We start from the raw sequence: 56,920 nt of genomic DNA on the forward strand, positions 1-56,920 counted from the left end.
AGGTCAGCCCCGAGAAGATCGAGCTGTCGCTGGTGGATTTTCCACCGGTTCGGGATGCCGGCGCCTTCACGTTGCAAACGCCATTGGGGATCGACAGGATTGTGGGCGCGGTCGTCTGGCATGAGAACATCGACCGTAACGCTTGCCGCCAGGAACTTCACACGTTTCTACAGGGCAAACTAGCCCATCAGTATATTCCGAAGCTGTTTGTCGAGCTGGAAAGCATTCCGCGCAACCACATGGGAAAAATAGATCGACAAGCGCTCAAGCAAGTCGCGACTGAAGCCATTCGAAAGACACAGCAGAAGAGCGAGGAGAATGCCGTCGCGGCAAAATAGCCAAAGCTGTTCGAGTTGGGCGCCCAAGCTGGCGGTTTGATAGGCTTTCGAATATTGCGGACCCCTGGGGGAAGGGGCAAGGCGACTGTTGGTCGATATTCAAACGGTTTCTGAAACATCGAGCAGCCGGCGCTTGAAGCTGTGTTGAGCTGTCTCGCGCGCCACCGCCAGGTTTCGCGGTCTTGGGTTCTTGCCGTTGCAGGGCGCGATTTTTGCAGCCAGTCCACTTCAGCGGACGGTGAGCGCGACCCGTCCAATGATGGACTGGAGCGAGAGTTCAAGTTTTTCGAGTGGTTAGAAGGCGTCGTGTGCATGACGAGTGCACCGGGAGATCCAGAAGAATCGACTGAGGGCAAATTTGCGCAATCGACCCGAGACGTGATGCCGACGCCCGGCTCGACGCGATTGAATTGACAAGAGCGCTCGGGCGTCGCGGTTCGCGACCGATTCACCATCAGCCCACCGCGGCAAGGGCCCGGCGAACCGCGGCAAAGAGAGCCTCGATCTGCTCCTCCTCGATGATCAGCGGCGGCGACAGCAATAGCGTGTCGCCGCTGGCGCGGATCAGGATGCCGTCGTCATAGCAACGGCCCGCGCACTCGGCGCCTCGCGCGCCGGCGGCGCCGTCGCGGGGCTTGAGATCGATGGCCGCCAGCAGGCCGATGTTGCGGATGTCGATGATGTGCGGCGCGCCCCTGAGCGCATGCGCCGCAGCTTCCCAACGTGGGGCAATGCGTCGGGCACGCTCGAACAGGCCGAGGTCCTGGTAGACGTCGAGCGCAGCCAGCGCCGCGGCGCAGGCGAGCGGATGAGCCGAATAGGTGTAGCCGTGAAAAAGCTCGATGGTGTTTTCCGGGCCCGTCATCAGCGCATCGTAGACCTTGCCGCTGACGATGACACCGCCCATCGGCACGGCGGCATTGGTCATGCCCTTGGCGCAGGTGATGATGTCCGGCGTGACGCCGAAGGCATTCGCAGCAAAGGCGGCGCCGACGCGGCCGAACCCGGTGATCACTTCGTCGAAGATCAAGAGGATGCCGTGCCGGTCGCAGATTTCGCGCAAGCGCTCCAGATAGCCGACAGGCGGCGGGAAGACGCCGCCGGAGCCGGTCACGGGCTCGACGATCACGGCGGCGACGGTCGATGGATCGTGGATCGATAGCAGTTTTTCGAGCTCGTCGGCGAGATGTGCGCCCCAGCCCGGCTGTCCCCGCGAGAACGCCGCATGTTCCAGATTGTGCGTGTGCGACAGATGGTCGACCTCGGGCAATAGCGGGCCGAAATCCCGGCGATGGCGAACGATGCCGCTCACCGACAATCCACCCCAGCCCATGCCATGATACGCCTTGGCGCGGGAGATGAAGCGGATGCGGCTTGCTTCGCCGCGCGTGCGGTGATAGCCGCGCGCGATCTTCAGCGCGGTGTCAACGGATTCCGAACCGGAATTGGTGAAGAAGACATGGTCGAGCCCGGAAGGCGCGATCTCGGCGATGCGGCCCGCAAGTTCGAACGCGGCCGGATGGCTCATCTGGAATGAGGAGACGAAGTCGAGCTTGGCCGCCTGGGTCTGGATCGCCTCGACAATGCGCCTTTGTCCATGCCCTGCATTCACGCACCACAGCCCCGCCATGCCATCGAGAATGCGCTGGCCGTCCTGTGCAACGTAGTGCATGCCTTCGGCGCCGACGAACAGGCGCGGCCTCGACTTGAATTGCCGGTTGGGCGTCATCGGCAGCCAGAACGCCTCCATGGCCTCGCGGGTGAGGGGAGTGTTGGAAGTCGCGGCCTGCGATGCGTGCATGGGTGTCTCCTGATATTTTCGAATGCGCTATCCGGCAGCGTTGTCCGTATTGCGCTTGAGTTTTGCCGCGTCTTCCAGATGCTGGCGCAACAAGACGGCTGCCTCCGCCTGTTCGCCGGCTTCAAGCCGGTCGAGGATCGCCAGATGTTCCCGGCAGTTCACCACCACGCGCTGGTAGCCGAATGTCCAATCGTAGTTGGCGAAGCGCCGCAGCCGGTTTTGCTGCTGCACTCCAACCAGCAGGAAGCGGTTGCCGGAGGCGGCCGCGAGGCCTTCGTGGAACGCGGCATTCATTTCGTAGAGCGCGATGCTGGCGGTTTCGCTCCACGGCATCGCCATCATTTCCTGGTGACGGCGGCGCATCTCGGCGGCCCAGTGCGGATCGAGCCGGAAGCCCGGCTCCAGCAGCCCGGCCGGCTCGATCAGCAAACGGTAACGGTAGCTCTCGTCGCGGGCCTGTGCGTCGGCAATGATCGGCTGGAAGCGCCAGCCATGTCCGGGTTTGCGTTGCACGGCCGCGACTTCCGCAAGCTTCGTCAGCACACGCTGCACGATGGGGCGGGTCGCGTCATAGCGCTGCATCAGGTCGCGTTCGGAGACGTCGACCGGCAGGCGGCCGGCGCGGCGATCGCGTGCGATCGCGAGGAACAAGCGGCCGGTGTCATCAGGGGCGGGAGGCCCGGGTACCTTGAGGGTCGGCAAAACCGCATCGGCGACGAAAAAGCCGCGCCGCGCGCCCGGCCGCACCAGCCGGCGACGCGCCAGGAGTTTCAGTGCCGCGCGCACCGGCGTGCGTGAAACCTGCAGCCGTTCCGCCAGCGCCACTTCCGCAAGTCGTGTGCCGGGCGCGAGTTTTTCCACCCGGATGAAGTCCAGAATCCCCGCCGACAGCTCACGCTGCAGGCGGCTCGGGGTCGGTTTTTCGCGGGGCGAAGATTTTTGTTTCATGTCATTACAAAATACATTAGGCTTCGATCAATTGCAAAAGGAACTTGAGCCCGTGTCGATGGTCGAACCGTTTCCGCTGATCGAGATCTCCGGCCCGCCGCAGGAGCGCGGCCGGCAATATGGCGCCAAGACCGCCGACCGGATCCGCAAGGGCGTGTCGCACTATCATGCGCAGCTCAAGGAGCTGTCGCTCGATGCCGCGGGCTTATCCGCGCTGGTGCGCGACTATCTGCCGGTCATCGAAGCGTTCGAGCCGGCCTATATCGAGGAGATGCGCGGCATCGCCGAAGGCGCTCGCGTGCCCTTCGAGGATGTGGCGCTGCTCAACGCCCGCACCGAGATTCTTAAGCTCGCCAAGCCCGAGGTGCGCGCGCGGCTGAAGACGCCGGACGAGCCCGACGGCTGCACCGGCGTTGTCGTGCTCCCGCAGGCAACCGGCTCCGGCCGTCTCATTCACGCCCAGAATTGGGATTGGAAGCGCGAATGCGCCGAAACCGCTGTCGTGTTGAAGGTGCGCCGCGAGGACGGGCCGGATCTCATGACCTTCACCGAGGCCGGCGCGCTCGGGCGCTGCGGCTTCAATTCGGTCGGTATCGCGATTACGGCAAACTACCTGGAATCCGATCGCGACTACCGTGACGTCGGCGTGCCGCTGGCCCTGATCCGCCGCAAGGTGCTGGAGAACGAGCATGTCGCGCTCGCGATGCGCACCGTCTATTGCACGAAGAAGTCCGCAGCCAACAACATGATCGTCAGCCATCGCGATGGCGTGGCGATCGACTTTGAGTGTGCGCCCGACGAGACCTTCCAGGTTCATCCGGAGCGCGGGCTGCTGGTCCACGCCAACCACTTTGTCAGCCCGGTTGCGCTCGGAAAGCTCAAGGACACCGGCATCGCGAATACGCCCGACAGCCTCTACCGCGACATCCGCGTGCGCGAACTGCTGCAGCCGCATATCGGCGCCATCACCTTCGACACCGTCAAGGCGGCCCTGTTCGATGATTTTGCGCACCCGTGGTCGGTGTGCCGCCCGCCGCGCCAGAATCTCAGCAACAATCTCAGCGCCACCGTCGCGATGATCCTGATGGAGCCCGCCAACGGAGTGATGGAAGCCGCGCCCTTGCCGGCGCTGAACCGGCAGTTCACAACCTATCGGCTCGACGTGTCGGCGGGACGAACGCCGGCGGACCCGCCGACTGTTGCGAGGGCGTCCTGATGCTTGCGCGTCGACCATCCGCAGCGGCGATGGTCGGCCTGACTCTGGCCTGCCTTGCTGTGATGCCGACGCAAGCCGTTGCCGAGACAGTGCTGCGTACGCGCCTCAACGCCGATATCCGTTCGACCGATCCCGGCACCAACCGCGATGCGAACACCGACGGGGTGGTGGCTCATCTCGTCGAAGGTCTGGTTGCCTTCCGAGAAGACACCTCGATCGGCCCGATGTTGGCCGAAAACTGGGCTGTTTCGAACGAAGGCAAAACCTACACCTTCCGTCTGCGCCAGGGCGTCAAATTCCACAACGGCGCGACCATGACGGCGGAAGACGTCGTCTGGTCGTTCAAGCGCTGGCTCGATCCCGCGACGCAGTGGCGCTGTCTCTCCGAATTTTCGCCAAGCGGTATCGCGCGGATCGAAAAGATCGAGGCGCCCGACGCGCAAACGGTCGCCGTAACGCTCGACCAGCCGACCGCTCTGTTCCTGCCCACGTTGGCGCGGCCGGACTGCGGGCAAACCGCGGTCATCCATCGCGACTCCGTAGGGGCGGACGGCAAGTGGATCGCGCCGATCGGCACCGGGCCGTTCAAACTCGGCGAATGGAAGCGCGGTCAATATATCGATGTGGTCCGCTTCGACGGCTATGCATCACGCAGCGAGCCGCGTAGCGGCTATGCCGGCGCCAAGGCCGCCGAGGTCGACCGGGTGCGCTTCAACGTTATTCCCGACAGCTCCGCCGCCAAGGCCGGCTTGCTCAGCGGCTCGCTGGATGTGATCAGCGCTCTCGGAGTTCCCGATCTCGAGGATCTCAAGTCGCGGTCAGAGGTGCAGATCAGCGTCACGCCGGCACTTGGATTGACCGGCATCCTGTTCCAGACGAAGGATCCGCTGCTCAAGGACGTGCGCATCCGCCGGGCGATCGCGCTCTGCCTCGATACCGCCGAGATCGCCGGCGTGGTGATGCAGGGCACCGCGCGCGCCAACAATTCGGCGCTGCCGATCGGCAGCCCATTCTACAGCGAGGTGCAGACACACGGCTACACGCAGAACATCGCGGAAGCCAAGAAGCTGCTGGTTGAAGCCGGCTATCGCGGCCAGCCGGTCAAGATGATCGCCAACAAGCGTTACGGCTTCGTCTTCGATTCCGCCGTACTGGTGCAGGCGATGGCGCAGGGCATCGGCATCAATATCGAGATCGAGGTGCTGGACTGGGCTACCCAGCTCGACCGTTACAACCGCGGCGACTATCAGGCGATGGCCTTTGTCTATTCGGCGCGGCTCGATCCATCGCTGAGCTTCGAGATGTTGACGGGGCCGAAGGCGACGCAGCCGCGCAAGATCTGGGACAATCCGGAGGCGCAGGAGATGCTGCGCCAGTCGATGATGACCGACGACGCTGCCAAGCGCCAGGCGCTGTTCGACGAGATGCACCGCCGCTTCATCAAGGACGTGCCGATGATCGTGCTGTTCAACGGCGCCGAACTTGCGGCGCTGCGCAAGAATGTCAGGGGATATGCCGGCTGGCTCTATCCGGAGCCGCGCTTCTGGGGCGTGAGCGTTCAGTAGACACGGACCACGGCGATGTTGGGTTACCTTGCAAGACGGCTGGTGATGACCGTTCCGACGCTGCTCCTGGTGGCGATAGCGGTGTTCACGCTGGTGCGGCTGATTCCCGGCGATCCCGTGCAGGTGATGCTGGGCGATGCCGCCGAACCGGCGCAAGTTGCGCAGATGCGCGCGCAACTCGGGCTCGATCAGCCGATCCCGCTGCAATTCGTGCACTGGCTCGCCAAACTCCTGACCGGTGACTTCGGCCATTCCATTACCGACAATATGGCCGTGCTGCCGCTGATCCTGGAGCGCTTTCAGGTCAGCGCAATCATCGTCCTCGTCGCGGTTGGACTCGCGGCCTGCGTCGCGGTGCCGGCCGGCTTGATCGCGGCGTGGCGGCAGAACAGCGCGCTCGACCTTGCAGTGGTCGGCAGCGCCACGCTGTTGCTCTCGATCCCGAGCTTCTGGCTCGGCCTGCTGTTGCTGCTGCTGTTCGGCTTGAAGCTGAAATGGCTGCCGGTGATCGGCTATGTACCGTTCTCGGAAAATTTCTGGCAGGCGATGGTGTTCATGCTGCTGCCGATCGCGACGCTGACCATGATCGAGATCGGCGTGCTCACCCGCATGGCGCGTGCTGCCTCGATCGAGGTGCTGCGGCTCGAATATGTCACGCATGCGCGCGCCAAGGGGGTGCCGGAGTGGCTGGTGCTCGGCCGGCACGTGCTGCCCAACGCCTTCGCGCCGACCTGGACGCTGATCGGCCTCGTGCTCGGGCATCTGCTCGGCGGCATCGCCGTCATCGAGACCGTGTTCACGCTGCCGGGCCTCGGGCGACTGCTGGTGGATTCGATCTTCGCCCGCGACTATCCGGTGGTGCAGGGCTGCCTGTTATTCACTGCCGTCATCTATGTCGTCGTCAATCTTATCGTCGACCTCTGTTATCCACTGTTCGATCCAAGGGTCACCGTGGCATGAGAATGCGTGCCAATACCGCGATCGGCGGCGCGTTGATGGCGCTCGTGCTCGGCGCCGCCGTGACCGCAGCGTTCTGGACGCCGTTCGATCCGCTGCGTGTCAACCTGCGGGCGCGGCTGCAGCCGCCATCCTCGCTGTATTGGCTTGGCACCGACGAGTTCGGCCGCGACGTGCTGAGCCGCGTCATGGCGGGTGCGGCGACCAGCGTGGTGGTCGCCCTTCTCACCGTCGCGCTCGCAATCGCAGTCGGCGTGATGGTGGGCGTCGTCACCGGCTATCTGCGCGGCTGGACCGATCGCATCATTATGGCTGTGAACGACGCGCTGCTCGCCTTTCCCGGCATACTGCTGGCGCTGGCGGTCATGATCGTGGTCGGCGCCAACAAGTTCGGTCTCGTGCTGGCGCTCGGGCTCGCCTACATCCCCTCGGTCGCGCGCGTGGTGCGCGGCACGGTGCTGTCGATCCGTGAGAAGGAGTATATCGAGGCCTCGCGCGTGATCGGCAATTCCGAACTCTATTCCATGTTGCGTCACGTGCTGCCCAATGCCGTGGCGCCGGTCGCCGTGCTGGCGACCAGCATGTTCGGCTGGGTGCTGCTGGCGGAGAGTGCGTTGAGTTTCCTCGGTCTCGGCGTGCCACCGCCGGCGCCGACCTGGGGCAACATGCTGGCGGCGAGCCGGCCCTACATGGAAAGCGCGGTCTGGCTCGGCATGGCGCCTGGCCTGTGCATCGCGCTAACGCTGCTCGGCATCAATTTGCTCGGCGATTCCCTGCGCGATCGCCTCGATCCCAGGATGGCGCACGGATGACGGCGCCCCTGCTCACGGTTGGAAACCTGCGCATCGAGACCGTTCGCACTGGCGCGAAGGTGGTCGACGACGTCTCCTTCGCGATTCAGCGCGGTGAGTTTTTGGCGATGGTCGGCGAATCCGGCAGCGGCAAGACCGCGGCCGCGCGCGCGATACTCGGCCTGCTTCCGACCGGACTTGTCAGGACCGCTGGCCAGATCTTGCTCGACGGTGAGGACCTCGCTACTGCCTCGCCGAAGCGGATGCGTGCCTTGCGCGGGCCGGCGGTCGGCATGGTGTTCCAGGAGCCGATGGTCTCGCTCAATCCGGCGATCAGCATCGGCGCGCAGATGGCGGAGGGCCTCGCGCTGCATGAGCGGATTTCAAGGCGCGAAATCCGCCGCCGTTGCCTCGACATGCTCGCGCGCGTGCAGATCCGCGATCCCGAGAGCACCTTCGACGCCTATCCGCACGAGTTCTCCGGCGGCATGCGCCAGCGCATCATGCTGGCGTCGGTGATGCTGCTGAAGCCGAAGCTTCTGATCGCGGACGAGCCGACCACGGCCCTCGATACACTGACGCAACGCGAGGTGCTTGACCTGATGGTCGCGCTGGCGCGCGATCACGGCACCTCGGTGATGCTGATTACCCATAATCTCGGCCTGGTGGCGCGCTACGCGCAGCGCGCCGTGGTGCTGCGGCAGGGCAGGCTGATAGAAACTGGCGGCGCGTCGCAGATTCTGTCGGCCCCGCGCGAGGCCTGTACACGCCAATTGGTCGAAGCGCTGCCGCGTCGCGGCATTAGTTCCGCGCGCCAGGCGAAGAGTGAGCCGCTGGTGAGCGTGCGCGCGCTCAAGGTTGAATTCGGCGGCCGGCAACGCCTGTTTCGCCGCGCCGCAGGCGTATCCGCGGTCAACGGCGTCGATCTCGATATCGGCGCGGGGGAGACAGTGGCGGTCGTGGGCGGCAGTGGCTCCGGCAAGACCACGCTGGGCCGCGCGATGTTGCGGCTTGTCCCGGCGGCCGGCGGCGAAATTCGCTTCCGCGGCAAGGAAGTGACGACCAGGCCGGATCGGGAATTTCGTCTGGCGTCGCAGCTCGTGTTTCAGGACCCGTATTCGTCGCTCGATCCGCGCATGCGTGTCGGCGAGATCGTCGCCGAGCCGCTGCGCCATGTGCCGGAGCTCACGAGTGCCGAGCGCGATCGGCGTGTCGAGGCGATGCTGGAGGAGGTGGGGCTCGCCGGCTTTGGCCAGCGCTGGCCGCATGAACTATCCGGCGGACAACGCCAGCGCATTGCGATTGCGCGCGCGATCGTGCGGCGTCCCTCCTTCGTGGTCGCGGACGAGCCGGTTTCCGCGCTCGACATGACGATCCAGGCGCAGGTGCTGAGACTGTTCGAGCGACTGCAGACGCAATACGGCTTCGCCTGTCTCTTCATCAGCCACGATCTGGCCGCCGTCGAGCAGGTCGCAGACCGCGTCGTGGTGATGCAAGGTGGCCGCATCGTCGAACAGGGTGCGCGCGACGACATTTTTGACCGTCCGCAGCACGACTACACCAAGGCGCTGCTTGCGGCAGCGCCTGTGCTTGATTTTTCCGGACCGGCAAGCCTGCAAGCGTCCGGCTAGATGAAGGTACTGGTAATGAAGCGTATCCTTGTTGCGTGCGGATTGATGATCGCGGCGATCCCGGGCGCCGAGGCCGAGAGCGTGCTGCGGACGATGATCACGACCGATATCCGCGGACTGATGCCCGGCAATAGCCCCGACGACAACACCGGCACCGTGCTGCAGAACGTCTATGAAGGCCTTGTCGCCTGGCGTGCAGACGGGACTGTGGCGCCGATGCTGGCCAGGGACATCGAGACCTCGGCGGACGGCCGAACCTATACTTTCACGCTTCGTGACGGCGTCCGTTTCCACAATGGCGCGCCTTTGAGCTCGCGCGAGGTGGTCTGGACCTGGGAGCGCTTTCTCGATCCCAAATCCGGCTGGCCGTGCCGGACCAATTTTGACGGCTCGCGGCAGATGAGGATTGTCGGCATCGAGGCGCCGTCGCCGGCGCAAGTCGTATTTCGGCTGGCTGAACCGAGCGCGGCGTTTCTCAGCATGATGGCGCGCGCCGATTGCGACGGGACCGGGATCGCGCATCCGGATTCCGTCAGCCCTGATGGGGCGTGGAAGGCCGCTGTCGGCACCGGCCCGTTCAAGCTCGCCGAATGGCGGCGCGGCCAGTTCATCGAGCTGGCGCGCAACGAGAATTATGTCGCCCGCAGCGAGGCGACCAGCGGCTTGTCCGGTGCCAAGCTTGCCAAGGTCGATCGTGTCAGGCTCACCATGATCCCCGATCCCGCTGCCGCGAAAGCGGCGATGCGGTCGAACGATCTCGACCTGTGGCCGGCCATCGACCCGAAATTCGCGCCCGAACTGAAGGCGGCCGATCTCGTCGTTGTGGCGTCGCCGGTCGCATCCCTGAATACGGTAGTGATGCAGACGAACGATCCGCTGTTGAAGGACAGTCGCATCCGCGAGGCGATTGCCGCTTCCCTCGATTACCAGAGCATGAGCGACACCCTGACCGATGGCTATGCCAAGCCGAGCACGTCGCTGGTGCCGCTGTCGAGCCGTTATTTCGGCGAGGTCGAGAAAAGCGGCCGTGGTTACGATCTTGCGCGCGCGAAGAAGCTGCTGGCCGATGCCGGCTACAAGGGGCAGCCGATCAAGATCACCACCAATTCGCGCTTTGCCGTGATGAACGACGTCGCCGTGCTGGTCCAGGCCATGGCGCAGCAGGCCGGCATCAACATCAGCGTCGAGGTCGTGGAATTCGCGACCCAGTTGAGCCGTTACGCCAAGGGCGATTATCAGCTCATGGTGTGGAACTACACGCCCTACCTCGATCCCATATTCGGGCTTGATCGTTTCATCGGTGAAAAGAGTGGGCAACCGGACCGGATCTGGTCCAATCCGAAGGCGATTGCTCTGCTAGCGATGCTGATGGACACGGCATCGCCCGATGCGCGGCAGCCGCTGTTCGATCAATTGCACGCTGTGTTCATGGAGGATACGCCGATGATCGTCTGGAGCTCGGGCGTCAACGTATCGGCCTATTCGAAGGCGGTTCGCGGCTACGAACCATGGCCCGGCCGCAAACCGCGGTTCTGGAATGTCGAGGTGATCAGATGATTTCGCTGGCCCGGCGCACGCACCATCGCTGGCCGGACGGCGCGCGCTGCGTCATCGGCCTCACGCTCGACTTCGACGGCACCTCGCTGGAGCGTGGGCGAGGGCAACTTCCGTACGGCGCGCGGTCGCATGGCCGCTATTCCGCCAAATGCGGTATTCCGCGCTTTGTCGACATGTTCACACGGCAGAATGTGCCGTGGACTTTCTATGTCTCCGGCTACGATGCGGAGGTGAGTCCCGATCTGGTTCGCGACATCTCGCGATCCGGCGTCGAGATCGGCTCCCATGGCTATTTTCATGAAGGCACCGATCCCGGCGATGCCGAACCCGAATTGCTCGAACGCACGCACCGGCTGCTCACGGATATCACCGGCATCGCGCCCAGGGGCTGGCGTTCGCCTTCCGGACACAAGACGGCGCGGACGCTGCGAAAACTGCGCGAACTAGGTTATGTCTACGATTCCAGCGACAAGGATTTCGACCTGCCGTATCTCGCCCGCTATGACGGCGCGGAGCGCAATGACTATGTCTGCCTGCCCAACAACACGTCGAGCCTGGATGATTTCCCGTTCTACCGCGTCAGCTACACGCCGCCGTCGGAAGTCCTCGATCATTGGAAGCAGGAGTTCGACGCGATCTACGCCGAAGGCGGTTACTTCAATCTCACGGTGCATCCCCGCGTCGGTTACGGCTCGGGCTCGCCGGCGCGTGTCGCCATCGTGGAAAGGCTGATCGAATACATCAAGCCGCATGAGGGCGTGCGCTTTGTCGGTATGCTTGAACTCGCGCAGTGGTGCCTGACGCGGCCCGACGAATGGCGGCGTGATTGGAGCGGACAATGACCGTGACCACCAATCCCGTCAGCGTCAGCGTCAATCTCCAGGGCAAGACAGTGGAGCAGCGGCAGCTTGGCGAGGATGCGCTGTTCGGCCGGGCCTCCTACGGCAAGTATGCCTATGCGGTCGGGTGCGAGCGGCTGTTCGCTCTGCTCGATCGCCACGGTATCAAGGCGACCGTGTTCGTTCCGGGCGCCGAGGCGGAAGCCAATCCCGACTATATCGCGGCGCTTGCCGCGCGCGGGCATGAGATCGCGGCTCACGGCTGGGCCATGGAGGAGATGGATGCCACCGGCATCGACGAGTGGGCGCTGCTGGAGCGGACGCATGCGACGCTCGAACGCATCGTGGGCCGGGCGCCGCGCGGCTTTCGCGCGCCGCATGGGCGGCTCTCTGAACGAACCCTCGGCCATCTCGCGGCGCTCGGCTATCGTTATGATGCAAGTTTCCAGGACGATGATCGGCCGTACGCGCTCGACGCCGACGGCGGCACCGGGATGATCGAGGTGCCGCAGTCGGAAATCCTGATCGACGCGACGCTTTACGCGCAACGGCAGACACATGACCGGGTGATGAAGACCTGGCGCGAGGAGATCGAGGCCATGCATCGCGAGCATTGCCTGATTTCATTGACCCTGCATCCGCGTAGCGACTACGGTAGCGCCCGCGCAAGCCGGATTGCTGCCCTTGATCACCTGCTTGCATGGGTGAGGGGTCTTTCCGGCACCTCATTCATGACCCTGGAACAGATCGCGGATTCAGCCAGAGCCTAGTTCCGTTAGTTGCCGAGCAGAAAACTTGCGGGCTGCATGGCCGCTGTCAGCCGGCGCGGCAGTTTTCCCTGCTTGGTGAGCAAAGGCTGGTGGCTCTGCAGGAATCGCTTTCCGGGAGCGCCGGCTCCGCCGCACGATTGCCTAGCCGTGTTCCTTGGTGACCAGCGGGTCGGCGGACGTGATCAGTTTCAGAGTCCTCAAGGAGAACGTCGACCGTGAATGCCGGATGCCCTGGATCCGATAGAGCTTTTCACGGAGAAAGCGTTCGTAATGCGTGGTGTCCGCGACCGCTACCTTGACGAGGTAATCGTATTCGCCGGTGACGAGGTTGGCTTCGATCACCTCCGGTATTTTCGCCAGTGCGTCGCCAAAGCGGGCGAGAACCTTCTCGTCATGCTTGTCCAGCGTTACCTCGATAAAGACGATGTCCTTCAGGCCGATAGCGGCGTGATCGATAATGGCGGAGTAGTGCTTGATCGCGCCGATTTCCTCCAGGCGCTTGACTCGCGACCAGCACGGCGACGCCGAAAGCCCGACACGATTGGCCAGTTCGTTCACCGCGAGCCGTCCCTCATTGCGGAGAATTGAGAGGATCTTGCGGTCGATCAGGTCGAGATTCGCTTTCGCCGCGGTCTTGACGCGAGAAGAAGATTTCATCGCAAAACTCCAAAGATTCAGACGATTCATCTGCAAAACGTAACTTCTGCATAAAAGATCAGGAAATGCACCTGTTTGTCCAGCGCTAGGATTCCTGGTGAGGGAGATTTGCCGATGCCAACATCAGCCAGACATGGGTCATGCGTCGTCTACAGGGCGGTCGCGTCTGACGCGTTGGCTGCCGCGTCCCAGCTCCTGGCCGATGTTCAGCGCTTCGGGTTGAAGATCCTCGAATTCCGGATGGTGTCCGACATTCAAGGCGGAGCGGCCATCGATCTCGGCATCCTGCCGAAAGAGGACTGCGATATCGCGGTCCTTCGTTGCCGCTTCGCGCGGCATCCCTCGCTCCGTTCGGTGGAGATCGTCGAACCGTCACCTTCGAGACCCCTGGACGGCGCTGCGTCATGACCTCTTCACCACTCACGCTTCACATTCCCGTACCGCTACCGTGCCGCGATGGCGATTTCAGTCACTTGCACTTGTCCGATGCAGGCGGCGTCGATCGTCCTCCCGTCGATGTCAGGGAAGACAAGATTCGCGGTTTTGCCTTTCAGTTGATCCGCGTTCTGGACGACGAAGGCCGTGCAGTCGGATCCTGGTCCGGCACCTGCTCGGTGGAGCAGCTTCGGTCGGGTCTGCGGGCCATGCTCAAGACCAGGGCTTACGACGTCCGTATGGCGATGATGCAGCGGCAGCGCAAAACATCGTTCTACATGCAGTGCACGGGTGAGGAAGCGATCGCATGTGCTTTCCAGGCGGCACTGAAGCCGGGCGACATGAATTTCCCGACCTATCGCCAGCAGGGATTGCTGATCGCGCAGGACTGGCCGGTCGTCGACATGATGTGCCAGGTGCTGTCGAACGAACGGGATCGCATGAAGGGAAGGCAGCTTCCGGTGTTCTATTCGGCACCCGAAGCCGGCTTCTTCTCGATCTCCGGCAATCTCGCCACCCAATATGTGCAGGCGGTGGGGTGGGCGATGGCGTCGGCGATGCGCGGCGACACGCGCGTTGCCGCAGCCTGGATCGGCGAGGGCTCCACCGCCGAAAACGATTTTCATGCAGCCCTGGTTTTCGCGTCAGTTTATCGGCCGCCGGTTATTCTCAACGTCGTCAACAATCAATGGGCGATCTCCACAAACCAGTCGGTAGCGGGCGGCGAGTGGACGACCTTTGCGGCGCGGGCGCATGGCTATGGCATTCCGGCATTGCGCGTCGATGGCAACGATTACCTCGCGGTTCACGCCGCTGCGCTCTGGGCTGTCGAGCGCGCCCGCCGCAATCTCGGACCGACTCTGATCGAATGGGTGACTTACCGGATGGCACCGCATTCGACGTCCGACGATCCGTCGAAATATCGGCCGCAGGGCGATCAGTCGAGCTGGCTGCTTGGTGATCCGATCGAGCGGCTGAAGGATCACCTGATCGCGATCGGGGCCTGGAGCGAGGAGCGTCACATCCAGTTGAAGGTCGAATTGGACGAAGAGATCAGCACGGCCGCCAGGGAGGCGCAGGGGTTCGGGACGCTGATGGAAGGCGCGAAATGCAGCCCCGCTTCGATGTTCGAGGACGTCTATAAGGTCATGCCCCGCCATCTGCGCGAGCAGCGCCAGGAGTCGGGTTTCTGACCATGCCGCGCTGGACCATGATCGAGGCGATCCGCGACGCACTGAATGTAATGATGGCGCGCGATGACCGCGTTGTCGTCTTCGGTCAGGACGTCGGCCGTTTCGGCGGCGTTTTCCGCTGTACGGATGGGCTGCAAGGCAAATATGGCGCGTCGCGCTGCTTCGATACGCCGATCTCCGAAAGCGGCATCGTCGGGGTCGCGGTCGGCATGGGCGCCTACGGACTGCGGCCCGTCGCCGAAATCCAGTTCGCCGATTACATGTACCCGGCCTACGACCAGATCGTATCCGAGGCTGCGCGGTTGCGATTTCGTTCGGCCGGTGACTTCAGCGCTCCGCTGGTGGTGCGCATGCCCTGTGGCGGCGGCATTTTCGGGGCGCAGACGCACAGCCAAAGTCCCGAGGCGCTCTTCACGCATGTGGCCGGACTGAAGACGGTCATTCCCTCCAATCCGCACGATGCGAAGGGACTGCTAATTGCCGCCATCGAGGATGACGATCCCGTCATCTTTCTCGAGCCGAAGCGGATCTACAACGGTCCGTTCGACGGCCATCACGACCGGCCGGTGGTGCCATGGTCAACGCATGAGCTCAGCGAAACACCGGAAGGTTATTACATGGTGCCGCTCGGCGAGGCCGTCGTCCGACGGGAAGGCGCCGATGTCACGATTCTTGCTTACGGCACCATGGTTCATGTTGCCGAGGCTGCGTGTCAGTCGGTTGGCATCGATGCCGAGATCATCGATCTCCGGACCCTGGTCCCGCTCGACCTAGAAACCGTGGTTCGGTCGGTCGGCAAGACAGGCCGTTGCGTTATCGTGCACGAGGCGACCCGCACGTCGGGCTTCGGCGCAGAGCTCGCGGCCCAGGTGCAGGAGCACTGTTTCTATCATCTTGAAACGGCGATCGTTCGGGTGACGGGATGGGACACGCCTTATCCGCATGCCCAGGAGTGGGACTATTACCCGGGGCCGGACCGGGTCGGCCGGGCTCTCACCCGCGTTATGGAGACGTGACGTGCCGGTTGAAATGGTCAAGCTTCCCGACGTCGGGGAAGGGGTTGCCGAGGCGGAGATTGTCGAATGGCACGTCGCCGTGGGCGATACGGTTGAGGAGGAGCAGGTCCTCGCCGCTGTCATGACCGACAAGGTAACAGTCGAAATTCCTTCGCCCTTCGCTGGCGTGATCCTGGACCTCGGCGGTGAAGTCGGCGCGCGGCTTGCCGTTGGCAGCGCTCTGGTTCGAATCAAGATCGATGCGGAGCGCGACAGCGTTGCGAAGGGGAGCGAGGCGGCAGGACCGAACGGGCACGCCCGATCAGCCGCCGCCATAGCGCCGCAGATGGCCGTGACTGTCAATCGCCGCGACGACGTTCAAGCGCGCAAAGATCGAGGCAATACTGACGTCGGCCTGAAGACCGCGACGGCGCGGGAACGGCCGATCGCTTCGCCCGCCATCCGCGCGCGGGCGCGCGAGGCGGGGGTCGATCTTCGCCAACTCGCCGGCTCCGGCACGGCCGGCCGGATCACGCAGCAGGATCTGGCAGATTTCATCGACGCGAGGCCGGTCAACGTCAGTCGACCGCGTCAGACACCTCGTGCTGACCGGGTAACGCAAATCAAGGTCACCGGCCTGCGTCGCAAGATCGCCGAGCGGATGGCGGAATCGACCCGGCGGATCGCGCATTTTTCCTATGTCGAGGAGATCGATGTCACGGCGCTGGACGAACTGCGCCAGCAGCTCAACGCAAAGTTCATCGATCGTCGGCCGAAGCTGACGGTTCTGCCCTTCGTGGTCACGGCGATGGTTCTTGCGCTTCGCGATTTTCCACAGATGAACGGAACGTATGACGATGAGAATGAGGTCGTCCATCGCCACAGCGCCGTTCATGTCGGGATCGCCACGCAAACCGCGTCGGGTTTGATGGTGCCGGTGCTCCGCCACGCCGAGGCCCGCGATCTCTGGGACTGCGCCGAGGAAATCAAGGGCATTGCCGACGCGGCGCGCAGCGGCAGTGCAGCGCGGGAGGATCTCAACGGTTCGACGATCACCGTTACCAGTCTCGGCGATCTCGGCGGCATCGTCACGACGCCCGTCATCAATCGGCCCGAGCTCGCAATCATCGGCGTCAACCGCATGACGATCCGCCCGCTCTGGCAGCAGGGACAGTTCGTGCCGCGCACAACCATGAACCTGTCGTCATCCTTCGATCACCGCATCATCGACGGCTACGAGGCCGCACAGTTCATCCGGTGCATCAAGGAATTCTTGGAAGCGCCGGCGCTGCTTTTGGTTGGTGCATGACATGAAGGAGAGTGCGGCGGACGTCGTGATCATCGGAGGTGGGCCGGGCGGCTATGTTACGGCGATCAGGGCAGGCCAGCTCGGCTTGCGCACCGTCCTGGTCGAGCGCGCGGCGCTTGGTGGGACATGTCTCAACATCGGCTGCATTCCGTCGAAAGCGTTGATCCATGCCGCCGAGGCGTTTCATGGCGTCTCCGGCGGTCGCGAGACGCCGTTTGGCCTGAATGTTCAGCAGGTTGCGCTCGATTTCGCACGTACGGTCGCATGGAAGGATTCGATCGTAGACCGGTTAACGAAGGGCGTCGCCGGGCTCTTGAAGAAGGGCGGCGTCTCGGTAGTCGCAGGTACCGCGGAAATTATCGACGGCAAGACTATCGTCGTTGCCGCCGCCGACGAAACCATGCGTGTGCGCGCCAGGCACCTTGTCCTGGCAACCGGGTCTCGCCCGCTGGCACTGGAGGCGGTGCCCTTTGGCGGCAACGTCATATCCTCGACCGATCTCTTGTCGCTAAAGGATATTCCAGGGCGACTTGCCGTCGCTGGCGCAGGTTACATTGGTCTGGAGCTCGGCATCGCATTTGCGAAGCTCGGATCGAGGGTCACGATCATCGAGGCGGCCGACAGGATCCTGCCCTTGTGGGATGCCGACTTGACGCGGCCGGTAGCGCGGCGGCTCGCACAGTTGAAGGTCGAGGTCCTTACTGGGGCGCGCGCAAAAAAGCTGACGTCCGACGGCGGAAGCCTCTTGGTCGAGCAGCACGGCGAGACCCGCAAGATCGATGCCGACAAATTTCTGGTCGCGGTGGGGCGCGAACCCTGCACATCGGGTTTCGGACTGGAGCGGCTTGATCTGACCATGGACGGCAAATTCGTGAAAATCAGCGACCGCTGCGAAACGTCGATGTCAAATGTCTGGGCGGTTGGCGATCTTACCGGGGAGCCGATGCTTGCGCATCGTGCGATGGCTCAGGGCGCGGTGGTGGCCGAGATCATCGCAGGCAAACGGGCCGCGTTCAGCCCCATGGCCATTCCCGCGGTGTGCTTCACCGATCCGGAAATCGTTTCCGTCGGACTGACACCGGAGCAAGCGAAGGCGGCCGGCCACGACGTGAAGCTTGGGGCATTTCGTTTCGCGGCCAACGGTCGCGCCTTGACGCAGATCGACGATACCGGCTTCGTCCGCATCGTTGCACGGGCGGACAATCACCTGGTGCTGGGCGCGCAGGCGGTCGGCAACGGGATATCGGAATTGACGTCTTCTCTGGCGCTAGCGGTCGAAATGGGCGCCGTGCTCGAGGATCTCATCGGTACCATTCAGGCCCACCCGACACGGGGCGAAGCCATCCAGGAGGCTGCGCTCGGCGCGCTTGGCTATGCATTGCACGCCTAGCGTCGCGCAACGATCTTGACTAAACATCCTGCAAAGCGGTTCGCGACAGGATAAAAAAGGGAGCGTCCATCGTGCTGAATACCAAACGCGTCTACAACAACTACATCGCGGGCCGCTGGACCGAGGCCGCCGATGCGCAGCGCCTCGAGATTCAGGATCCATCCAATGGCTCGCATCTCGCCGATATCGCGCGGAGCAGCAGCGAGGATGTCGACCGTGCGGTTGGCGCCGCGCGGGCATCGTTGAGCGGCGAGTGGGGGCGGATGTCGGCTACCGACCGCGGTCGCATTCTGCATCGGATCGGCGAGGGGGTGCTGAGGAATGCGGATCTCCTGGCGCAATTGGAAGCGCGGGACGTCGGCAAGCCGCTCAAGCAGGCGCGGGCCGACGTGGAGGCGCTGGCGCGCTATTGCGAATTCTACGGCGCCGCGGCCGACAAGGTGCACGGCGACACCATCCCCTATCGCTCCGGCTTCACTGCGCTGACGATCTATGAGCCGCATGGTGTGACGGCGCATATCGTTCCCTGGAACTATCCGATGCAGATCATCGGGCGCAGCCTCGGCGCGGCGCTGGCGATGGGCAACGCCGCAGTGGTGAAGCCCGCGGAAGAAGCCTGCCTGACCCTGCTGGAATTCACCCGCATTGCGGAGGAGGCCGGACTGCCGGCCGGCGCGCTCAACCTTGTTACGGGGACGGGTGAGGAGGCCGGCGCGGCATTGTCGGCCCATCCCGGTATCAATCACATATCATTTACGGGCTCGCTCGCCACCGGCGCGCTGGTGCAGGCGGCGGCCGCACGGCATGCGGTGCCGGTTACGCTCGAGCTCGGCGGAAAATCAGCGCAAATTGTCTTCGCAGATGCAGATCTTGATCGCGCCCTGCCGTTCCTGGTGATGGCCGGTATCCAGAACGCCGGTCAGACCTGCTCGGCCTCATCGCGGATTCTGATCGAGCAACCGATCTATGAAGAAGTGGTGGCGCGCATGGCAGAGGCCTATCAGCGCCTGAAAGTCGGGCCGGCGCTGAGCGATCTCGATGTCGGTCCGGTGGTCTCGCACCGACAGAAAAGTATCGTGGACGGCTATATCGCGTTGGCCGCCAGCGGCGGCGCGGAGGTGGCGGGGCAGGGCGTGATCGTGCCCGATGCGCCCGCGGGCGGCGCCTATGTCAGGCCGACGCTGATCCGCGACGTGCCCGCCACGCATCGCCTCGCCCAGGAGGAAATCTTCGGGCCTGTTCAGGTGACGATGCCCTTCGCAAGCGAGCAGGAGGCCATCGATCTGGCGAACGGCACGCCCTTTGGCCTGGTGTGTGGGATCTGGTCCGGCGACGGCGGACGTCAACTTCGCCTGGCGCGCGCGATTCAGGCGGGCCAGGTCTTCATCAACAATTATGGCGCCGGCGGCGGGATCGAGTTGCCGTTCGGCGGCGTGAAACGCTCAGGCCATGGCCGCGAGAAGGGCTTTGAAGCGCTCTACGGTTTTGCGACCACCAAGACGATTTCGATCTATCACGGCTGACCGCGCGGCAGTCATGGCTCCCGGGCCGGAGCAACTTCCCCCTAGTTGCTCCGGCCCGGCTTGCGCGTCGCGCGTCAGACGCGCTCGCGCAATCCGGCGCAAATCACCTCGGTGATTTCGAGTGAACCGGCCGTGCCGCCGATGTCCCGGCTTAGCACCGATTTGTCCGCCAGAGCATAGGTCACGGAGGTTTCGATGCGTTTGCCCGCATCGATGAGCCGCGGGTCGGCGTGGCGCAGACCGAGCCAGTTCAGCATCATCGCTGCGGCCAATATCGTTCCGTAGGGATTGGCAATACCCTTGCCGGCAATATCAGGCGCCGAGCCGTGGGAAGCCTGGAAGAAGCCATTGCCGTCGCCAAGTTCGGCCGAGGGCGACATGCCCATGCCGCCGATGGTGGCCGCGCCGAGATCGGAGATGATGTCGCCGAACATGTTCTCGGTGACGATGACATCGTAGTGCGACGGCCGGTTGATCAAATGCACCGTCATTGCGTCGATCAACACATGCTCGGCTTCGATATCAGGATATTGCGCGGCGACTTCGTCGAACACGCTTCGGAAGAAGGCATAGCTGCGCAGCACGTTGGCCTTGTCGCAGCAGGTGACGCGGCGACGCCTGCCTTGCGGGGCGCCGTCGCGCGAGCGTGCAAGCTCGAACGCAAAATGAACGATCCGCTCGATGCCCTTGCGCGATTGCACCAGCGGATCGATCGCGACCTCGTCGCGAAGCAGCGATCCCGCACCGCGTGCCGCATAGAGGCCCTCACTGTTCTCCCGCACGATGACATAGTCGATGGCGCCGGGGGCGGCGTCGCGCAGCGGCGACCGTACGCCCGGGTGCAGCTTGATCGGCCGGACGTTGGCGTAGAGATCGAGCTTCGAACGCAGCGTCAGGGTGAAATCAAGGCCCGCCTCGGTGCCGTCGGGGTGATTGATCCCCGGAATGCCGGCGGCCCCGTGCAGGATGGCGTCGGCGCTGTGACAGGCTTCGAACGTTTCCCTGGGAAAGGAATCGCCGGTCTTCAGAAAGTGCTGCGCGCCGGCCGGGTATTCGCTGAACCGCAACGGCAACGCCTCGCCGAAGGCGGCTTCGAGCACCCGCAGCGTTGCCTGGCAGACTTCCGGGCCGATACCGTCGCCGTGGACAACGCAGATCTCGTAAGCATTTTTCATGAGAAGCGATCCGGATCAGATGCAGCGGCCGCCATCGACTTCCATGGCAACGCCCGTGATCATGCTCGCTTCGTCGGAACACAGGAATGCGGCGGCGTTGCCCATGTCTTCGGGGGTGGAGAAGCGGCCGATCGGAATCGTCGACAGAAATTTGGCGCGAATGTCCGGCGTGTCCTGTCCCATGAATGTCTTCAGCAACGGCGTCTCGCCGGCGACCGGGTTGATGGCATTGACCCGGATGCCGAACGGTGCGAGCTCAACCGCCATGGCGCGCGTTGCGGTGATCACCCAGCCCTTCGAGGCATTGTACCAGGTGAGATTGGGCCGCGGGCTGACGCCGCCGGTGGATGCCACGTTGAGAAACACGCCGTATTTCTGCTGCTTGAAGTGCGGCACCACGGCCTTGGCGCCAAAGTAGATCGACTTCATGTTGACGTTGGCGATCCGGTCGAACACCTCGTCGGTGACGGTTTCGAGCGCTTGCGGCGTGTGGCCGACGCCGGCATTGTTGACGAGGATGTCGAGCCCGCCAAACGCGCGCTGGGCCCCGGCCACGACATCAGCGAAACCGGCTTCAGTAGAAATATCGGCGACAACGGCCACGGCGCGGTCGGGAAGCGATCTCGCCACGCGTTCCGCAGCGGCCTGGTCGCGATCGGCTACGACCACGCGGGCGCCTTCGACGACAAACTTGCGGACGATTCCTTCGCCGAAGCCGGAGCCACCCCCGGTTACGATTGCGCGTTTGCCTTTCAGTCTCATGATGATGCTCTTTCGGTTGATGCGTGACGATGCGCAGACGACGCGCCGGAACCCGCTGCCCCGAAACTCTGTCTTGCGGGTGAGGTGGAAAGGGGAGAGAGGCGTGGCGCTAACCGCTCACGACGAGTCGTTGAGCGTGCCGGCATTCGCGCCATGCGCGATATTGTCGCCCCATACGCCGCGCGACCGTTCGAGGTGCTGCCGGATGGTGGCTTCAGCGCCGCTTCGGTCCCGCCTTGAAATGTAATCGAGCAGCTTGAAGTGCTCTTTCGCCGATCGCGTGAGGAATTCTCGCGGCGAGCCGCTTGCAAAGCCGTGAAGCCGAACCCGGTCTCGCAACGTCTCGACCAGCTTGGCGAGGCAAGGGTTGCCGAGTGTGGCAATCAGTTGAACGTGAAATTTGAGATCCGCGTCGAGGAAGGCGATGAGGTCGCCGGCTTCGGCCGTCTGCAGCGTAACCTCGGCGAGTTGATGCAGCTCGTGGAGCCGTTCTGTTGACAGTCCGTCCTGGGCGATATCGCCGACGCTCGGCACTTCGAGCAGCAAACGGATGGCGAAAATATCATTGAGTTCGTGCAGCGACAGCGACACCACGCGAAAGCCGCGGTTGCGCACGGCTTCCAGCAATCCCTCCCGCTCGAGGTCGAGCAAGGCTTCCCGCACCGGCGTCGCTGAGACCCTGAGGTCGGCCGCGAGTCGCGGCACCGAATAGAGCTGATCCGGCTGCATCTGCCCTGTGATGATCATTCCGCGGATCACCTGGCGCGCTTGCTCGCGCAGGCTTGGCGCCGAGACCAGGCCGCCGAGCGGGCCATCTTGAAGGGTTTCCATGGGTCTTCTCTAACAGGAATGAATATCTCGGTCAAATGTGATGTGTGATATATTATATGTTGACGCAAGCGGCGTGCTGTGTGATGTTTTACTCAACAGAAAAAAGGGGAGGATTGTTGGTGGCTGTAGACCGCATTTTGATGATCGTATCCGACACGGTTCGGACCGACCTGCTGGGGTACAATGGCGGGCCGGTGAAGACGCCCAACCTGGATCGGCTCGCGGCCCGGTCCATGGTTTTCGATCGCTACTACGCGTCGAGTTTTCCGACCGTGCCCGCGCGTTACGATTATCTGACGGGAAAACCCGCATTCGCCGGCGTGGGCTGGGGAGCGCTGCCGCGCGAAGACGTCTCGATCGCGAGTTCGCTGAGCGAGGCCGGTTACACCACACTGGGTGTCGTCGACACGCCCTTCTATCAGGTCAACGGCTATTCGTACGATCGCGGCTTTAACTACTTCTACGACATGAAGTCCCAGCTCCTGGGAACGCCGCAATACAGTTCATACACGGCGCCCGGCAAGACCAAGCGCCAGGTCGGCGGCAAGCTGCCGCAATGGCCGATCACCGGCAAAGTTCAACCGGATCCGCGCACCGGCGAAATGGATTGTCCGGCACCATTGACGATGGTGCAGGCGGCCGAATGCCTCGAGCAGATCTACGAGGACAAATTCTTCGCGCTGGTTGATACATGGGATCCGCACGAGCCGTGGGATCCGCCGGATTTCTACACCCGCCGATACCTTCCTGATTACGCCGGCGAGCGCGTTCATCCGCCGTACGGTGATTATCGAAAGGCCGGCATGACGACGCGGGATGTCCAGGTCGCTCGCGCGCTCTACTGCGGCGAACTCGAGCTAGTCGATCGCTGGATCGGGCATCTGCTCAATCAGCTCACCTATCTCGGCATTGAAGACAAGACCGCAATCATCTTCGTCTCCGATCACGGCTTCCTCCTGGGAGAGCACGGGCTGATGGGCAAGATGGTCCGTCGCGCACCCGGCGAAGCCACCTGGATGCGGTCGCCGCTGTATGAAGAGATCGTCAAGGTGCCGCTGATCGTCCACGTGCCCGGCGCAGCCCCCGGCCGCAATTCGAAGCTCGCATGCGCGCTCGATATTGCACCCACGATCCTCGATCTGGCGGGGCTGTCGCGCGGGTCGCAGATGCACGGAAACTCGCTGCTTCCAGCGGTTCTTGGCAAGCCGTTCGAGGGGCGCAGCCATGTGATGACGGCGATGCCGCTGGCCAATCCGGGTGACAAGGTCGAAGTCGTCGACGATCTCATGCGCACGGTCGTCGAATGGCAGCCGGTGACCATCACGTCCAGTGACTGGTCGTTGCTCTACTCGGTGCCGGGTGAACCGGTGGAGCTGTACGACCTTCGCGTCGATCCGAAGCAGGCGACCAACGTCGCGGAAAAGCATCCCGACGTGATCGCGTCGCTGCTCGAAGGCTACGCGAAGGATCTGCTTCGCTCGGGCGCAGGAAAGAAATTCTGCGAGCCGCGCCTGAAGAGCTATCTTGAGACCAATCCCGGGTTTCTTGATGGCGTGAAGTGACATCTCGCTGAGTGCAAGTTGCCGGTCGCGACTGCCATGTCGCGACCGTGTGCGACGATGACAAGAAAAACTGGCGGGTGTGGGTGATGACTGGCTCGATTTCGCGGAGACATCTGCTCGGCGCGGCGGGGCTTGCCGGACTGGGGTGGGGCATTGGGACCCCGGCTTCGGTGCTTGCCGCCGAAGCTGCGCCGAAGCGCGGCGGCGTGCTGATGATCGGTCAGGACGAGAATCCGATCGGTCTCGATCCGCACAAGACGGCCGCGTTTTCGACCAGCAACATCGTCGAGCACATCTATGGCTGCCTGCTGCGATGGGATGTGACGTCGACCCGGGTCGAGCCGGACCTCGCGACCGCCTGGGAAAATCCCGATCCGCGGACGTTCATCTTCCATCTCCGCGAAGGCGTCAAATTCCACAACGGCGACGAACTGACCAGCGAAGACGTCAAGTTCACGTTCCAGCGACTGGTGGATCCGGCCACACGCTCGCCCTGGAAGTCGATCTTCTCGGTCATCAGCGCGATCGAAACCCCCGATGCGCGAACGGTCATCTTCCGTCTCGAACATCCGTTCGCGCCGTTCCTCAACTACCTGGCCACAGTGAGATACACGGCCATCGTCAGCGCCGCCGACGTCAAGCAGCGTGGCGACCTCGTGAAGGGAGGCGTCGGGACCGGGCCATTCATGCTTGAAGAGTTCAAGCCCGATTCCCTGGTGCGGCTGAAGCGCAATCCGTTCTATTACGAACCGGGATTGCCGTATCTCGATGGGCTCGATCTGCGCATCATTCCGGATGAAGGAAGCCGTATGGCGGCGTTGCGATCGGGCAGCGTTCACCTGACCTGGCTGTCGTCGCCGGATTCCGCCATGCAGATGCGGGCTGCAAGCAACATCGTGTCTCCCGATCCTGTCTCATTTTCCAGACTGTTGCTGCTCGAATTCGATCAGCGCCGGCCGCCGTTTTCGGATGTCCGGGTACGGCGCGCCTTCAGTCAGGCGATCAATCGCGAGCTTCTCCTCAAGGTAATCTGGCGCGGCCGCGCGGCGCTGAGCGCAGCGCTGCCTCCGGCGCAGGCCCCGTTCTCGTTTGCAAGCAACGAGGTGCTCGGTCTGCCTTACCTCAAGGAGGACGTCGCCGCGGCCAAGGCGCTGATGGCCGAGGCCGGTCTGTCCAGCGGATTTGAGACGATCTTCGCCGTGTCGCCCGCCAATTACGGCGACGTGCAGATTGCGCAGATCATCCAGCAGCAGGTCGCCCGCATCGGGATCAGGATCAAAATCGTTCAGAAGGAATGGGGCAATCTGGTCGCCGATTTTCAGTCCACCGAGTCCCCGATCTCGATGGCTGGTCTGGTCTGGGGGCCCGATCCCGACACCAACATATCGATCCGGTTGGATTCCAAGTCGCCGGTCAATCCGGGAAAGACCGCCGATCCCGTGCTCGACGGCATGCTGCTCGAAGCTCGGCAGACCTATGACGTATCCCGACGGGCGGAGATCTACCGTAGCGTACAGCAACGCGTCGCCGAGATGGCCTATGTGATTACACCCTGCGCGGTGGCGATCCGGTGGGAGATGTGGGCGAACACGCTGCGCGGCTATCAGACAATCCCGTCGGCGCAACGCGTCTATCTCCGTCAAGCCTGGCTGGAGTGACGGAACGGCACGCCGCCAGAAGGAAGGAACGATAGATGCTGCAATATGCCGCTCGACGTATCGCCTTGCTGATCCCGGTGCTGATCGGGGTTTCGATGGTGAGCTTTACCATCATCCATTTGATTCCGGGCGACATCGTTGCGGTGCTGGCCGGTCCGATGGTCGCCTCCGATTCGGAGATCGCGCAAAATATCCGGCAGTCATTGCATCTCGATCAGCCGCTGCCGGTCCAATACGGGCTCTGGCTGATGGGCGTCCTTCACGGCGATTTCGGAAACTCGCTCACCATGGGTTTGCCGGTTGGGCCGCAGATCGCCCAGCATCTGCCGGTGACGCTGGCGCTGACCTTCATGTCGCTGACATTTGCCGTCGCCATCGGCTTGCCGAGCGGGGTCATCGCAGCAACGACGTCCGGGCGCTGGCCGGATACGGTCATTCGCCTGTTTGCGCTGCTTGGCCTTTCCACGCCGGCTTTCTTTCTCGGCGTCGCCGCGGTGCTGCTGCTGTCGCTCTATCTGCCTTCGTTCAAAACGCATGCCACGGTGGAATTGCATGCCGACCTGTTCGGCGGATTGAAGGCGTTGCTGTTGCCCGCCTTCGTCCTCTCGCTTGCCGCTGCCGCAACGGTGACGCGTTACACCCGTGCCTCGATGCTGGAGGTACTGAGAGAGCCTTATATGGCAACGGCGCGGGCAAAGGGTGCGGGCCGCGTCCGCGTCCTCGTCAGGCATGGTCTTCGCAATGCCTTGCTGCCGGTTGTCACGGCGGTTGGCGTCACGGCCGCGCAATTGATCGCCGGCGCGGTCGTGGTCGAGCAGGTGTTCGGATTGCCTGGCGTGGGCCAGCTCATGCTCAATGCGATTTATCATCGCGATTACACCCAGGTGCAGGCCACCGTACTGGTGGTGACCACGCTGGTGGTGCTCATCAATATCGCGGTCGACCTCAGCTACTATCTGCTCGATCCCAGGATTCAGCGACATGGCTGATCCATCGACGGTCATGGAGGGTCTTGCGACCGCGGGGCTCGGGACTGAGCCTGCCGTGCCGCTTCCCAACACGGACGCCGCGCGCTCGCGGCTGCGATGGAATGTGCCGCTGGTCGTGGGGCTTGCCATCGTCATCCTGTCGACTTTCCTGGCGTTCGCCGCGCCGTGGCTGTCAGCGCATGACCCGCTGGAGATTGCAGACGCGTCGCTGTCCGCGCCTTCCAGCCTCTATCTTCTGGGAACCGATCAACTCGGGCGGGATGTCCTGGCCCGCATCCTCTATGCGACCCGCACCTCGCTGAGTGTTGCATGCCTGAGCGCCGCCCTGGCATTCGTGTCGGGGACTCTGATCGGGCTGGTTGCCGGCTATGCTTCCGGTCTGGTCGATGCCTTCATGATGCGATTGCTCGACATACTGCAGGCCTTTCCTGCGCTGCTGCTCGCCATCGCGCTGGTTGCCGCCTTGGGGCCGAACCTGCCGAACCTGGTGCTCACCATGGGCGTGCTGTTCACACCCAGGTTTGCGCGCGTTGCCAGGGCATCGACCTTGTCGGTGCGCGAGCGCGACTACGTCGTGGCGGCGATCGGCCTCGGCGTGAGCCCTATCAGGATCATGTTCCGTCATGTTCTGCCCAATATTGCAGCGCCTCTCATCATCGAGGCGTCGCTGACCGCGACGCTGGCCATTCTGACCGAAGCCTCATTGTCGTTCCTTGGATTGGGGGTGCAGCCGCCCGAACCGACATGGGGCGGGATGATCGCTCAATCCACCGCCGTGATGTCGATCGCACCGTGGCTGGCGATCAGTCCCGGTCTCGCAGTGGTGTTCGTAGTCGTCGGCTTCAATCTGGTCGGCGACGGGCTGCGCGACGCGATGGACCCAAGGAGCTAGGCGTGAACAAGCGTGAGATCGTCATGCTTTCATCGGACCTTCATTGGGCCGGGCGAGGGCCGGGGGCGGGATGATGTCGCTGTTGCGGGTCGAAAATCTGCGAACCTACTTCGATACGCGCGCAGGCGTGATGAAAGCCGTCGATGGTGTCGACCTTGAGGTTCGCGAAGGGCGCACGCTCGGCATCGTCGGCGAATCCGGCAGCGGCAAGAGCGTCACCGCACTCTCGATCATGCGATTGATCGAGAAGCCCGGCCGTATCCTGCCTGACAGCCACATCTTTTTCGAAGGGAATGATCTCGCCGCGATTCCGGAACGGGAGCTCGAATCGCTCCGGGGCAACCGGATCTCGATGGTGTTTCAGGAGCCGATGACCTCGCTCAACCCGGTCTACACGGTGGGCGATCAGATCATTGAGGCGATCAGGCTGCACCGTCGGGTCAGCGTGCAGCAGGCGCGCGACCGGGCGGTCGAGCTGTTGAGATTGGTCGGGATCCCGTCACCCGAACGGCGTGTCGATGCGTTCCCGCATCAGATGTCGGGCGGCATGCGCCAGCGCGTCATGATCGCGATGGCGCTGGCCTGCGAGCCAAAGCTTCTGATCGCCGACGAGCCGACGACGGCGCTGGACGTCACCATCCAGGCGCAGATTCTCGAATTGCTTCGCCAATTGCGCGATGAGCTTTCAATGGCGGTTGTCCTGATCACCCATGATTTGGGTGTCGTGGCCGAGATGTGCGACGATGTCGCCGTGATGTATGCCGGGCAGGTGGTGGAGCGGGGACCTGTGGAATCCATCTTCAGCGATCCACAGCATCCCTACACCGAAGCATTGCTGCGCTCGATCCCCTTGCTCGGAATGACGAAGGCCGAGCCGCTCACCGTGATTCCCGGAATGGTCCCGAGCGCGCTGCATTGGCCGACAGGCTGTCGTTTCGTGGCGCGCTGCAAGAACGCGCTCGACCGTTGTCATCGCGAACCACCACCGCTGGCCCGATCCGGCTCGGGATACGCGGCATGCTGGTTGCGGGAAAGCATCCCGGAAGGTTCGCAGCACGGAGCCGCTCACCGATGAATGAACCGCTACTGCGTGCGCGCGACGTCAGAAAATATTTTCCGGTCCGCAGCGGATTTTTGCAGCGGACAGTTGCGCATGCGCGTGCGGTCGATGGGATCGATCTCGATATCCGTCCCGGAGAAACCCTTGGTCTGGTAGGAGAGTCCGGAAGCGGAAAATCGACGCTCGGTCGCATTCTGGTCGGGCTGATGACGCCAAGTGCCGGTGAGCTATCGTTTGAAGGCCGGGAGATCGCCGGGCTCGGCGGCTCGGACTTGCGACGTTCCCGGCGACAGTTGCAGTTTATCTTTCAGGATCCGAATGGGTCGCTTGACCCACGCATGCGCGTTGGCGAGATCATCGGCGAAGGCCTCCATGCTCAAGGTGCTGAGCGCGATGTACGGAACAAGCTGGTAAACGAAATGCTCGACAAGGTCGGGCTGCGACGTGAGGCAGCGCAGCGCTATCCCCATGAACTGTCGGGCGGCCAACGCCAGCGCATCGGGATCGCCCGGGCTCTGGTGCTGCAGCCGAAACTGGTGGTCGCCGATGAACCTGTCTCCGCTCTCGATGTCTCGATCCAGTCGCAGGTGTTGAACCTGCTGGTCGAGCTGAAGCGTGAGCTGAACCTGACCTACGTGTTCGTGTCGCACAATCTTGCGGCGGTAAACTATGTCAGCGACCGCATCGCCGTCATGTATCTTGGCAAGTTCGTTGAACTCGCATCGACCGAGCAGCTTCGCCGTGCGCCCCTTCATCCCTATACACGGGCGCTGTTTTCTGCCGTCCCGGAACCAATTCCCGGTCGCCGCCGTCAGAGCGTGGTGTTGAAGGGCGAGCCTCCCAATCCGATCGATCCGCCCTCCGGATGTCGCTTCCGAACGCGCTGCCCTTTGGCGCGGGACGTCTGTGCGGAGCGTGAGCCCGGCCTGACGCCGCGGCCCGGCGACGCGAATGATCACCTTGTCGCCTGCCACTTCGCCTGAGTGCCTTGAGTAGCGCGCATTTGCCCCGATGAGCACTGCGTCGTCAGCGAACGCGAAATCCTATTGCACCGCCACGCCCCAACCAGGGTAGGCTTCATGGGAGGAGGCCGTAACTCAGTTGCAGATCATTCTGCCTCTCCGCGCAGCGACGTTCGGCGCATCGCCAGCGGGTTCTGAGGCGCGGGTGTCCGGCCTCGATTGGGCGTCGTCCGGTCGAGCGGAGTTTGGCGCGGGATGTCTCATGTCGGGGCTCCTCGATCCTGGGTGGTGCGCAGCGTGCATTTTCGCGTGCCGAGCCAATCCAATCTTGATGGTGACCAGGATGGGCGCGGCGATTACAAAGAGGAGCGCGACGGCATTGAACGCCGTGTCGAACGCGATCACGGTGGATTGACCGGTTACGGCCCTGCCAAGCAGGCTCGTGGCAGCCCTGCTGGCAGCCAAGGCGTCCATTCCCTTTGCAGTCAGCATGGCCGTCGTCGCCGCCAGCCGCTCGCTGACCGCCGGAACGCCTGCGGTGACGCTGGCGCCGAGGACTGCGACATTGCCGGTGACGTTATGGTCGATCAACGTCTGCAGTCCGGCGACGCCCATGAGACCGCCAAGCTGGCGGCCCGTATCGAAGAGGCCTATCCCGAACGCACGGTTGCGGTCGTTGAGTTCGCTGAAAGCGATCAGGGTGATCGACAGAAACAGGAAGCCGAGGCCCAGGCCGCGCAACAGGATGGCCGCCATCATGTCGTCCGCGCCGCTTTCGCTGGTCGAGCCGGACAGCATCCACATCGCAACCATGATCATCAGGATGCCAAAGGGCACCGTGGCGACCGGAGGGACGCCGCGGACCTGCATGAGAAAGGCGGCTATCACGAGCGTGCAGATGAAAAACGCGCCGCTCGGCAGCAAGAGCTGGCCGGCGTCGGTCGGCGTGAACGCGAGAACGGATACGGCAAACGACGGAATCAGGTATGCGCTGCCGAATAACGCGGCGCCGGCGACAAAGCTGACAATGAAGGCGAAGCAAAAATCCTCCGATTTGAACAGGGTGAAGTCGAGAAGGCCTTGGCCTTTCGCCGCCACTTGCTGGCCGAGAAATGCCAGCAGCGCGGCTGCGCCGATTGCCGTAAGCCAGAGGATACGAGGCTGCTCGAGCCAGAGCCATCGGCTGCCCTGGCTGAGGACATAGGTGAAGCAGAAAAGCGCAACTGAAATTAGTGAGAAGCCGATCCAGTCAAACGGACGGCGCTCGGTCGTGACGGGGCTCGGGCCGTCGGCGATCACCAGCAATCCGGCAGCCGCCAGCGCCACCGGAACAACGCTGAAGAAAATCCATGTCCAGGACTGGCTGTCGATCAACCAGCCCTGGAGAGCCGGAGCGATCGTCGCGGGAGCGACGACTGACCCCATCGCAAACAGAGCCTGGAGGATCGGTTGGTGGGATCGCGGATAGGCGAGAAAGATGATGGCCTGTCCCCCGACAAGCAAGGCGCCGCCGGAGAAGCCCTGTATCATGCGGAGCGCGACCAGCAGGTCCAACCGGGCCGTAATGGCGGCGATGCCGCATGCCGTGCCCATGATCAGCGTCGAGCCGATGATCAGGCTGCGCGGATTGATACGGCTCATCAGCCAGGGGGCGGTCATGAACCCGATCAGCTTCAGCGCGGTATATCCGATATCGAGCCAGGCGAACTCGTCCGGTGTTGCGTAGGTGTCGCCGATGATATCGTTGCGCCCGAGCGACAGCACGGTGCTGGCGATCGCCTCGGTCAGGGCGGCAACCACAACGCCCGCGACGAGAAGGGAGCCCGTCGCCGGTCCAGCGTGGCTCGGCGTGGCGGCGACGGCCGTGGTCATGAGCCGCTCCCGAGGTCAATTTCGACACGCGCGGACAGTCCGGGCACGAGGCGGCCAGGCAATGGATTGCCGGAAAACCGGATCTTCACCGGCACGCGTTGAACGACGCGAATGAAATTGCCAGTCGCATTGTCCACCGGCAGCAGGCTGAAGGCAGACCCGCTGCCGGGCGCAAAGCTGTCGACCACACCTTCAAGCGCCTTGTTCGGATAGCCGTCGACGGTGATGCGGGCGCGCTGACCAGGCCGGATATGCTCGATCTGGGTTTCCTTGAAATTGGCGACCACCCACACGTCGTTCACCGGCACGATATCAATCAGGGAGGCGCCCGGCGCGACAAGCCGGCCGACGCGGACCTGGCGGTTGCCGATGACGCCGTTGACGGGTGCATGCACGATGGTGTTGTCGACGTCGATCTGGGCGAGATCGCGCGCGGCCGTTGCCTGCGCCAGGGCGGCGACGGCAGCCTCGCGCTGGGTGGCAAGCACGGCGATACGTTGCTGCTGAGCCTCTATCGTCGCCGACGCCGCCGATACGCCGGCCTCCGCTCTCGCCAGCGCGGCGTCGCTTTCGTCGACCTGGGCCTGGCTGACCGCGCTGGTGCGGATCAGTTCACGACGGCGATCGGAGGCCTTGGTCGCCAGGATCATTTCAGCAACGTTCGAGCGTTTTTGGGCCTCGGCCTGCCGAATTACGGCATGCTGAAGTTGGATGTCGGCATCGACATTGGTGAGGCGAGCGCGCGCAGCATCGACATTGGCCACGGCTTGCGCAAGCCGTGCGCGATAGTCCCGATCGTCGATCCGGAACAGGACGTCCCCCGCTTTGACGGTCTGGTTGTCCTCAACCTCAACGACCGTGACATAGCCAGCAACTTTTGGCGCGAGCGAGGTCACGTCTCCCCGGAGATAGGCGTTATCGGTCGATGTCTCGCCGCTGGAATGAACCCAGGTCCATCCGGCAGCGACGAGCGTCACCGCGCCGAGGCACAGCAGCAGGCCGATCATCTTTCTCTTTTTCGGTGAAGAGTTACTCATTGGCTTTGCCTACCGCGCGGTCCAGCCGCCATCGACGGAGACTGTGGTGCCCGTGATCTGATCCGCCGCGCCGGAGCACAGGAACGCAACGGTGCCACCAAGCTGCTCCGGCGAGGCAAACTCAAGGGATGGCTGTTTCTCGGCGAGAAGTTCCTCGGTGGCTTCCTTCTGACTGATGCCGCGTTGCGCGGCGATATCGCCAATCTGTTTTTCGACCAGGGGCGTCCGCACCCAACCAGGGCACACGGCATTGCAGGTGACGCCGCTTCCGGCCGTCTCGAGGCCGACCACCTTGGTCAGGCCGACCAGCCCGTGCTTGGCCGCGACATAAGCTGCCTTGTGGGTGGAGGCGACAAGGCCGTGTGTGGAGGCGATGTTGACGATCCGTCCCCAGCGCTGCTTTTTCATCTGGGGCACCGCGGCGGCAATGCCGTGGAATGCGGCCGACAGATTGATGCTGAGGATTGCATCCCACTTGGCAGCCGGGAATTCCTCCACCGGCGCGGTGAACTGGATGCCGGCATTATTCACCAGGATGTCGAGGCGTCCGAATTTATCGACCGTGGCGGCGATCAATCCGCGCACGGCTTCTCCCTTGGACATATCCGCGCCATCGTACACGGCGCGCACGCCATGGTCGCGCTCGATCCCGCGGCGGATCGCCTCGATCTCGCCGGCATCGCCAAAGCCGTTCAACACCAGATCGGCGCCGGCCCTCGCCAGCTCCCTGGCGATTCCGAGCCCAATGCCGCTGGTCGATCCGGTGACGATGGCTACCTTGCCTTTCAACATGGGAATTCCTTTCGATGCTTCGAGAAATGAAATCTGCCGCAGTTCATTCCGGGCGATGGATGTCATGCGTGACGATGCCGACTTCGGGAGCCGGCGGATCCAGCCGCCGCGGATCGGCCAGCGTGCGGCGGATGTCTTCCAGTCCGCTCTGCCAATGCGCACGCATCGCGCTCAGCCCGAACTCGTAGTCCCTTGAATGGCCCTCATAGACCTTGGACTGATAGATCAGGTGAATGATGTTGTAGGAGCGATGGCGGGCGAGGTCCGAGATCGCGCAGAGTTCCGGATCGCTCTTTGCGCTCGCCGGCAGCTTCTCGAGCGTCCGTTGCAATGCCTGACGCATTTTCTGCATCCGCAGTGCCTGGTCGGTGACGGCGCGCGTGCGGCTTGAATACTGGATGTCCTTCTGCCGGCTCGACACCTCCATCAAGTCGTAGGGAACGCGGCCCCTGGCCGACCACAGATCGATCTGGAATGTCAGCGTATCGCGAGGCTCGCCCGATAGTACGCGGGAGAGAGGCGTGTTCGAAACGACGCCGCCATCCCAATAGTGTTCGCCCTCGATTTCGACGGCGGGGAATCCCGGTGGCAGCGCGCCGGAAGCCATGAAATGCTTTGGCCCCAGCCGGCGCTCAGCGGTGTCGAAATAGGTCAGGTTGCCAGTGCGGACGTTGACCGCGCCGACGCTGACGCGCACCTCGCCCGAGTTCAACCGATCGAAGTCGACGAGCCGCTCCAGCGTCTGGTGCAACGGAGCCGTGTCGTAGAAGCTGGTCGCGGCGTCGCCCGAGAATGGCGACCAGAGCGGCGAGGGGAAGCGCGGCTTGAAGAAGCCGGATTGGCCCTGGACCAGGGCTTTCGCCGCCGCCAGCGCGTTACGCACCGAGCTGATGTCGAACGCGAAGGGCAGGGCATTGGCCAGCCCTTCGCCGGCGGGCCACTCTATCGAAAAGGCACAGATGGTCTCCCAGAACTCGCGCAGCCGCGCGACGCGCTCGGCTTCGGGCGAACCCGCGATGATGGCGGCGTTGAGTGCGCCGATCGAGATTCCGGCCAGCCAGTTTGGCCGGATGCCGGCCTCGTGCAGGCCCTCATAAACGCCGGCCTGGTAGGCGCCAAGCGCGCCGCCGCCTTGCAGCACCAGCGCGACGACATCATAAGGCAGCGCCTTGTTGTGCGGCTGGGGCACAGGGCCAGTCTGCTCGCGTATTACGTTCAGCATTGCCAATACTCCTTGCATTGCGGCTGATCCGGTCAGCCGGCATTCGCTTCGATCAGGATTTCGGACCCGGAGCCGCGTCGCCGCACAGCTACGTTCGGGGCCAGATAGTCGTGGACCACCGTGCCAAGCCCGAGCGTCAGGTCGGCAACGACGTGTTTTGCCGACAGCACCTGAAGGACCGGCAGCTCAGCGACGGGGGCCAGCGCATGGGAGAAGAGATCCAGAGCGGCCGGCCCGGTCCACGCGCCTTTCACCGTGATGTCTTCGAGATGGAAGCGCACCAGCTCGCAGATACGCGGCGTGCCGTCGACATGCGGGATCACCTTGAGCAGGAAGTTCGGTCCGGCGAGCTTCCCGGCTTCGGCAGCGGCGTCGAGCGCGCGGTGCTTGTAGCCCATGGTGCCGGTCGCGATGCGGACCGAGCCGTAGTTCAAGGTGCCGACAAGCGTGTCGGTCTCGACCTTGAGCTTGGGCTCCGCAAGCTTCTTGGGAAAGCCCCACAGCTCGCGCCCGCCTGCGATGGGCGGATGGTCGTTGAGAAACATCTGGTGGACGAAGCTTCCGCGCTCGCCCTGATAGGACACCGGAATGACCTGGCCGCTTTCGGTGTAGTCGCCGAAGCCGGTGGAGTCGGGCATGCGGATGAATTCGTAATTCACAACGGGCTCGGCGACCGCCAGCGGCTCCGGCACGATGCGGCGCAACGCTTCGGGATCGGTCCGGTACTGGATGATGAAGTATTCGCGGTTGACGAAGCGATAGGGGCCGGCGGGAAAGGCCGGGTTCGTCAGCGGCATAGCGAACGCGCTCGCGCGCACAGTCTCGTGTTTCATGGGTCGTCGGGCTCCAGATTGATGCGAGATGAGCGGGCCGCGCTTCGACGCGCGAGGCGCGGCCGGTGTCGCGTGAGGCTACACAAGCGATCAGTAATCCCAGGTGACCGGTACCCAGCGAAACACGTCGCCGGTGACCGCCACCCGGCCGACAGATGGGAACGGCAGGTGAGTGGCCACCAGCAACTCGCCGGTCGCCGCCAGCTCCCGCAACAGCCGGCCCCGAACGCGGGCCGCTTCCTCGGGATCGTGTTCGAAGCCGTTGTGCCAGTCGGGGTTCTCGAACCCGACCGTGAACACGGCGTCGCCGGCGAATGTCAGCCGCTCGCCGACGGACGTCAGGCGAACCACGCTGTGCCCAGGGGTGTGGCCGCCGGTGCGAGTGACGACCACCCCTGGCGCCACCTCGTGCTTCTCCTCGAACAGCCGCAACTGGCTTCGGTACTCGTTCAAGAACCGATTGGCGGTCGCCCGAAGCGCGTCCGGGAATCCCGGCGGCATGGCGGTTTGGGAAAAATCGGGCAACGCCCAGAACTCAGCCTCGGCGGCCGCAACGTGAATCCGTAGGTCCGGACGCAACCGCTCCTTCACGCCGTCGACGAGCAGCCCGCCAATGTGGTCCATGTGCATGTGGGTCAGCACCACGTCGGTCACGGATCCAAGATCGATGCCGGCGGCCTCCAGCCGCTGGACCGTCCGCCCGGCCTTCGGCAAGTTCGGGTTCACCCCCAGCCCAGCGTCGATGAGGATGGTCTTTCCGCCGCTACGCACCACGACCACGTTCAGCGGCCAATCGATCATTTCCGGCGGCAGGAACATGTCCTCCAGCCAAGCCGCCCGGACGGCCGGGTCGGTGTCGTGTGCCAACATCTTGGTTGGCAGCGATAGCACCCCATCGCTGATCACCAGCACGTCTATCTCGCCGACCCGCACCGCGTAGCGCGACGGAACAAGCTCGTCGTGTCCCGGTCGATCGAAGTGTGAAGCGTTGTCCAGGCTCATGTGTGCGGCGTTGTCCAGGCTCATGTTTGCCTCCTGCTGAGTGTTGCGGATCATCTGATTCATCTTTGAAAGCTCCTGGGCTCGATCTTCGGCGGGCCGCGCTTCGGCGGAGGAAGCGCGGCCCATATCGCTTGAGGCGTCTACACCTTGGTCACATTTTCCGGATCGGCCGAGGCGAGCGCGGCGGCACGCTCGGCGCGTGGCGGGTAGATCCACACGGTGTTGATCTCCTGCTTGGTCTTCTTCGCGACGTCACCGACCATCTCCACCTTACGGTCCCAGCCGCGCGTGAAGAGGGCGCCGGCTTCGCCAAGGTCGAGACAAGTGACGTAGCCCTTCTGGTGATACGGCTTGGTCGGTACGCCCAGGAGTTCGGCGGCGGCATTGTTGCCAGCGAAGGCGCCCATGCGCGTGGCGTGCTGGCACGACATCAGCGCGTAGTTGCCTTCATCGTCGCATGCGGCTCGTGCGGCATCGCCGGTGGCGAAGACACCCGGCACCGTCGGTACGCGCAAGTCGCGGTCGACAAGCAGGCGGCCGAAATTGTCGCGCTCGGCAGGGATCTGCTGCGTCAAGGGGGCGGCGCGAATTCCGGCCGCCCAGACCACGGTCTCGGTTTCGATGTGTTCGCCGTTGGATAGGGTGACGCCGGATTTGTCGAGCGAGGCGACGCCGGCCCCGAGCCGGATCTCCACGCCGAGCTTGCGCATGGCTTCCTCGATGACTGGGCGGGGGCCTTCGCCCATGTCGGGAGCGATCGCGCCGTTGCGGTCGACGATGATCACGCGCGTCTTGGCGTCCTTGCCGAAGATTTCGCGTAAGCGCGATGGCATCTCGGTGGCCGCTTCGATACCCGTGAAACCGCCGCCGGCGACGACGACCGTGTCGCGCCCGTTCACGGCCGGTCGGCCAGCCAGGCTGTGCAGATGCTTGTCGAGCGCGATCGCGTCATCGAGCGAGTCGACGCTGAAGCTATGCTCGGCAAGGCCGGGAATGTTGGGGCGGAACAGCCGGCTGCCAGTGGCTACGACCAGCCGGTCGTAGGAGAGCGTTTTCCGCGTGCCCTTGGGTGTCGCGATCTGCACCGTCTGCGCCTTGGTGTCGATCGTCTCGGCGCTGCCCTGCACGTAGTCGACATCGATCGCCTTGAGCACGTCCAGCAGCGGCGCCGTCAGCGTTTCCGGCTTCGGCTCATAGAGCCGCGGGCGGACGACCAGCGTCGGCTCGGGCGCGATCAGTGCGATCTGGAGTTCTTCCGGCGAAACGCCCTGGATGTCGCGCAGGCGGGCGGCAGAAAGGGCGGCATACATGCCGGCGAAGCCGGCGCCAATGATGATCAGTCGCATGTGGTTTACTCCTGGGGTTGGATCTTCTAGGCACGTACGCGCGTCACCGCCGCCGCTGTGGGCGGCAGAGTCTTGCGATCGACGATGACGCGAACTTTGAAACGAGGACCGGCGGTCCTTACGGGGCGGCGCAGTTCGGCAGCGACAATATCAGCGCGGGGCCTTCACATACCGCGCGGCAGCTTCTCGGCCCCAGCGGCCAGCCGCGCAAGGCAATCGGCAGCACGGGCTTTGCAGGCGAGCTGTTGTTGATCATGACCGAAGTCATGGGGTTGGCACCTGGATTGGCTTGGGCCGGCGTTTCTTCGCCGGTTGGAGAGGTGAAACGCACGGTCAATGAAAGTCCGTACATGAGCGCGGTCGCGACGGCTCGTCGTCGTGGTGCGATTGCAAGGTATTTCCAGTCCATCGTCCGTCTCCGTGGCTCACTGTGTGGACACTGCGATGATTTACCGAACCACATGGCCATCTGCCCCAGAGCGATTGCCGTATCTGTAGAGAGATTGCTGTTAACGCACGCGCCTGCGCCAATCGCTCGGCGTTTCGCCCGTCAGCTTCTTGAATGCTGCTGCGAAAGCGGTCTGGGAGGAATAGCCGAGCGCCGCTGCGATCGAGACGACCGACGCATCGGCGTCGCGCAGCATGTTCATCGCCTGCTCGAGCCGGTGCTGACGCAGCCAGGCATGCGGCGAGAGGCCAGTGCTTTCCTTGAAGGCACGGCAAAAATGGAAGCGCGACAGGCCGGCATCGGAAGCCAGCGCCGCGAGCGAGACGTCCGCATCGCTGTCCGAACGCAGGCGCTCGATCGCGCGGCGCAACGCCGTTGGCGAGAGGCCGCCCAGAGTGGGCTGGAACGTGGTGCATGACCCGGCATGCGCGGCCAGAAGGCGCGTGGCCAGGAGATCGGTGAGCTGTTGCCTGAACAGGGCATCCAGCGCTGCACTGCCTTCAAGCGCATCTGCCGCACTCAGGAGCAATCGCGATGTGATGAGGTCGGGATGCCCCGTCCTTTCCAGGAGATCGCCAAGAGCGGTCATGTCGGCTTCGCCAGCAACACGCACGAGCGTTTGGTGCGGAAGGTAAAGCTGAACGACATGCATGGGCTTATGAATGTCCCACCGGGAAGTCGATCCGGCCGGAATGACCGTCACAACCCCGGGACGGGCTGTCGCAATCGCAGCGGATTTGCCGGTGCGCCGCTCCAGCCGCTGTGAGCCGCCGGGGTAAGTCATGACGACGTGGTCAGCCATAGGCTCGACGACGTCATGCAAGGGTTCATGTTTCCAATAGGCGATCACGCCGCTGGATGGGTCGGAAGCCATGCGAAGGGGCCGCGTCCTGAGCACGCGTGCCATCTCCTCGTCGGCGGGACGCCGGCCGGTGGTCGGCGGCTCGCTCTGGCTTCCCCCGCCCGCGGCTGGCAGATCGCGCAAGATTTGCTTGCTCATCGACTTGTGCTCACGTTGTGGCGCCAGGCGTCAGAACCGATGAGGCGCGCCATTGCTGCCTCTGCTCGCGATAATGACGGCAAGCGCCGCCTGACGGAATTATGCAGCGGGTCTGGTCTCGCAGGTTCGGCGGATAGATGGACCTGTACCTTGGGATAGTATCGAGGGGGGCGTGTCATCGCGCCCCCGGTCGCCCATCATGCCGGGAAGCGCGGGAGGGCAATTTTGTCGACACGGTGATGCGCTTCGAGAAGATTGCACGAGGCTCAATACGTGGTCAGGCCTGGCAATCCGAATTGACAGGAACCGTGAACTGAAACGCCGCACCTTTCGGTACGTTTGCGGTCGCCCACAATTGCCCTCCGTGATCCTCGACGATCGAACGGCAGATGGATAGTCCCATCCCCAAGCCGCTCGACTTCGTCGTATAAAATGCCTCGAAGGCTCGCTCGATCGCGCCGTCTGAGAGGCCCGGGCCGGAGTCGCGCACCGCAACGAGAACACGGTCAGCTTCAGCCTGGGTGCTGATCAGCAATTCCCGATGGTCGTCGCCCATTTGGCCCATCGCCTCGACTGCATTGATGATCAAGTTCAGCATCACCTGTTGTATCTGGACCCGACTGCCTTGAATGACAGGTAAATCTTCCGCCAGTTGAGTCCGCACTTGAACGCCGTTTTTCAACACTTCCCCGCGCGTCAGTCCGATAACCTCAGAAATGGCTCCATTAATCTCCAGGCGGTCCTTTCGTACCGGCTCCTTCCTGACCAACGCATGCGTCCGGTCGACAACTTCAGCGACGCGCATGCCGTTCAGAACAGCTCGGTCTATTGCTTTTCTGGCCTTCTCAAGATCCGGCTGCGGGCGAGTGAGCAAGCGTTGCGCGGTTTGGGTATTCAGGAGCGCGGCCGTGATCGGCTGCTTGACCTCATGCGCAATGGACGCCGTAAGCTGGCCCAAAGTTGCCAGCCGATTGGCGTGGGCCAATTCCGTCTGCATGTTGCGGAATCGCCGCTCGCTCTCACGCGCTTCTGTTTCCGCCCGCTTACGCTCGGTTAAATCGAGTACAAACGCGACACCCTGGCCCTCTGTCCCTTCAAGGTTCGCGACGCCGATCAACACTGGGACGCGGCTGCCATCCTTCCGGATATACTCCTTTTCAAAGGGCTGCACGGGTCTCTTGCTCTTTGGCTCGGATATCGTCATCGCATTGCGATCGCGCCATTCAGGGGGCGTCATGTCCGCCCAGCTCACTCGACCGGACAGGAGATCGTGCTGATCATATCCAACGATGCGGAGAAACTCGCTGTTGGCATCAAGAATCTGCCCCTCCATATTCCAGATGATGATGCCGATGATGTTGGCATCGACGAGGCGACGAATTTTCGCCTCACGTTGTTCAATCTCTCGCTGCATGGTCGCAATGGATCTCAAGTCAGCCTGCAGCACGTCACGCCACTGCAACAGCAGCCTGAGATAGAGCTCGCTGTACTCGTTGCTTTTCCTGTCGAGAACGCAAATCGTTCCAAATATCTCGCCATCGGGCCAGCTGATCGGCACGCCGAGGTAAGAGATCATACCTAGTTTGATGTCAGGGTTTGATTTCCACGCCTCGTCTTGCAGAGCGTCCGGGACAATCAACGGTCGGCGGGTGTTCATTACGGTCTCGCAATAGAGACCTGTATTGAGACACGCGACCTCGTCCGGTTCGTAAGGATTTCCCTTGGACTCGCTGGAAACGAAAACTTTGATGTTTGGCGGCTCTACTCTCATGATCAAGGCGGAGGGAACATTCAGAATATCGGCCAGAAGATCTACGATCTCCTGCCATTTTCGCATGACTTCCGCAGGTACTTGCGTGCTGTTGAGCGTGTCAGTCCACATCGACACTCATTCCCGTCTCAGGGCGGACTGCAGATGCCGAAGCAGCGCCTCACTTTCTATCGGTTTGGTCAGGTAGGCGTAGGCGCCGCCTCTCATCGCGCGCGATCGGGTCGCCGGCCTGGTGTCGGCGGTTACGATGATCACCGGCATCGAGGAGCCGATGTCTCGCAGTCGCTGCAGCAGGTCGAGCCCGCTATGGCCAGGCATGCTCACATCGGTGATCAGGCAGTCGTACCTGCCCGGGACGTAATCCGTCATGAAGGCCTCCGCTCGATCGAAAGTGTGACACGATAGTTCCAGCACCAGAAGGAGGTCGGAAAGGGCCTCTCGCACTGCTTCGTCGTCATCTATGATCGCGACTATAGGCGCTTTGGACAAGCCGATGACTCTCGCTAGGGTGGCCGGGTGACCACCCCCGCATCTGATCCATTGCCGGCCGGATCGTAACCATCCTTTGGTCTAGGGTGATTTTTCCTCCCGGATCTCCGCAGGCAGCAGTTCCCAGATGCGAATGAGCTGCCCGACCGACGTCGCCTGCATCTTCTTCGTCACGCTGCCGCGGTGCAGCTTGACGGTGACCTCGCTGATGCCGAGATCGAACGCGATCTGCTTGTTGAGCCGGCCCTTTGCCACTTCGCGCAAAACCTCGCGTTCGCGTGGCGTCAATTTTGCGTAGCGGTCGACATGCTGCTTGACGTGACGGGCCGCAGTTCTCTGCGAAATATCTTTCTCGATTGCGGCTGTCACCGCATCGAGCAGTGTCTGGTCCCTTACCGGCTTCGTCAGAAAGTCGATCGCTCCCGCCTTCATCGCCTGAACCGTCATCGCGATGTCGCCATGCCCGGTGAGGAAAATGATCGGCCGCGTATTGCCGTTCGATGCGAGATGCTGCTGCAGATCGAGGCCGCTAGCCCCCGGCATGCGAACGTCGAGGATCAGGCAACCCGGGCGTTCCGGAAGGTCGGCGTGCAATAATTCCTGCGTTGATCCAAAGCAGCGCGCGTCGATTCCCACCGACAGCAACAACTCTTCAAGTGCGGACCGGATCTCCTCGTCATCGTCCACGATCAGGACGAGAGGCCGCTCGATATTGTCGGCAGCGATGCTCATGGGATAGCGCGGTAAGGGAGGCAGGGCAGATGAGTCGGCGAGTGCAGTGGTACCAAGCATGGGCGTAGCCTCCTTCGCTTCTGCTCCGTTGTCTGTCGCGGTCGTTCATCTGGGTCGATCGTTTCGGGGCGTGTTCTAGACCCCGTACAAGTACGGCGTCTTTCCTAAAGTCGCTGTGCTTTGTCGGAACCTGCTGCAAGCGCGCAATTGTGATACGAACTGTCTAGGCGCCCCGAACTCGCGACTGGAGGATCAGCGCCTAATCACATTGAAGTCGCTCAGAAAATCGTTCCAGCGCGATCGAGCCGGTTGCCGCCACAATGGCTTCGCGGTTCACGAGTATGCCTAGACGTTTGTTCCCTGGTGACAGATAATGCGTCACGGCGTCGCGGGCGACGATGAGTTCCCCGTCCAAATCCACCCACGAGATCAATTCAGATGACCCAGACGGGCGTCTTCGTACAGAGGCTCGGGCAGTTCCTGCACCTGACAGATGCGCCGCCGTCGCTGATCACTCGTTCACTGCGCGGCGTGGAACTCGCCGTCACCGAAACCCGGGATGACAACCCCGTGCCGGGTCTTTCCGGCTCGTTCACCCCAGAGGATGCCTTTCTCGTCAGCCTGAAACTGCACGATTACCCGGACTGCGAACTCTGGGAGAACGGCAAGTGCGTGATGAAAGCCGATGTCCCGGCGGGCGCAACCTATCTGTACGATCTCAAGACCGATCCGCGCTACGTGATCAACAAGCCGTTCCACTCCCTGTTTTTCTATCTGCCGCGCTCGGCGCTCGATGGCCTTTCCGAACAGTCCCGCGCGCCGCGCGTCGATCAACTCGCCTGTGAACTCGGCGTCGGCCATGACGACGCGGTCGTACGCCATATCGGCGCGACGTTGCAGCAGGGGCTAAGTCGGCCGGACGAGACCAACCAGCTTTTCATCGACCATATGATGCTTGCGCTCACTGCGCATGTCGCGCAGGCCTATGGCGGACTACGTCCCGACAATAAGGCGAACCGTGGCGGTCTTGCGCCGTGGCAGGCAAAGCAGGCCTGCGAAAGGCTCGAGGCAGACCTCGGCGGAAAGCTTTCGTTGGAGCAGATCGCGGCCGAATTCGGCCTTTCTGTCAGCCATTTTTCACGCGCATTTCGAACTTCCACCGGCCTGCCGCCGCACCAGTGGTTGCTTCGCCAGCGCGTGAAGACGGCCAAGCAGCTGATGAGCGTCCGCGACCTGCCGCTGTCGGAAATTGCGATCTCCGCCGGGTTCGCCAATCAAAGCCATTTTACGCGGGTGTTTTCGGCGGTCGTCGGCGTCAGCCCGGGAGCATGGCGCCGCGAAGCGCAGGGTGGTCCGGAAAGCGACACGTAATCCGGATCTCGTTGACGTTTTCTCTCGAAATCGCGATGGACAATTTCGGCTTCGTCCGGTCAGCGGCGCTTCGCCAGTGAAATGGCGTAGACGGCCCGGCGTATCGCAAAGATCTCGTCCGGCGGATAACCGATGCCTTCGGCGAGATTTGCCGGATCGAAGACGGACGCGTCGCACGCGTCATTCGCTTCAATACCGGTGATGACGATCGTTCCCAGCCGCACCGTGTCGCGACTGTCTTCATCCGGCCATCGGACGGTCACGTCCATGGTGGGATCGCCGGGACGGTCGAGCAGCGCCATCACATTGAACCGGACATCGCCTGCAGCAATCCGGCTTTCGAGGTCGTCATGCAGGAAGTCGGGAGGCTTTGCTCGTGCTTCTTCATCGGTCAGCGTGGCGTCTTCGCCCACCGGAACGGCCTTGAACTTGATGAACCGCGTCTCGCCCTTCGCATTCGTCGCGGGAAAAGCGTGCACGCCCCAATAGGTCGTGGCCGCAAAGCTCGCCGGTGGCGGACGGCCGGCGATGTAGTTCGCCTGATACAGCGTCTCGGGATTGGCGGCGGAGAATGCCATGATGTTCGCCGTATCCGGCTTGCCGTTCGTCCCCACCATGCGCGCCTTGAGGAAGGCCAGCATCTGGTCGGGCGTCCTCGCAAAATGCATCGGTGCGCTCTGCAGGAGAATGCTCGAGCGATGGTCTCCGTCACCGAGCCTGAAGCTGAAGCCGCGTGGCACGAATTTGTCGGTATCGGCCACGTGCGGATCGTTGCCGCCCACCGAAAAGCGCGCCAGCACGCGTGACGGCCTGGTGAAGCTGCGGGATTTTGTAATCTCTTTCGCCCGGTCCGAGGCGGCATAGGTGCCGCGAACGCACCGGCCTTTGGCGAAGCTCGCGCGCGCCTTCGGATTGCCGGCTACGCCTTGCAGGGCGTCGACGATGGAGGCAGGCGTGGCGGCGCCGGTTGGGAACTCGGACATGCCGAAATCTTGGGCGTGAGCGTTAGGTGTGCGTTTTGGCGCCGGACAGAGCCGGTGTCTTCCTCAAAACGATCAGGCCTTGTCCGATCCTGCTGCCGGCTGCCCATCCGCGAGGCACCATGCGCCGCGGCTACCCCGGCAGCGAACCGGGCGCTCCACCCACAGGCTAATTCACCCTAGACCAGGGGATTAGAAATACGAGCCTCCCGTAGAGTAGCCCAAGCGACGGCACGCGACGCATCCTTGGCGCAATCTCGTCAATGGAAGTGGGAGAGAGAGAGATGCGCGAGTGTCGACAGAGAGCGGCAAGGCCGATTCGATTGCCGGTTCGGTGCCAAGACAAGCTGGCTTATGCTGTCAGCAGCGCGACGGAAGTGGAGGAGGGTGTTTCCGACGAGATGCTTCTGAAGGGGGTTGCGGAAGGCGACAAGGCGTCGATGCACATCATGTTCGCCCGTCACCGCACAAAGGTGTTTCGCTTCATTCAGAGAATCGTCCGGAATGCGGCCATTGCCGAAGATCTGGTCAGCCAGGTGTTTCTTGACGTCTGGCGATCCGCAAACAGGTTCGAAAATCGCGCGCGGGTCACCACATGGCTATTCTCGATCGCACGCCTCAAGGCATTGTGCTCGCTGCGGGAACGAAAGCATGAGGATATCGATCACGACGATGTCGTCGGGATCGCCGATGCCATGGATACGCCCGAAGCGGCGCTCGATCGCAAGAAAACGAGTGCAATTCTACGGTCATGCATCGACCAGCTGTCTCCGGCGCAACGCGAAATCATCGAGCTGATCTATTATCATGAGAAATCTGTCGCCGAAGCCAGCCGGATTGTCGGCATTCCCTGTGCCACCGTAAAGAGCCGGATGTTCTACGCACGCAAGCAACTTGCGCGGATGCTTGTCAGCGCCGGCTTTGAGGCCGCGACGGTCAGAACTGATATTGGTGAGAGAACAGAACGGCCATCGCGTGGATTGCCGTTCGAGATGTGGCCGGGGTCCTCAGCCGTTGCGGCGTTCGAACGGATCGATTGAATGCGCCTGCAAGCGCTATGGGATGCCTGTGTCAGACCGCGCGACTATGCGTTGCCGCGGAATGCGCGAGATGGGCATCGAACGCCGACGCCACGCTCCGCACCAGGAATTCAGCGCCGTCGCTGATGGAAAGCCGATTGTCGATCATCGTCACGGCGCCGTCGGCAATCAGGCTCTCGATCCGCGGCCGATCGACGATAGCGGATCGCGGGTCCCGGCCGTGCGACCGGGATATGCGGGGCAGATCCACGGCTAGGTCGCACATGATGCGTTCGATGATGTCAGCGCGAAAGCGATCTTCGCCGGTGAACGCGTATCCCTTGGCGGTAGCGAACCGGTTTTCGGCGATGCGCGCGAGATAGTCGCGGGTCGAAACCGCGTTCTGTACGAAGCCTTGCGGCATGCGACCGATGGCGCTGGCGCCGAGGCCGATGAGTGTGTCGGCGGAATCGTCGGTATAGCCCTGGAAGTTGCGCTTCAGCTTGCCGTCCTGCTTGGCGAGGGTCAGGCTATCGCCCGGAAGTGCGAAGTGATCGAGCCCAATGCGGACGTATCCGGCGTCCAGCAAGGCTTCGGCGATCGTTTCCGACTGCAGGTGCCGCTCGATGCTGTCAGGCAAAGAGTCTTCAGAAATCTTGCGCTGATGCTTCTTGAACGTGGGAATGTGGGCATAGCCGAACACCGAAAAGCGGTCCGGCCTCAACTCGACGCATTTGGCGACGGTATCGAGGCACGAGTCCACGGTTTGCAGCGGCAGCCCGTAGAGCAGGTCGAAATTGATCCGGCCGACACCCGCCCGGCGCAGGCGTTCGACGGAGCTAGCGGTTTGTTCGAAGCTTTGCAGCCGGTTGATGGCCCGCTGCACGGCGGGATCGAAACTCTGGACACCCAGGCTCGCCCGGTTGACGCCGCTATAGCCGAGCGCCTCCGTCATCGACTCCGTCAGCGTCCGCGGGTCGATCTCGACCGCGATCTCGGCATCGGGCAGGACGAAGAACGAGTGCCGCAACGCGCCGACGAGATCCACGAAGGTTTCGGGCGACATGATCGTCGGCGTGCCGCCACCGAAGTGAACGTGCGAGATCGGCATTCTCTGACCAATTGTCTCGGCGACAAGCCGCGCTTCGGTGCGCAGCCCCGCTGTATAGGTCGCGATCGGATCGTCGCGCTTGGTGACCGACGTGTGGCAGCCGCAATACCAGCACATGGACCGGCAGAACGGCACATGCAAATAGATCGAGGGGGGCTGCTGGACCGGCATCGACTTCAGCCATTTCCGATAGTCTTCCTCGCCGATCGCCGGCGAGAAATGCGGGGCCGTGGGATAGCTGGTGTAGCGCGGCAGCCTGTCCTGCCCGTAGGATTGCGCCAAGTCCGATCGCATCTGCTGTTCTCCTTCCGCTTCACGATCAATTATCGGACTTGGCGCGGAGGGACTTTGTTCTAGCTCAACCCGCCGGCATGTCGCCGGCTATGCTCTTCGCAGCAGCTTCGCGACGCTCCGGGTGACCGCTGTAACGACGGGCGGGGAGGGCTCCATGACCAGCCTGAAGCCGAGATTGGCCGGCGGGACGCCGGCGGCGCAGCCGCCGGACCTGGGATCGCGGATGAAGTCGGTCATATAGGAGCGATGGGCTCCCTGCACGACGCGTACGCCGCAATTGGTGTTGGTGGTCCGCTCCTGTCCACCGTCGAGCGAAACGCGAACGAAGCAGCTATTTGTCCACTCCCAGACATTGCCGCCGAGATCGTCCAGTCCGTTGCTGTTGGTGCCGAACGTACCGCCAGGCTGTGCGGCCGTCGCGACCGGCCTGGCGCGGGCAGATTCGGTTTCATAGCGAGCGATCCAGGCCTGTGCGGGATCGCTGGGATCGACCAGTGGCATCGCTTCGTCGCGCGCCTTCTCGGCGGCGGCGAATGTCCACTCCGCATCGGTCGGCAGACGATAGGTGACACCGGTCTTGCGCGATAGCCATACTGCGTAAGCCGAGGCATCGTGCCAACTGACGCCGACGACGGGTGCGTCCTGCGGGCTCGCGGGAATGGCGATGCGCGGGCAGGCGCCTTCATCGACGCAGCGCCCATATTCGGCGACGGTGACCTGCCGTTTCATGATGACGAGATCGGTGGGCAGGCGGAGCTCTCGCAACGGCCCTTCGACCGGCCGGCCGTTCCGTGAGAAATCGCCGGCGGCGCGGTAGCTGAAGGAAGCGGACGGCAGGCGCCTGGCTCCGTCCTGATCTTGCGGTGGGGTGGGCGCAAAGGCGGTTGCCACGATCGGCGCTGCCAGCGCGCCTGCGAGCATTGCCAGCTTTACTTTCATCAGGATGAGCACGACATCGCCTCCTCTTCGTGCGACGGCCCGCGGCGATAACCGCGGGCCGTCATTTTCGGCGCTACCTAGCGGGTGACGGCCACCGGGTCGGCGGCACCGATCTTGTCCGGCGGGACCGGGCCGGGAGGGGTGACCTGCTTCATGAGGTCCTCGTTCCACTTGCCCTCTACCTTGATGTGCGCGCTGGCACCGAGTTCGACCGCCTCGATCAGGTTGTGGTTGACGTAGGCGTAGATGCCGGGCTCACGGAAGGTGTAGAGAGCAGCGCCGGCCGAGCCGCCACGAACGAACCAGGTCTCGAGGTCCTTCTGCGGCGGATTGTTGAACTTGCCGGCCTCCCAGACGTAGTCGCCATGCCCGCCGATCAGATGGGGGCGGGTATCGCGATTGGCCTGCGAATGCACGAGCATGACAGTCTCGCCTACCTTTGCGGTCATGGCGTTCTTGCCGGTGAGCGATCCAACCCGCCCGTTGAACACCACGTGGGTCGGGATCAGCTTGCGCATGACCTCGGTCGTATCGGCATAGGATTCGCCGATGGTCTCGTAGGTCTTGTACTTGCCGTTCGCATCCTTCGGCACGTAGAGGTCATTTTCGCCGATGTAGAAGATCTTGTCGTAACGCAGCGCCTTGCCTTCGGCGTCCTTCAGGCCGTCGCGCGGCAGCACCATCACCGTGCCGTGCATGCCGGAGACGACGTGCCAGGGGATCATGCCTTCGGGCGCGCAGTGATAGACGAAGACGCCGGGGCGCGTCGCCTTCCAGCGCAACACCACCTGCTCGCCGGGATTGACGTGGGTCAGCGCGCCGCCGCCCAATGCACCCGTTGCCGAATGCAGGTCGATGTTGTGCGGCATGCTGTTGGAGGCGGGGTTGACCAGCGTGAGCTCCATGTAATCGCCTTCGTGGAGCACCATCATCGGGCCAGGCATCGATCCGTCGAACGTCATCGCGTGGAATTTCGTGCCGGCATCGTCGATGACGACTTCCTTCTCCCGAATCGTCAGCTTGAATTCGACGATCTTCGGTCCCGCCTTGGTCGCCTGTTCATGCGCGTGGACGAAGGGCGGAGCCACCAGTTCGACCTTCTGGCGCGGCAGCTTGAGATCGTCTGCTGGTCCCGCCACGGCCGGTGCGGCCATCATCAGCGCCGCGACAGCGGCACCCATTAATGCAGTCCTTCTCGTCAGCATGATGCTCTCCATCGCTTTATGCGTCCCAATTCGATGGGTGCATCATGCGCGACGTGGCCGCGAGTCTCTTTGCGCTGGAACAAGGAGAAACGCTTTATTGGCCGATGAAGCGGATCGATCGGAAATTTGCGCGAGAGCAAAGAGCGCTGGAAGTTGCCGGGCTACCGTCGTTGGATGGGAAAGGCCGTCGAGGCTCGAGGTGAAGCGCCGGCTTACGGATTGGGTTTACGATTCAGAGCGCCTTCATCACCTTCGGCAAGGACATGCAGTCTGTTGGCATCGCGCAGCACGATGCGCTGCCTGCCACCCTCGACCAATCCCTGCTGCTCCCATGCGCTGAGAATCCGGCTCACCGTGTGCAGCGTGGTCCCCGTCATCTCGGCGACGTCCTGCCGGCTGATCGGAAAGTCGATCTCGACGCCGGCATCGACTTTCCTTCCGGCCTGCTTGGCCAGCCGAAGTAGCGCATGCGCGACGCGTTGCTCGACCTGTTCGTTCGACATCTCCAGGACACGGGCCTGGGTGTCCTGCAGGCGGCTGCCGACGGTCTGCAGCGCGCTTGAAGCGAGGCTCGGATATTTGGTCAGCAGGCGATTCCAGGATGATGAGGGCCAGGCGAGCGCGATGCTGTCGACGGCGGCCACGGCGGTGGCCGGATAATGCGTCAGGTTCATGGCCTGGGCGACACCGAACAGTTCGCCGCCCGAGACGTAGCGCACGACGGACTGCTGTCCCTGTAGCGTGACCTTCTCGACGCGAAGATGGCCGTGAAGCAGGAGGTAGAAGTGATCGGCTTTCGCGCCCTGATCGAACACGGCGCTTCCCTTCGGATATCGAATCGAGCGCGCTTCGCGCAGCAGCTCGTCCTGCTCGGCGGGCGCAAGGCCGGCGAACATCGGCAGGTTGGCGACCAGGGAGCGGTCGACGGAGGCCATCGATATCCTCGTTTCAATACTTGCGGAGAGTATCCGCGGCGGCGGCAAGCCTCAACGACTTGCAAAGCTCTTAATGCAGGATTCGGCACGAAGATTGCGCTAGCGCAATATTGGCAAAACCAGGCGGCGATATCTGATCCCCGGGAGCCCGGTAGAGGCCGGGCCAAGTTCCAGGAAAACGGGAAAGAAACGGGAAAACATGAGAAAGATTGCGATGTTGGCCGCGGCTGCGGCTGCTCTGGTTCTGACCGGGAGCGCCCGGGCGGCGGAGGTCGAGGTCAAGCTTCTCAACAAGGGAAGCGACGGCACAGTGATGGTGTTCGAGCCGGCTTTCGTGAAGGTCGCGCCCGGCGATACCGTCAAGTTCGTGTCCACGGACAAGGGACACAACGCAGAGTCCATCAAGGGCATGCTCCCCGAGGGCGCGGCGCCGTTCGTCGGCAAGAACAACGAGGATATTGCCGTCAAGTTCGAGCAGGAGGGCGTCTACGGCATCAAGTGTCTGCCCCACTACGGCATGGGAATGGTTGCGTTGATCGTGGTCGGTAAGCCCGGCAATGTCGATCAGGCCAAGGCTGTTCCGCAGGTCGGCAAGGCAAAGCAGGTCTTTGCGAAGCTGTTCGACACGCTCGAGGCCAGCAAGACCGCATCCAGATAGCGGTTTACCGCCAAGCTTTTCCAATGGGTCGGATGGATGAGCAGGGGGTTCGTCCATCCAGACATTGTACCAGATGCCCGATTTGCGCCCGCACGGAAAACGCAGCGCCTCGATCCCGGCGGTGCAGACCTGGCCGAGTTCGAGGTCGCAGTCATCGGCAAGCGCAATCGGAAGCCAGCCTTCGTGCGAGATAGCGTTGCGCATCGCGATGATCCGTCGCCGAATCCACGAGCGCTCCTTGATCTAGCGCAAGGTCGTCTATTGAGATGGCTTTGTATCGGCCGAGCAGCAGGAACAACAGTCCGCTTTGCTCTCGATGAAGGGCGGGATCGAGGTTTCGTCTCCCAGCTTCCGGAGAAGGTCGTCGGTGATCGCCTCGAAAAGCTTGCGTTCGATAGCGCTGTCGCTCCGGCTTCGCCCTCGCAATCTCTCGAAAATCCGCATCGCATCCTCCGTTGATCGTGGAACCAAAAATGCAGCCGGGAAGCAGCACGGTCTTTGTCGGAGATCAAACATCCCGCCGAACGATGCGGCAATTTGTGCTTCGACAAAGAGCGCTGGCCGGAACGGCTTATGATCGCAGTGAATGAACAGGGGTCACCATGGCGACGATGCAGAAATTGAGGGCCTATCAGGGGCCGGCGCTGTTTTCCTACGGTTTCCGGCCGTTCTTCCTGTTCGGCGCCATCTATGCCGGCGCGACGGTTCCGCTGTGGCTTGCGGTATTCGCCGGTCACGTCTCGCTGCCGAGCGCGCTCGCGCCGCGAGACTGGCATGTCCATGAGATGCTGTTCGGCTATGTCGGCGCTGTGATCGCGGGCTTTCTCCTGACGGCGGTGCCGAACTGGACAGGCCGGCTTCCGATCCAGGGTGTTCCGCTTGCGATCCTGTTTGCCACCTGGCTCGCCGGGCGGTTGGCTGTGACATTCTCCGGCTTCATCGGCTGGGAAATCGCGCTGGCGGTCGACGCCGCCTTTCTCGCGCTGCTCGCTGGCGCAGCCGCGCGCGAGATCGTCGCCGGCCGCAAGTGGAATAATCTGATGGTGGTCGGCATCATCTCGCTGCTGGCCATCGTCAACATCGCGTTTCATGTCGAGGCGCATCTCGGTGGCGTGGCGGAATATTCCACGCGCCTCGGTGTAGGCCTCGTGGTTACGCTGGTCTGCGTGATCGGCGGGCGGATCGTTCCGAGTTTTACGCGCAACTGGCTGGCGCGCCGCGAACCGGGACGGCTGCCCGTGCCCTTCGATCGCTTCGATGCGATCACGATGGTCGCCGGCGTTTGCGCCATGATCGCGTGGGTCGCGGCGCCTTCGAGCCGTTTCATCGCAGCCGCACTCGGCGTTGCCGGTTTGCTCCACCTCGTGCGCCTGGCGCGTTGGGCCGGCGATCGGACCGTGTCAGACCGCCTCGTGCTGATCCTTCATGTGGCTTATGCATTCGTGCCGGCCGGTTTCCTTCTCACGGCGCTGGCTGCCGTGGACCTCGTCGCCCCGAGCGCCGGGATCCATGCCTGGACCGGCGGCGCAATCGGTTCAATGACGATCGCGGTGATGACGCGTGCGTCGCTCGGCCACACGGGCCAGGCGCTTTCGGCGTCCGTCGCTACCCAGCTTGTCTACGCGTCGATCGTCGTCGCCGCGCTGGCACGGATATGTGCGGCGCTCGAACCGAGCCATGCGATTCCGCTTTTGACGGTCGCGGGTGTGGCCTGGGCGGGGGCATTCCTTGGCTTCGCGGTCGTCTACGCCCCGCTGCTGTGCCGCGCGCGCAAGTTCTGAAGAGGTACGATGATCGGCGCCAGCATATCACGATGGACGATGAGCTACTTCGCGATGGCGCTCGCGTGGTTGTTCGTCGCGCTGGCGCTGATGGTCGCGCGCGTCGGTTTTCCGGCGGCGCATCTGGCATCGCCCGATACCCTCGTACTGGTACACGTGGTCTGCATCGGCTGGCTCAGCGTGGCGATGTGCGGCGCGCTGCTGCAGTTTGTACCCGTGCTCGTGGCAAAGCCGCTGTATTCGGAGAAATGGGCATTGCCCGCGCTTGGGCTGTTGACCGCAGGTCTGGTCGCGCTGCTCGCGGGTTTTTTGGGATTGGGTGGCCGGCTTCCCGCCTGGCACTGGCTCCTTCCGGTTGGCGCAGTGCTGCTGACCGTCGGGTTCGGCCTGATCGTTATCGATCTCGGATTGACTGCATGGCAGCGGCCGGCCGGCCCGGCACGCTTTGTCCTGGCAGGGCTGGCTTCGCTCTGCGCCACCGTCACCTTCGGCGCGATCTTCGCATTTGCGCATGCGGGGTGGGCGGGATCGATCGGGGCATCGATGCTGGCGAGCGGGGTTCCGCTGCACGCAATCGCCGGCCTTGGCGGCTGGTTGACGTTGACGGCGATGGGGGTGAGCTATCGGTTGCTATCCATGTTCATGCTCGCGCGCGATGTTGACGACAGGAAGAGCAGCATGACGTTGGCAGCCGGTGCGCTCGCCATCACCATCGCCGTGGTCGGCGGCATTTTCGCGATCTGGCTCTCTTCCGGATTGAATGCCGTATTGTCGGTGGTCGCCGCCCTTGGGCTCGCAACGATTGCTCTATATGGGCGCGACGTGATCGAGATCTTTCGGAGCCGCAAGCGGCGTCAGCTCGAACTCAACACGCGGATGGCGGTATTGTCCTTTGTCAGCCTCGCGGCGTCGGGCTTGCTGGGTGTGATGCTCATCTTGACCGGTACTTTCGCCACGCATCTCGGCGCGTTCGTGTTTCTCGTTATCTTTGGCTGGTTGTCGGGTCTCGTTCTCGCCAAGCTCTACAAGATCGTGGCGTTCCTGACCTGGCTCGAGACCTACGGGCCCGTGATGGGACGCGCGCCAACACCGCGCGTTCAGGATTTGGTTGCGGAGGCGAGGGCATCAAAATGGTTCGTGATCTACCACATGGCCGTATGGTTCGGCACGCTGATGCTGCTCGCTGATCAACCCTCGGCATTCCGCGCGGCCGCGGCGATGATGATGATCGGTATCGTCGGCATTATCCGCGAAGTGATCCGGACACGCCAGCTTGCGGACGTCCAGAGTCCGCTGCGGTTGCCGGACGGCGCCTGCGCGCCGCATCTGCTGTTTGCCAGAAGTTGACGATCAAACGAAAGGAGCAAGCATGACCGAATATATCGATGTCGACGTCCGTCCGATCCTGCGTGCAGGTGGCGAGCCGTTCTCGGTCATCATGTCCGCGCTCGAACGGCTCGAACCCGGGCAGGGGCTTCGTCTCTATGCCACGTTCAAGCCGGTGCCGTTGTTCGCGGTGATGGCGGATAAGGGATTCGCGCATTCGGCACAGGCGCTCGATGCCGGCGAGTGGGAAGTGCTGTTCACGCCCGCGGAAACAAAACAGGCCGCGTTCGTGGCCCGAGCAGCAACCTTCGATACCTGGCCCGAACCGACGGTCCAACTCGACAATCGCGATCTTGAGCCGCCGGAGCCGATGGTGCGCATCCTTGCGGCTGCCGAGAAACTAGGACCGGGTGAAACGTTGTCAGCGCTGCTGCGGCGCGAGCCCGTCTTCCTGTTTCCGCAACTCGAGAAGCGCGGATATCGCTGGCTCGGCGGGTTCTCGCCGGATGGCGCAACGTACGAGCTGACAGTAAGGGCGCCGTCATGACCAACGAACTGGTCGGGGGGATCAGGGACGCGCTGTGTGTCGTGATCGACCCTGAACTCGGTTACAACATCGTCGATCTCGGCTTCGTCTACGACATCTCGGTCGTCGACGGCGCCGTTCGCATCACGATGACCGCGACCACGCCGGGATGCCCTGCGGTCCATTTCCTGAAAGAGGGCGTAGCGAGCGCCGTCGTACGGGTGCCGGGCGTCCGTTCCGTCGATATCGTGATGACGTTCGATCCGCCCTGGGCACCCTCGCGCATCGAGCCGGAGATCCGGGCCTCGCTTGGCTTTGCCGCAGTGAACTGAAGTCCGCAAAATGGCGATTACGATCGAGATCGACCACGCGAAGACGCGCAGGCTTGCCGCAGCGGCGACAGGCCAACCGGTCGTGCCGCAGGCCGTCAAGGGACGGATCCGGCGGATCAAGTGGATCATCCTGCTGCTGACGCTCTCGGTCTACTACATCACGCCGTTCCTCCGGTGGGACCGGGGGCCGAACGCGCCGGATCAAGCCGTTCTGCTCGATTTTGCGCACGGACGGCTCTACTTCTTCTTTGTCGAGATCTGGCCGCAGGACCTCTACCTGGTCACGGGGCTGCTCGTTCTTGCCTCGACCATCCTGATCCTCACCAACGCGCTGGCGGGGCGGCTGTGGTGCGGCTTTGCCTGCCCGCAGACGGTCTGGACCGACCTGTTTCTGCTCGTCGAACGGCTGATCGAGGGCGACAGGCGCCAGCGCTTGAAGAACCTGGGCGCACCGGTTGGCGTCAAACGGGCGATGCAGATCGTCGCAAAGCATTCCGCCTGGCTCTTGATCTCATTCGCGACCGGCGGCACGCTGATCTTCTACTTCACCGACGCGCCGGAGCTGCTGCAAAGCTTTGCGCGCGGCGACGTCTCGGCCAATGCGCTTGGCTGGATCGTTGTTTTCGCCGGCACCACCTATGGCCTGGCAGGCTTTGCGCGTGAACAGGTCTGCACCTTCATGTGCCCATGGCCGCGCCTGCAAGGCGCGATTTGGGACCCGGAAGCTTTCACGGTCAATTACCGCGACTACCGCGGCGAGCAGCGGATGTCGGCCAAGAAGGCCGCCGAACTCCGCCTGCAGGGCAAGCCGGCGGGGGACTGCGTCGACTGCAATCAGTGCGTCACGGTGTGCCCGATCGGCATCGACATCCGTGAAGGACCGAACTTCGCCTGCATCAATTGCGGACTGTGCGTCGATGCCTGCGATAGCGTGATGTCGAAGCTCGGCCGCCCGCGTGGCCTGATCGACTACGAAAGCTGGGACAATATCGAGCGTGGCCGCCGTGCCGAACCGCCGGTCAACCGGCTGGTCCGTCCGAAAACCGTCGGGCTGACGGCGGCGTGCCTGGTGTTGACGGCTACGATCGTCTTTTCATTCATGGCCAAGACCGACGCTACGCTTTCGGTCCAGCATGATCGCGATCCCCTGGCGGTCCGGCTCTCGGACGGATCAGTGCGCAATGGCTACACGGTCAAGCTGCTGAACAAGTCGTCGGCCGCCCACGCCTACACGCTTTCGGTCAGCGGCGTGGATGCCACAATGGCCATTATCGGCAACGAGAGCCAGGCCCCGATCGAAGTGCCTGCCGACGGCTCCGGAGCCGTCCGGGTCACGCTTACCGCCGCGAGCCCGCGGGATGCCGAGGTCGTGTTTACGGCGCGTGATGAGACCGGCACCACGATTCTCTCTGCAAAGGATAGGTTCGTCGAACGCTGAAGCGTGGCCTGGTGTGAGGCAGACGAAAAGTCGCTGCATTGTCGCCGTGCAGCTTGCGCCCGATCAAAGTGAGGGACGCCGGGATTTGCCATATTTGCGCAGTAACCCGGCCTGATCGGAGGTTCTGACATGCTTTACCGCTTCAGCAAAATCGCGCTGATCGCTGCCGCTCTGACGACGTTCGTCGGCTCTTCGCCGGCTGCTGCCCACGACATCGTCGTGAAGCAGGCCTGGAGCCGCGCGACGCCTAAAGGGGCGAAAGTCGCGGGTGGGTACCTCTCGATCGAGAACCGCGGAATCCAGCCTGACCGGCTGCTTTCAGCGTCGAGCAACGCAGCCGCCAAAGTCGAGATCCATCAGATGGGCCTGCAGGACGGCATCATGACGATGCGGGCTCTCGACGACGGCCTGGTGATCCCTCCTGACGCCACGGTGACGCTCGCGCCGGGAGGAGATCACGTCATGTTCGTCGGGCTGATCGCGCCGTTCGAGGAAGGGCAACGCATCCCCGTTTCGCTGAATTTCGAGCGTGCCGGCAAGGTCGATGCGAGTTTTGAGGTCGGAAGCGTCGGCGCCAAAGGGCCCCGATTGCAGGTTGCCTCGACGGAACCTGCCGCGCCAGCGGCGTCTCGCGCGCCGGCCGCGGCAACCGAGG

The 56,920-nt window shown here is 63.1% G+C and carries 53 protein-coding genes (1 of these 53 running past the window's edge); 29 read left to right on the forward strand and 24 right to left on the reverse strand.

Features of this window, described 5'->3' with window-relative positions:
• Positions 1 to 338: class I adenylate-forming enzyme family protein (locus CQ14_RS01520; protein ID WP_199805410.1), on the forward strand; the 338-nt coding region annotated here is incomplete at its 5' end.
• Between the two features lie 454 nt (positions 339 to 792).
• On the opposite strand, the gene aptA is transcribed toward CQ14_RS01520, so the two are convergent.
• Positions 793 to 2,139, reverse strand: coding sequence for an omega-aminotransferase AptA (gene aptA, locus CQ14_RS01525; RefSeq protein WP_057856188.1), 1,347 nt, complete (start codon positions 2,137 to 2,139; stop codon positions 793 to 795).
• A 27-nt stretch (positions 2,140 to 2,166) separates the two neighbouring features.
• Positions 2,167 to 3,087: a GntR family transcriptional regulator gene (locus tag CQ14_RS01530; protein ID WP_057856189.1), complete on the reverse strand. Its 921-nt coding sequence runs from the start codon at positions 3,085 to 3,087 to the stop codon at positions 2,167 to 2,169.
• A gap of 58 nt (positions 3,088 to 3,145) precedes the next feature.
• On the opposite strand from CQ14_RS01530, the gene CQ14_RS01535 reads away from it, so the two are divergent.
• Genes CQ14_RS01535 through CQ14_RS01570 form a run of 8 tightly spaced genes read left to right on the forward strand, consistent with a single transcriptional unit; the run spans position 3,146 to position 12,413 of the window.
• Positions 3,146 to 4,303 (forward strand): C45 family autoproteolytic acyltransferase/hydrolase, encoded by a 1,158-nt coding sequence (locus CQ14_RS01535; protein WP_057856190.1) that lies wholly within the window; start codon positions 3,146 to 3,148, stop codon positions 4,301 to 4,303.
• Positions 4,303 to 5,868 carry an ABC transporter substrate-binding protein gene (locus tag CQ14_RS01540; protein WP_082649649.1) on the forward strand — a complete coding sequence of 522 codons (1,566 nt, stop codon included), beginning with the start codon at positions 4,303 to 4,305 and terminating at the stop codon, positions 5,866 to 5,868. Before CQ14_RS01535 ends, CQ14_RS01540 begins: the two co-directional genes overlap by 1 nt.
• 15 nt (positions 5,869 to 5,883) lie before the next feature.
• Positions 5,884 to 6,828 carry an ABC transporter permease gene (locus CQ14_RS01545; RefSeq protein WP_057856192.1) on the forward strand — a complete coding sequence of 315 codons (945 nt, stop codon included), beginning with the start codon at positions 5,884 to 5,886 and terminating at the stop codon, positions 6,826 to 6,828.
• Positions 6,825 to 7,637: an ABC transporter permease gene (locus CQ14_RS01550; protein ID WP_057856193.1), complete on the forward strand. Its 813-nt coding sequence runs from the start codon at positions 6,825 to 6,827 to the stop codon at positions 7,635 to 7,637. Before CQ14_RS01545 ends, CQ14_RS01550 begins: the two co-directional genes overlap by 4 nt.
• Entirely contained in the window at positions 7,634 to 9,247 is a 1,614-nt protein-coding gene (locus tag CQ14_RS01555; RefSeq protein WP_057856194.1) for a dipeptide ABC transporter ATP-binding protein, read from the forward strand. The genes CQ14_RS01550 and CQ14_RS01555 overlap by 4 nt, the downstream gene beginning before the upstream one ends.
• Before the next feature lie 15 nt (positions 9,248 to 9,262).
• On the forward strand, positions 9,263 to 10,804 hold the full coding sequence (locus CQ14_RS01560) for an ABC transporter substrate-binding protein (RefSeq protein WP_057856408.1): 1,542 nt from the start codon (positions 9,263 to 9,265) through the stop codon (positions 10,802 to 10,804).
• Complete coding sequence (locus tag CQ14_RS01565) at positions 10,801 to 11,646, forward strand: polysaccharide deacetylase family protein (RefSeq protein ID WP_057856195.1); 846 nt, start codon at positions 10,801 to 10,803, stop codon at positions 11,644 to 11,646. Before CQ14_RS01560 ends, CQ14_RS01565 begins: the two co-directional genes overlap by 4 nt.
• Positions 11,643 to 12,413, forward strand: coding sequence for a polysaccharide deacetylase family protein (locus tag CQ14_RS01570; RefSeq protein WP_057856196.1), 771 nt, complete (start codon positions 11,643 to 11,645; stop codon positions 12,411 to 12,413). Before CQ14_RS01565 ends, CQ14_RS01570 begins: the two co-directional genes overlap by 4 nt.
• 141 nt (positions 12,414 to 12,554) lie before the next feature.
• On the opposite strand, the gene CQ14_RS01575 is transcribed toward CQ14_RS01570, so the two are convergent.
• Positions 12,555 to 13,070 (reverse strand): Lrp/AsnC family transcriptional regulator, encoded by a 516-nt coding sequence (locus CQ14_RS01575; protein WP_057856409.1) that lies wholly within the window; start codon positions 13,068 to 13,070, stop codon positions 12,555 to 12,557.
• A 138-nt stretch (positions 13,071 to 13,208) separates the two neighbouring features.
• Positions 13,209 to 13,409, reverse strand: a complete 201-nt coding sequence (locus CQ14_RS01580; protein WP_057856197.1) for a hypothetical protein — start codon at positions 13,407 to 13,409, stop codon at positions 13,209 to 13,211.
• Positions 13,410 to 13,474: 65 nt separating this feature from the next.
• Here CQ14_RS01580 and CQ14_RS01585 point away from each other — a divergent pair, with 65 nt between their 5' ends.
• The 5 genes from CQ14_RS01585 (at position 13,475) to CQ14_RS01605 (ending at position 19,915) form a co-directional block, all read left to right on the forward strand.
• Positions 13,475 to 14,698 (forward strand): thiamine pyrophosphate-dependent enzyme, encoded by a 1,224-nt coding sequence (locus CQ14_RS01585; protein ID WP_057856198.1) that lies wholly within the window; start codon positions 13,475 to 13,477, stop codon positions 14,696 to 14,698.
• Positions 14,699 to 14,700: 2 nt separating this feature from the next.
• Positions 14,701 to 15,714 (forward strand): alpha-ketoacid dehydrogenase subunit beta, encoded by a 1,014-nt coding sequence (locus tag CQ14_RS01590; protein ID WP_057856199.1) that lies wholly within the window; start codon positions 14,701 to 14,703, stop codon positions 15,712 to 15,714.
• A 1-nt stretch (position 15,715) separates the two neighbouring features.
• Positions 15,716 to 17,002: a dihydrolipoamide acetyltransferase family protein gene (locus CQ14_RS01595; RefSeq protein WP_156434612.1), complete on the forward strand. Its 1,287-nt coding sequence runs from the start codon at positions 15,716 to 15,718 to the stop codon at positions 17,000 to 17,002.
• Position 17,003: 1 nt separating this feature from the next.
• The gene (gene lpdA / locus CQ14_RS01600; protein WP_057856410.1) at positions 17,004 to 18,392 is read left to right on the forward strand and encodes a dihydrolipoyl dehydrogenase; all 1,389 of its coding nucleotides are present in this window, start codon (positions 17,004 to 17,006) and stop codon (positions 18,390 to 18,392) included.
• Positions 18,393 to 18,463: 71 nt separating this feature from the next.
• Positions 18,464 to 19,915, forward strand: a complete 1,452-nt coding sequence (locus CQ14_RS01605; protein WP_245320115.1) for an aldehyde dehydrogenase family protein — start codon at positions 18,464 to 18,466, stop codon at positions 19,913 to 19,915.
• 74 nt (positions 19,916 to 19,989) lie between these two features.
• Here CQ14_RS01605 and CQ14_RS01610 read toward each other — a convergent pair whose 3' ends face one another.
• The 3 genes from CQ14_RS01610 to CQ14_RS01620 all read right to left on the reverse strand — a co-directional run bounded on the left by CQ14_RS01610 (position 19,990) and on the right by CQ14_RS01620 (position 22,683).
• Positions 19,990 to 21,090: an isocitrate/isopropylmalate dehydrogenase family protein gene (locus tag CQ14_RS01610; RefSeq protein WP_057856202.1), complete on the reverse strand. Its 1,101-nt coding sequence runs from the start codon at positions 21,088 to 21,090 to the stop codon at positions 19,990 to 19,992.
• A gap of 15 nt (positions 21,091 to 21,105) precedes the next feature.
• Positions 21,106 to 21,852, reverse strand: coding sequence for a glucose 1-dehydrogenase (locus CQ14_RS01615; RefSeq protein ID WP_057856203.1), 747 nt, complete (start codon positions 21,850 to 21,852; stop codon positions 21,106 to 21,108).
• A gap of 117 nt (positions 21,853 to 21,969) precedes the next feature.
• Positions 21,970 to 22,683: a GntR family transcriptional regulator gene (locus CQ14_RS01620; RefSeq protein ID WP_057856204.1), complete on the reverse strand. Its 714-nt coding sequence runs from the start codon at positions 22,681 to 22,683 to the stop codon at positions 21,970 to 21,972.
• 119 nt (positions 22,684 to 22,802) lie between these two features.
• On the opposite strand from CQ14_RS01620, the gene CQ14_RS01625 reads away from it, so the two are divergent.
• From CQ14_RS01625 to CQ14_RS01650, 6 genes are all read left to right on the forward strand, one after another.
• On the forward strand, positions 22,803 to 24,245 hold the full coding sequence (locus CQ14_RS01625) for a sulfatase (protein WP_199805411.1): 1,443 nt from the start codon (positions 22,803 to 22,805) through the stop codon (positions 24,243 to 24,245).
• A gap of 86 nt (positions 24,246 to 24,331) precedes the next feature.
• Positions 24,332 to 25,903, forward strand: coding sequence for an ABC transporter substrate-binding protein (locus CQ14_RS01630; RefSeq protein WP_156434613.1), 1,572 nt, complete (start codon positions 24,332 to 24,334; stop codon positions 25,901 to 25,903).
• Positions 25,904 to 25,938: 35 nt separating this feature from the next.
• The gene (locus tag CQ14_RS01635; RefSeq protein WP_057856207.1) at positions 25,939 to 26,892 is read left to right on the forward strand and encodes an ABC transporter permease; all 954 of its coding nucleotides are present in this window, start codon (positions 25,939 to 25,941) and stop codon (positions 26,890 to 26,892) included.
• The gene (locus tag CQ14_RS01640; RefSeq protein ID WP_057856208.1) at positions 26,885 to 27,784 is read left to right on the forward strand and encodes an ABC transporter permease; all 900 of its coding nucleotides are present in this window, start codon (positions 26,885 to 26,887) and stop codon (positions 27,782 to 27,784) included. The genes CQ14_RS01635 and CQ14_RS01640 overlap by 8 nt, the downstream gene beginning before the upstream one ends.
• Positions 27,785 to 27,854: 70 nt before the next feature.
• Positions 27,855 to 28,859, forward strand: a complete 1,005-nt coding sequence (locus tag CQ14_RS01645) for an ABC transporter ATP-binding protein (protein ID WP_057856209.1) — start codon at positions 27,855 to 27,857, stop codon at positions 28,857 to 28,859.
• A complete protein-coding gene (locus CQ14_RS01650; RefSeq protein ID WP_057856210.1) occupies positions 28,856 to 29,827 on the forward strand; it encodes an ABC transporter ATP-binding protein in 972 nt (323 codons plus the stop codon). Before CQ14_RS01645 ends, CQ14_RS01650 begins: the two co-directional genes overlap by 4 nt.
• Before the next feature lie 114 nt (positions 29,828 to 29,941).
• On the opposite strand, the gene CQ14_RS01655 is transcribed toward CQ14_RS01650, so the two are convergent.
• The 12 genes from CQ14_RS01655 to CQ14_RS01710 form a co-directional block, all read right to left on the reverse strand.
• Positions 29,942 to 31,678, reverse strand: a complete 1,737-nt coding sequence (locus CQ14_RS01655) for a DHA2 family efflux MFS transporter permease subunit (protein WP_082649651.1) — start codon at positions 31,676 to 31,678, stop codon at positions 29,942 to 29,944.
• On the reverse strand, positions 31,675 to 32,715 hold the full coding sequence (locus CQ14_RS01660; RefSeq protein WP_057856211.1) for an HlyD family secretion protein: 1,041 nt from the start codon (positions 32,713 to 32,715) through the stop codon (positions 31,675 to 31,677). The genes CQ14_RS01655 and CQ14_RS01660 overlap by 4 nt, the downstream gene beginning before the upstream one ends.
• 9 nt (positions 32,716 to 32,724) lie before the next feature.
• Positions 32,725 to 33,507, reverse strand: coding sequence for a 3-hydroxybutyrate dehydrogenase (locus tag CQ14_RS01665; RefSeq protein WP_057856411.1), 783 nt, complete (start codon positions 33,505 to 33,507; stop codon positions 32,725 to 32,727).
• A gap of 43 nt (positions 33,508 to 33,550) precedes the next feature.
• The gene (locus CQ14_RS01670; RefSeq protein WP_057856212.1) at positions 33,551 to 34,729 is read right to left on the reverse strand and encodes a patatin-like phospholipase family protein; all 1,179 of its coding nucleotides are present in this window, start codon (positions 34,727 to 34,729) and stop codon (positions 33,551 to 33,553) included.
• A gap of 32 nt (positions 34,730 to 34,761) precedes the next feature.
• Entirely contained in the window at positions 34,762 to 35,562 is an 801-nt protein-coding gene (locus tag CQ14_RS01675; protein WP_057856213.1) for an acetoacetate decarboxylase, read from the reverse strand.
• A 90-nt stretch (positions 35,563 to 35,652) separates the two neighbouring features.
• Positions 35,653 to 36,627: an MBL fold metallo-hydrolase gene (locus CQ14_RS01680; protein ID WP_057856412.1), complete on the reverse strand. Its 975-nt coding sequence runs from the start codon at positions 36,625 to 36,627 to the stop codon at positions 35,653 to 35,655.
• Positions 36,628 to 36,704: 77 nt separating this feature from the next.
• On the reverse strand, positions 36,705 to 37,910 hold the full coding sequence (locus CQ14_RS01685; RefSeq protein WP_057856214.1) for an NAD(P)/FAD-dependent oxidoreductase: 1,206 nt from the start codon (positions 37,908 to 37,910) through the stop codon (positions 36,705 to 36,707).
• 118 nt (positions 37,911 to 38,028) lie between these two features.
• Entirely contained in the window at positions 38,029 to 38,319 is a 291-nt protein-coding gene (locus tag CQ14_RS01690) for a hypothetical protein (protein WP_057856215.1), read from the reverse strand.
• Between the two features lie 100 nt (positions 38,320 to 38,419).
• Entirely contained in the window at positions 38,420 to 39,358 is a 939-nt protein-coding gene (locus tag CQ14_RS01695) for a helix-turn-helix domain-containing protein (RefSeq protein ID WP_057856216.1), read from the reverse strand.
• A gap of 277 nt (positions 39,359 to 39,635) precedes the next feature.
• Positions 39,636 to 41,240 carry an ATP-binding protein gene (locus tag CQ14_RS01700; protein WP_057856217.1) on the reverse strand — a complete coding sequence of 535 codons (1,605 nt, stop codon included), beginning with the start codon at positions 41,238 to 41,240 and terminating at the stop codon, positions 39,636 to 39,638.
• A gap of 6 nt (positions 41,241 to 41,246) precedes the next feature.
• Positions 41,247 to 41,618: a response regulator transcription factor gene (locus tag CQ14_RS01705; protein ID WP_063800274.1), complete on the reverse strand. Its 372-nt coding sequence runs from the start codon at positions 41,616 to 41,618 to the stop codon at positions 41,247 to 41,249.
• Between the two features lie 81 nt (positions 41,619 to 41,699).
• Positions 41,700 to 42,410 (reverse strand): response regulator transcription factor, encoded by a 711-nt coding sequence (locus CQ14_RS01710; RefSeq protein ID WP_430650122.1) that lies wholly within the window; start codon positions 42,408 to 42,410, stop codon positions 41,700 to 41,702.
• 378 nt (positions 42,411 to 42,788) lie between these two features.
• On the opposite strand from CQ14_RS01710, the gene CQ14_RS01715 reads away from it, so the two are divergent.
• Positions 42,789 to 43,721, forward strand: coding sequence for a helix-turn-helix domain-containing protein (locus tag CQ14_RS01715; RefSeq protein WP_057856219.1), 933 nt, complete (start codon positions 42,789 to 42,791; stop codon positions 43,719 to 43,721).
• Positions 43,722 to 43,780: 59 nt separating this feature from the next.
• On the opposite strand, the gene CQ14_RS01720 is transcribed toward CQ14_RS01715, so the two are convergent.
• A complete protein-coding gene (locus tag CQ14_RS01720) occupies positions 43,781 to 44,704 on the reverse strand; it encodes a catalase family peroxidase (protein WP_057856220.1) in 924 nt (307 codons plus the stop codon).
• 260 nt (positions 44,705 to 44,964) lie between these two features.
• Between CQ14_RS01720 and CQ14_RS01725 the strand changes: the two genes are divergently transcribed.
• A complete protein-coding gene (locus CQ14_RS01725; protein WP_245320117.1) occupies positions 44,965 to 45,741 on the forward strand; it encodes a sigma-70 family RNA polymerase sigma factor in 777 nt (258 codons plus the stop codon).
• Positions 45,742 to 45,772: 31 nt separating this feature from the next.
• Here the strand turns inward: CQ14_RS01725 and hemN are convergent, their stop codons facing one another.
• From hemN to CQ14_RS01745, 4 genes are all read right to left on the reverse strand, one after another.
• Positions 45,773 to 47,125, reverse strand: coding sequence for an oxygen-independent coproporphyrinogen III oxidase (hemN, locus tag CQ14_RS01730; protein WP_057856221.1), 1,353 nt, complete (start codon positions 47,123 to 47,125; stop codon positions 45,773 to 45,775).
• A gap of 87 nt (positions 47,126 to 47,212) precedes the next feature.
• Positions 47,213 to 48,076, reverse strand: a complete 864-nt coding sequence (locus CQ14_RS01735; RefSeq protein ID WP_057856222.1) for a formylglycine-generating enzyme family protein — start codon at positions 48,074 to 48,076, stop codon at positions 47,213 to 47,215.
• A gap of 65 nt (positions 48,077 to 48,141) precedes the next feature.
• A complete protein-coding gene (gene nirK, locus CQ14_RS01740; protein WP_057856414.1) occupies positions 48,142 to 49,269 on the reverse strand; it encodes a copper-containing nitrite reductase in 1,128 nt (375 codons plus the stop codon).
• Positions 49,270 to 49,481: 212 nt separating this feature from the next.
• Positions 49,482 to 50,204 carry a Crp/Fnr family transcriptional regulator gene (locus CQ14_RS01745; RefSeq protein ID WP_057856223.1) on the reverse strand — a complete coding sequence of 241 codons (723 nt, stop codon included), beginning with the start codon at positions 50,202 to 50,204 and terminating at the stop codon, positions 49,482 to 49,484.
• Between the two features lie 199 nt (positions 50,205 to 50,403).
• Between CQ14_RS01745 and CQ14_RS01750 the strand changes: the two genes are divergently transcribed.
• The 7 genes from CQ14_RS01750 to CQ14_RS41520 all read left to right on the forward strand — a co-directional run.
• Positions 50,404 to 50,862, forward strand: a complete 459-nt coding sequence (locus CQ14_RS01750; RefSeq protein WP_057856224.1) for a pseudoazurin — start codon at positions 50,404 to 50,406, stop codon at positions 50,860 to 50,862.
• A 602-nt stretch (positions 50,863 to 51,464) separates the two neighbouring features.
• Positions 51,465 to 52,643: an NnrS family protein gene (locus tag CQ14_RS01760; protein ID WP_057856226.1), complete on the forward strand. Its 1,179-nt coding sequence runs from the start codon at positions 51,465 to 51,467 to the stop codon at positions 52,641 to 52,643.
• Between the two features lie 39 nt (positions 52,644 to 52,682).
• Positions 52,683 to 53,990: a hypothetical protein gene (locus tag CQ14_RS01765; RefSeq protein ID WP_057856227.1), complete on the forward strand. Its 1,308-nt coding sequence runs from the start codon at positions 52,683 to 52,685 to the stop codon at positions 53,988 to 53,990.
• A gap of 22 nt (positions 53,991 to 54,012) precedes the next feature.
• Positions 54,013 to 54,516 carry a DUF2249 domain-containing protein gene (locus CQ14_RS01770; protein WP_057856228.1) on the forward strand — a complete coding sequence of 168 codons (504 nt, stop codon included), beginning with the start codon at positions 54,013 to 54,015 and terminating at the stop codon, positions 54,514 to 54,516.
• The gene (locus tag CQ14_RS01775) at positions 54,513 to 54,827 is read left to right on the forward strand and encodes a metal-sulfur cluster assembly factor (protein ID WP_057856229.1); all 315 of its coding nucleotides are present in this window, start codon (positions 54,513 to 54,515) and stop codon (positions 54,825 to 54,827) included. The genes CQ14_RS01770 and CQ14_RS01775 overlap by 4 nt, the downstream gene beginning before the upstream one ends.
• 10 nt (positions 54,828 to 54,837) lie before the next feature.
• Positions 54,838 to 56,265: a cytochrome c oxidase accessory protein CcoG gene (gene ccoG / locus CQ14_RS01780; protein ID WP_057856230.1), complete on the forward strand. Its 1,428-nt coding sequence runs from the start codon at positions 54,838 to 54,840 to the stop codon at positions 56,263 to 56,265.
• Between the two features lie 129 nt (positions 56,266 to 56,394).
• Positions 56,395 to 56,920: the 5' portion of a copper chaperone PCu(A)C gene (locus CQ14_RS41520; protein WP_063800277.1), read on the forward strand. The gene runs 320 nt beyond the window's last position; only the first 526 of its 846 coding nucleotides appear in the window; it begins with the start codon at positions 56,395 to 56,397; its stop codon lies off the right edge, out of view.

The sequence above is a fragment of the Bradyrhizobium lablabi genome (genome assembly GCF_001440475.1).
Taxonomy (GTDB): domain Bacteria; phylum Pseudomonadota; class Alphaproteobacteria; order Rhizobiales; family Xanthobacteraceae; genus Bradyrhizobium; species Bradyrhizobium lablabi.

Coding starts and splice junctions, on each gene's coding strand:
- aptA (WP_057856188.1), bottom strand. CDS start 2,139: ATGCACGCATCGCAGGCCGCGACTTCCAACACTCCCCTCACCCGCGAG.
- CQ14_RS01530 (WP_057856189.1), bottom strand. CDS start 3,087: ATGAAACAAAAATCTTCGCCCCGCGAAAAACCGACCCCGAGCCGCCTG.
- CQ14_RS01535 (WP_057856190.1), top strand. CDS start 3,146: ATGGTCGAACCGTTTCCGCTGATCGAGATCTCCGGCCCGCCGCAGGAG.
- CQ14_RS01540 (WP_082649649.1), top strand. CDS start 4,303: ATGCTTGCGCGTCGACCATCCGCAGCGGCGATGGTCGGCCTGACTCTG.
- CQ14_RS01545 (WP_057856192.1), top strand. CDS start 5,884: ATGTTGGGTTACCTTGCAAGACGGCTGGTGATGACCGTTCCGACGCTG.
- CQ14_RS01550 (WP_057856193.1), top strand. CDS start 6,825: ATGAGAATGCGTGCCAATACCGCGATCGGCGGCGCGTTGATGGCGCTC.
- CQ14_RS01555 (WP_057856194.1), top strand. CDS start 7,634: ATGACGGCGCCCCTGCTCACGGTTGGAAACCTGCGCATCGAGACCGTT.
- CQ14_RS01560 (WP_057856408.1), top strand. CDS start 9,263: ATGAAGCGTATCCTTGTTGCGTGCGGATTGATGATCGCGGCGATCCCG.
- CQ14_RS01565 (WP_057856195.1), top strand. CDS start 10,801: ATGATTTCGCTGGCCCGGCGCACGCACCATCGCTGGCCGGACGGCGCG.
- CQ14_RS01570 (WP_057856196.1), top strand. CDS start 11,643: ATGACCGTGACCACCAATCCCGTCAGCGTCAGCGTCAATCTCCAGGGC.
- CQ14_RS01575 (WP_057856409.1), bottom strand. CDS start 13,070: ATGAAATCTTCTTCTCGCGTCAAGACCGCGGCGAAAGCGAATCTCGAC.
- CQ14_RS01580 (WP_057856197.1), bottom strand. CDS start 13,409: ATGCCGCGCGAAGCGGCAACGAAGGACCGCGATATCGCAGTCCTCTTT.
- CQ14_RS01585 (WP_057856198.1), top strand. CDS start 13,475: ATGACCTCTTCACCACTCACGCTTCACATTCCCGTACCGCTACCGTGC.
- CQ14_RS01590 (WP_057856199.1), top strand. CDS start 14,701: ATGCCGCGCTGGACCATGATCGAGGCGATCCGCGACGCACTGAATGTA.
- lpdA (WP_057856410.1), top strand. CDS start 17,004: ATGAAGGAGAGTGCGGCGGACGTCGTGATCATCGGAGGTGGGCCGGGC.
- CQ14_RS01610 (WP_057856202.1), bottom strand. CDS start 21,090: ATGAAAAATGCTTACGAGATCTGCGTTGTCCACGGCGACGGTATCGGC.
- CQ14_RS01615 (WP_057856203.1), bottom strand. CDS start 21,852: ATGAGACTGAAAGGCAAACGCGCAATCGTAACCGGGGGTGGCTCCGGC.
- CQ14_RS01620 (WP_057856204.1), bottom strand. CDS start 22,683: ATGGAAACCCTTCAAGATGGCCCGCTCGGCGGCCTGGTCTCGGCGCCA.
- CQ14_RS01630 (WP_156434613.1), top strand. CDS start 24,332: ATGACTGGCTCGATTTCGCGGAGACATCTGCTCGGCGCGGCGGGGCTT.
- CQ14_RS01635 (WP_057856207.1), top strand. CDS start 25,939: ATGCTGCAATATGCCGCTCGACGTATCGCCTTGCTGATCCCGGTGCTG.
- CQ14_RS01640 (WP_057856208.1), top strand. CDS start 26,885: ATGGCTGATCCATCGACGGTCATGGAGGGTCTTGCGACCGCGGGGCTC.
- CQ14_RS01645 (WP_057856209.1), top strand. CDS start 27,855: ATGATGTCGCTGTTGCGGGTCGAAAATCTGCGAACCTACTTCGATACG.
- CQ14_RS01650 (WP_057856210.1), top strand. CDS start 28,856: ATGAATGAACCGCTACTGCGTGCGCGCGACGTCAGAAAATATTTTCCG.
- CQ14_RS01655 (WP_082649651.1), bottom strand. CDS start 31,678: ATGACCACGGCCGTCGCCGCCACGCCGAGCCACGCTGGACCGGCGACG.
- CQ14_RS01660 (WP_057856211.1), bottom strand. CDS start 32,715: ATGAGTAACTCTTCACCGAAAAAGAGAAAGATGATCGGCCTGCTGCTG.
- CQ14_RS01665 (WP_057856411.1), bottom strand. CDS start 33,507: ATGTTGAAAGGCAAGGTAGCCATCGTCACCGGATCGACCAGCGGCATT.
- CQ14_RS01670 (WP_057856212.1), bottom strand. CDS start 34,729: ATGCTGAACGTAATACGCGAGCAGACTGGCCCTGTGCCCCAGCCGCAC.
- CQ14_RS01675 (WP_057856213.1), bottom strand. CDS start 35,562: ATGAAACACGAGACTGTGCGCGCGAGCGCGTTCGCTATGCCGCTGACG.
- CQ14_RS01680 (WP_057856412.1), bottom strand. CDS start 36,627: ATGAATCAGATGATCCGCAACACTCAGCAGGAGGCAAACATGAGCCTG.
- CQ14_RS01685 (WP_057856214.1), bottom strand. CDS start 37,910: ATGCGACTGATCATCATTGGCGCCGGCTTCGCCGGCATGTATGCCGCC.
- CQ14_RS01690 (WP_057856215.1), bottom strand. CDS start 38,319: ATGGACTGGAAATACCTTGCAATCGCACCACGACGACGAGCCGTCGCG.
- CQ14_RS01695 (WP_057856216.1), bottom strand. CDS start 39,358: ATGAGCAAGCAAATCTTGCGCGATCTGCCAGCCGCGGGCGGGGGAAGC.
- CQ14_RS01700 (WP_057856217.1), bottom strand. CDS start 41,240: ATGTGGACTGACACGCTCAACAGCACGCAAGTACCTGCGGAAGTCATG.
- CQ14_RS01710 (WP_430650122.1), bottom strand. CDS start 42,410: ATGCTTGGTACCACTGCACTCGCCGACTCATCTGCCCTGCCTCCCTTA.
- CQ14_RS01715 (WP_057856219.1), top strand. CDS start 42,789: ATGACCCAGACGGGCGTCTTCGTACAGAGGCTCGGGCAGTTCCTGCAC.
- CQ14_RS01720 (WP_057856220.1), bottom strand. CDS start 44,704: ATGTCCGAGTTCCCAACCGGCGCCGCCACGCCTGCCTCCATCGTCGAC.
- CQ14_RS01725 (WP_245320117.1), top strand. CDS start 44,965: ATGGAAGTGGGAGAGAGAGAGATGCGCGAGTGTCGACAGAGAGCGGCA.
- hemN (WP_057856221.1), bottom strand. CDS start 47,125: ATGCGATCGGACTTGGCGCAATCCTACGGGCAGGACAGGCTGCCGCGC.
- nirK (WP_057856414.1), bottom strand. CDS start 49,269: ATGCTGACGAGAAGGACTGCATTAATGGGTGCCGCTGTCGCGGCGCTG.
- CQ14_RS01745 (WP_057856223.1), bottom strand. CDS start 50,204: ATGGCCTCCGTCGACCGCTCCCTGGTCGCCAACCTGCCGATGTTCGCC.
- CQ14_RS01750 (WP_057856224.1), top strand. CDS start 50,404: ATGAGAAAGATTGCGATGTTGGCCGCGGCTGCGGCTGCTCTGGTTCTG.
- CQ14_RS01760 (WP_057856226.1), top strand. CDS start 51,465: ATGGCGACGATGCAGAAATTGAGGGCCTATCAGGGGCCGGCGCTGTTT.
- CQ14_RS01765 (WP_057856227.1), top strand. CDS start 52,683: ATGAGCTACTTCGCGATGGCGCTCGCGTGGTTGTTCGTCGCGCTGGCG.
- CQ14_RS01770 (WP_057856228.1), top strand. CDS start 54,013: ATGACCGAATATATCGATGTCGACGTCCGTCCGATCCTGCGTGCAGGT.
- CQ14_RS01775 (WP_057856229.1), top strand. CDS start 54,513: ATGACCAACGAACTGGTCGGGGGGATCAGGGACGCGCTGTGTGTCGTG.
- ccoG (WP_057856230.1), top strand. CDS start 54,838: ATGGCGATTACGATCGAGATCGACCACGCGAAGACGCGCAGGCTTGCC.